The following is a 57,671-nucleotide window of genomic DNA, read 5'->3' as shown; positions in this document are numbered from 1 at the left end:
CCCTGCCTGCCGCAAAACATCAACATTGCTCAGTAGCTGATTCGGAGAACTGGTGGCCAGTACCCGCTTCCGGCGGTCGTAAATCGTGCCCGCGGCCAGTTCCTGCGTCAGAATGTCGATGCGTGGGTTGTAGCTGTAAACCGGTAGTCCGTTCCGGCTCATGACACGGGCCGGTTTCACGACCAGCTCAGCCGGTGCCCACAACTGCACATAACCCAGTTTACCAATCAGCAGCAGCAACCCTGCCAGAAACCCGAGAATACCGGTCAGCAACACCGGATCGTAGAACGACTGGACGTATTCCTGTTGTACGGTTTTACCCGGCCGGTGAGCCATGCCGGCCACCACGCCAAAGGCCGTCAGGTTCAGGATCAGGGATATTTTCCCGTAACTCAGAAACGGCACCGCAATGCCGGTTAAGGGCAGCAACCCGAGACTGCCACCGGCAATCAGTAAAAACTGGATGCCATTGGCAATGCCGATACCGGCACAGAGGTAGAAACTAAACGGCTGCCCGGCAGTACGGGCGTGCAGAAAGGTGCGGTGGAACAGCAGACCGAATACGATAAACACGGCAGCAAGCCCCAGCCAGCCGGTATCCTCGCCGAAACTGGCCAGAATCATGTCAGTGTGCGCCGCCGGCATGGTGTGTGCCAGGCCCTTGCCGAGTCCTTGTCCCGAAAAACCACCCGACGATAACGACCAGATGGCATGTGCCAGGTGGTCGCCGCCATACACGTCGTTGTCCCACGGACTCAGCCACATGGCCTCGCGGTCGGCCAGCCGGCTGCCGACGCCCGGCAACTCACTGCCGAACACAAATGCCGCCATGATCAGCAGCAATAAAACCGGAGATTCGGTGACGAGCATCAGCCAGCCCTTACCCGTCGCTGACCGGACCGATCGGGTCATGACCAGGATGAGGATAACCAGCGTAAAGGATAGTAGTGTGGCATGCAGGGCGGGCAGTAGCCACAATGTAAACCCATACAGGGTACCAGCACCCAGCACATAGGCCAGATTCCCGCGCGCAATGCTGTAGAAAACGAGAAACGTCAGGCAGATGACGAGGGCGGGACCCATGTCGCCAAGTAACAGGTAGAGTACCAGAATGGCGAGGGTACCGCCAAAGACACCCAGGCTGATGCGGGCCCGCCAGCGTATATCGGACAGGTCGCGGATACGAGGGGCGTTGGCGGCAAAAAAACCAGCCAGAAACAGGAGAAACAGGTATTTGGTCAGTTCGCTGGGCTGAAAGCTGAAAAGCCCCAGATTCAGATTCACCCGAACACCACTGCCCTCAGGGCCGCTGCCGAACAACAGCGTCAGCAGCGCCAGTGCAATGGCAACGATCAGCCAGGTCCAGCCAGTCAGGTTGTAGACGCTGCGCTTCCGGTAATTTACCAGCGCATCGAACGACCAGTGGCTGTACAGTTTACCGATGGGCAGCTGGGAAACGATGGTCAGTCCGAGCAGACCGATGACGATACCAACCGCGTTCTGGCCCGCATGCATGGTATCCTGCACCGGATCCTGAATGCTGAATAAGGTCAGCAGGGAAACGCCGGTCAGAACCATCAGCAAGGGCAGGAGCAGCGGGTCGGTGGCATAGCGGCGGTACGTCCAGAAACCGTATACGAGCCAGAACGAGAGAAAAAACAAGGCTACATACCCCCAATAGGCCATGGTGAAATCGGCTGGATTTCTGACAATAAAGGTTTTATGTTCCTTAATCTGATCGTAAACCAGCGGGCCGATTAACCGGATCGTATGCGGGCGGGCAACGAAAGATGCCTCAACGTCGCCGTCCACCGAAGCAGTACCCTGCCGGTTGCCAAACTCAAAACCTGGCTTGAGCGGTACCGCGCTATAACCGGAGTCGGCAGCAAGGCCCGAAAACGTAAACCGGCCGTCGTTGCCGGTGCGGGCATAAAACCGCTGGTAGGGCTGATCGGGCTGGCTGGTATGCTTCTGCAACTGCACCAGCACCCCGGCCATCGGAGCATGGCTTGTGCCGTCGGTCACCTTGCCGGAAAACGTCTCATCTCCCTGACCGATGCTCACTTCCGACGGGTATGACTTCGGATTAGTCAGTTCGCGCCGGTACAGCAGCGAGTCGAAGCCCATGCGTTGCCGTGAAGTGCGGACCCGGTTATAAAAATCGGTCCCGCCAATGGCTGGCTGCCAGGCTTTCGGCACCCGGATCGCGAACGCCTGTTTGTTAAGGGCTCCCAGATTCGATAACCGGTTCGTCAGCTTTGGTGCCAGCGAGTCGGCGACGAGGTCAATGTCACGGTCGTCGGTAAAATAGCTGCCGGTGGTCAGGACCTGCCGGATGTCCTGCGCGCCGGTACCGGGCCGGAGCCAGACCGCCTCTCCGGCGCTCAGCGTCTGCCGCGTTTTATCCAGTGCCGGTGTCAGCTGATGATACAGCTGGTAAAACGGGAACAGTAAAAAGACAGTGGCCGCGAGCAGCCAGTACGGAACAGGCGCTTTGGGTGTCGTTTGCGCGGGTTGATTCATGTATGTTGTATTCAGGAGAATACCGGTTATTGAGTGTGGTATTCCCGGACATTATAGCCTAGCCGGCGAAGGGCTTTGATGGAAAATGCGTTGCCTTGTTTGGCCGATGACTGATAGAGCCGGACGGCCTGGTCGACGTTTTTATCGACGCCATAGCCATTCTCGTACATCCAGCCCATGTTGTACTGGCCGAATGCATTGCCGTGATCAGCTGCGCGGCGGTACCACTGAACAGCGTCGGAATTGCTCTGCGTAACCCCGTACCCAAAGTAATATAAGTCACCCAGCCCGTTTTCGGCGGACGTATTACCTTGTTCGGCGGCTTTGGTATACCAGTCGAAGGCCTGTTTGTAATCCTGTTCGATGCCTTCGCCGTTGTAATACTGCGCCCCGAGGTTGTACTGCCCGAACGGGTTGCCCTGTTCGGCCGATTTGCGGTACCAGTTAGTGGCTTCGGTCTGGTCTTCACCCACACCTTTACCCTGGTCATACAGCAGACCAACCCAGTTCTGGGCTTCGGAATTGCCGTCGTCAGCGGCTTGTTTATACACCCTGAATGCTTCGGTGAAGTTATTCTGCGCATAATACTGGCTTCCCTGATCGAGTAACTCCTGTACCGGGTTTGCCGGTGAATCACTGGTTTCAGTCTGAGCGGTATCCGGTGTAATCTCACCAATTGTTTCTACGGTGGTGTCGGCCGGCATAATGGATGCTGTATCCTGACCGGTCTTTGACACCTCGTGCGGTTCGCGGCGGCTGTGGTAATACCAGATAAACCCGATCATAACCACGACCAGCACCAGGGCAATCAGGATCGCTGAATCGCCGGATCGCTTTTTGGTTGGTGCCGGTTGACTGGCAGGTTCCGGATCGGTACGCCTGACATTTGCAGGCGGTAGATAGGGCGGCTGCGTTGATGGCGGCACTGCCTTTACGGGCTCATACCGCTGCGTTTCGGCGGCGCGGGCCGGTTCTGCACGCGGGGCGGATGACGGTGCAGGAAGCGTTGCTTTGACGGATTCATTCGTCACGGTAGCAACGACCGGAGGTACTACCGGCGGGACGGGGATAACCGGGGCCGGCGCCGGAAGCACAGGCGGGAGTTGCGGCTCGTCATCCAGTTCCAGATCGGCCCGTTTCAGTTTTCGTTTCAGCTCGCCAACGGCTTTCAGCCGGTCAGCCGGTTGTTTACGCAGCAAATCATCCACCACCTGCCGGAGACTGACCGGATAGGCATCGGGCAGGGCGGCAGGCGTCTCCGTTTCGATGCGTTTGCTGAGAAGACCAATGCCGTAATCGCCCAGCTCAAACGGCACCTGACCCGTCAGGCATTCGTACAGTACAACGCCCAGTGAGTAAAAGTCAGTGGCTTCGGTCACCGACGACGGATCGTGGAATTGTTCCGGCGACGCATATTCGTACGTCATCGCCGAATGACCGGTTACCGTGTTCGGTTGTTCGCGGAAGCGGGCAATGCCGAAATCTGTCAGCAGGAAATGCAGCTCACCGCTCTGCAATTGCCGGAACATAATGTTATCGGGCTTGATGTCGCGGTGAACAATACCGGCTTCGTGGATGGCTTTCAGGGCTTCGGCCATTTGCAGACCAAGGCGTATGGTTGTCGCCGCATCCAGCCGCGTGTGTGCTTTCAGCAACGACCGGACATCTCCGCCTTCGATCAGCTCCATGACGATATACGGCAGATCCGCATCGAAATGGACTTCCCTGATTTTGACCACGTTGGGGTGGGCCAGCGTCGTCATGATATCTGATTCCCGCTGAAACCGGCGCAGGGTCCCTGCGTCCGTATTGAAGGCAAAATGTTTAATGGCAACCAGTTCGCCGGTTTGCCGGTGACGTGCTTTGAGAACCCGGGCATTTGAGCGGCCCAGCTCCCCCAGAATCTCGTAGTCGGGAAAATGCTGGTTAGCGTTGGTCGTGCGCATGGGTTACTTACGGATGTTTTTTTTAGGTGTAATCGGTTTAACCGACAGCTGAATTTCTTCGTTCATCGTGGAGTCGGTTGCCGCAGCCAGTGCCGCAACCCGCGTCTGTACATGATGGAAAGATACGTTATTTAGTGTGATTTTAGCGTTTTCGCCCGCCTGAATTGCCGTCTGGAACTCACTGATCCGGATGCCGTTCAGTTTCAGCAGCCCGTTGGCCGCTACCGAAAAGGCAGGAAAACGACTGGTTGAATCAGCGGGCAGAATCACCAGTGGATTGCCGGTCACCACCAGATCGAGGGTGTCGGCAACCGCAATCGGGCGGCTGAGCCGAAGCGTGTCCGGCAGCGAATCGGTCGACATGACGAGCCGGTGTTGCCGGGCCGAGGTCAGCAGCGTATCCAGAAACGTAGGCTGAGCCACCGCCATGGCCTGTTCAGGGATTGAGAGCTCAGCGGGCGACGTCGGCCGGTCGGGCCGTGTGGTCATCCAGACATACGCCGCAATACCCAGGACTGCCAGTAGGGCAAGGCCGATCCACAGGCCCGAAGTGCGCTTTGGCTTCTGTGGCTGACGAAGCGGTTCGTCCGAATAGGCTGCCGTCGGTTCGGACGGTCTGACCGGAGCGGGAATCGCCGGAGCCGGTTTGGGATATGTGCCGGTCTGTTTCCGGTCGGCCGGACGTGGTGTAGCCACTGCCTGGCCCGTATGCTGTGCCAGCACAACCGTGATATTGTCTTTACCGCCTTGTTGATTAGCCAGGTCAATCAGCTGCTGTACCTGCGCCTGAAGGCTGGCTTTCTGGTTGAGCACGGCCGTCATCTGGGCTTTTGTGAGCATATCCGATAAGCCGTCAGAGCAAAGTAGCAGCACATCGCCCGGCTGAAAATCCGTATCGAAGGCATCAAAAAAGTCAGGGTCATCAATCTGGTGATGGGCCGATCCGACGTCGCGCAGGATTTCGTTGCGGCGGGGATGATTCATGGCCTCGGCTTCGCTGAGTTCGCCGGCATCTTCCCGAACGCCGACCAGTGAGTGGTCATTGGTCAGTTTATCGAAGCCGCCGTTCCGGAAGCGGTACAGCCGCGTATCGCCCACATGCACCACATAAAGCCGGTTGCGGCCGGCATCGGCTACGGCGGCGGTAAGCACACACGACATCTGTGCGAACCGCAGGTCCTGCCGCCGTGCCTCCAGAATCTGATTGTTGGCATGTACAACCGCCTCGCGCAGCATACTCAGGATGTCGCCCTTGGGTTCGGCCATGTAGGCTTCCAGATAGGTACGGGCGATGGCGGCTGCCTGGTCGCCGCCGGCATAACCACCGACACCGTCGATGACGGCCAGCAGGGCGAGGTCTTGCGAAGGCCATTTCGGGGAGTCGAGCGGCTGGCAGATAAACGTATCCTGATTGTCTTGCCGGCGCTGCCCGACGTCGGTCTGACCGTATATAGCTACTGAATTCATGCCGGAATGTCTGCGGGAATGTCAAAAGGTGGCTGATGAACTATCAGCGATAGGAACGAAAAAGCGGCCACGATCTGTATAAAAAGTGATAGTACGGGAGGTCATTCTCCGTCGAAATGAAGCGTAATGAACCCATTAAGCAGGATCTGGGCCTGATTTGGCAGCTCCAGCCATTGCGGATCGGTCAGGTCGCTGCGGGGAATAACCCGTTCGTTGACGCGGGTTTCGTTGCGGCTGAATGAAGCAATCTGAAACTGATGGGCGCTTTCATTATACCGGATTCGGGCATGTGGATTCGAGACGTACAGCGAGTCGATCAGCAGGTAATTGCCGTAGCTCATGTTTTCGGGCTCTTTCCGTGCAATCACAATTTCCCGTACCTGCATGGTAAACTGTTCGTCGGTGTCCTGTTCGGGCAGGTGGTAGCTGATCCGCGCCAGACCGGCCTGTTTACTTTTGGGCTGGCTGTCACCGCCAGTCGGCAGGTCGGCGCTGAACCGGACAGAAAACGAGCCCGTTTCGTTAAAGTCGATATTCCGGAGGGTTTCCAGGTTGATGTCCATCCGGTCGAATACGTTTGTGCGCTTAGGCTTTGCCGTCGCTTTGGTGGTTTGCTGGTAACTACCTTCCCGGAGGCCTGTGAGGGTGCCGATGACCAGAATGTCATTCGGCTCAATTGTTTCGTTGCTGAACGAGACGCCGGGGCCGAACTTAAACTGCCAGTTCACCGAAACCGGCGATACCTCCCCGTACTGGTCTTTGAGGTCATTCAGCCGTTTGTAAAAGGCTTTTACCGTTTCTTTTACCACCACCGGCAGCGACGATAACCGGGCATTGTAGGTATCGGGATGCAGGATAATGAGGTAATGCATGTTAAACAGCAGACTGGAACCCACCGACTCCTGCTGCACCGAGGCGTTGAAACAGGCAAGCAGTTCGTTCATCAGCCGCGTATTGGTGACGTCGGGGGCGGGAGCTGCCGTATCGACAGGTAAAAGAGCTTTTTTCAGACGGTCCAGAAATGTCATTGATCAATCAGTTGTAAGGAATGAGAGGGCGATAGATGGTTTAATACTTACCACATAGGCACATAGAAAACAAGGAAATACTACAGCGAAAAACGCACTTTTCGCGGTGATATTTTATAAAATCATCCAGTTTCCGGGCGGATGCCGTATTTTTGCGGTGCTTAGGCCCTTGCCGGGGGCGGGGCTTACCACTAAATGCTCTTTGTTTTGAACGCTGTACACTTACTTCCTCCCGATGGTCCGGTACGGGCCACGATTCCATTAGCCTCTTCGAAAAGCGAAAGCAACCGTGCGCTGATTCTTGACGCGCTGACGGGCTTTCAGTGTGACTTACATAACCTGTCGACAGCCCGCGATACGCAGACGATGATCCGGTTGCTGAAATCGGACGATGCGGTGGCCGATGTACTGGATGCCGGTACGACCATGCGCTTCCTGACCGCCTATTTCGCCGTAACGGGCCAGCAGAAGACCCTGACCGGTACGCCGCGGATGTGCGAGCGGCCGATCGGTATTCTGGTCGACGCGCTCCGGACGCTGGGTGCTGATATTGAGTACGTACGGAATGAAGGCTATCCGCCGCTGAAAATCAACGGTTTTTCGGCCTCAGGAACGAACCGTGTCAGCATTCGGGGGGATGTCAGCAGCCAGTATATTTCGGCCCTGATCATGATTGCCCCGTCATTGCCCGACGGATTAACGCTGACGTTAACGGGAGACATCGGCTCGCGGCCGTATATCGAAATGACCATGGCCCAGATGCGGGTCTTTGGTGCCGACGTGACGGCCGACTGGGAGGCAAAAACCATTACCGTTGCGCCGGGCGCTTACCAGCCGTGCACGTATGCCGTTGAATCGGACTGGTCGGGAGCGAGCTACTGGTACAGCGTGGTGGCCCTGGCTGAGCAAGGTTCCGTAATCGAACTGCTGGGCCTGAAAGAAAAGTCGTTGCAGGGTGACAGCGCGATTGTCGACATCATGCGGCCGCTCGGCGTTGAAAGCAGTTTCTCCGACCGTGGTGTATTATTGACGCAACAGCCGGCAGAAACGGCCTTGGCGTGGGATTTTACAAACTGCCCGGATCTGGCGCAGACCGTTGCTGCCTGCTGCGGTGCGCTGAAAGCCGACCTGACGCTGACCGGTATCGAAAGCCTCAAAATCAAGGAAACCGACCGGGTCGCCGCCCTTCAGGCCGAGTTACAGAAAATAGGTGCCGAACTGGTCGAAGTGGAGACCAATACGCGCTACGTGGTCCGGCAGCTGGCAACGGCTCCGGCAGGAACCCCAACGATTGAAACGTACGACGACCATCGGATGGCTATGGCATTTGCGCCGGTTGCCATGCGTCAGGCCGTCGTAATTGAGGAGCCGGGTGTTGTTGCTAAGTCGTATCCGTCGTTCTGGGAAGACTTTGCGCGGGTAGCGACCGTTGAAGAAGTAGTCGCCTGAGGCTACATAAACGAGCTCATCGACGCCTCGTTGGCCAGGTCTTCGGCGTGCTCTTTGCCCAGATAGCCGTCGATGGCATAGTGAGCCGCATACAGCAGCGGCGTCAGCAGAATGGCGGTCGTGAACTTGTAGATGTAGTTGATGATGCCCACGGCCAGTACCTGCGCCAGCGACCAGTTGCCGAAAACGTAAAAGGCGATGCCGAGGACCACAAAACTGTCGACCAGCTGCGAAACCAGCGTTGACCCCGTGGCCCGAAGCCAGATTTTACGGCTGCCCGTGATTTTGCGCAGGTACTGAAACACCGACGCATCGAGCAGCTGACCGATCAGAAACGCGGTTAATGACCCGATAATAATACCAAGGCCCTGCCGGAAAATCATCCCGAACGCATTATCGATGTTGATGGGGTTGCCGGCAGGGTCTTTTGCGTTTACGTCCAGCCAGAACTGGGCCGGCGGCAGTTTCGTGACGGCATAAATGATCAGGAAACTGTAGCCGATAAAACCGGCGGTCAGGTACGAAATGCGTTTGACACCGGCCTTGCCGAAATACTCGTTGATGATGTCGGAGGTGATGAACACAAACGGCCAGATAACGGCCCCGGCGGTCAGGTTGAAGTCGAGCACGAAATCGCCGAAGAGGTGCAGTTGCGCGGGAGCGGTGCCCAGCAGCGTTTCGCCCGAGAAAATTTTAACGCCGATGATCTCGGCAACCAGCGCATTGGTCAGAAAGATCGCGCTGAGGGTGATAAACAGGTTTGTTCGTTTGTTCGTAAATGAGTAGGCCATGGAGAAACAGCATCCAGTGATTCAGGTTCCAAGATAACAGTTGTTTGCTACAACCAATTCACTTAACCCAAAATCTCAATGGCTACACCACATAGACACATAGGACACACAGGAAATTAATACTCTTTGTTTTCTATGTGGCTATGTGGTGAAAACCATTTTATAACTTTCCGCTGCCGGCCTTACACCAGTTTCCGGTGGGTTTCGAGGAAAACCTCGATCCGGTCGAGGGCAACAGTCAGCTCATCGACGGTAGGCAGGCAGACAATCCGGAAGTGATCCGGCGTTTTGTAATTAAACCCTTGCCCGGCCACGACCAGTACCTTCTGCTCAGATAACAGGTCATAGACAAACTGATTGTCGTCGGCGAAGGTAAACTGCGACAGGTCAATTTTCGGGAACACATAGAGCGAACCTTTCGGCTTGACGCACGAAATGCCCGGAATGGCGACCATCCGCTCATACGTCAGCATGAGCTGTTTGTATAACCGGCCGGTCGGCATAATCAGGTCATTGATACTTTGATACCCGCCGAGCGCGGTTTGAATGGCGTACTGCGTCGGTACGTTTGCACACAACCGCATACTCGCCAGCAGCGTCAGCCCTTCGATATAGGATTTTGCCTTGTGTTTAGCCCCGCTCAGGATCAGCCAGCCGCCCCGGAAACCGGCAGCGCGGTAGTTTTTGGAAAGTCCGCCCATGGTGATGCACAGCGTTTCGTGCACCATTTTCGAAATCGGGTAGTGAATTGCGCCGTTATACAGGATCTTGTCGTAGATCTCGTCGGAGAAGACGATAATTTTATGCTTCTCGGCGATGCGGGCAATGCCTTCGAGGATGGCTTTATCGTAGACAGCCCCCGTCGGGTTGTTGGGGTTGATGACAACGATGGCCCGCGTCCGGTTGGTAATTTTGCTTTCGATATCGGCAAGGTCGGGGTTCCAGTCCGCTTCTTCGTCGCAGACGTAATGGACGGGTTTGCCCCCGCACAGGGCCACCGATGTTGTCCAGAGCGGATAATCCGGCGACGGCACGAGTACTTCGTCGCCCTCGTTGATGAGGGCCTGCATAGAGAGGATAATGAGCTCACTAACCCCGTTGCCGATAAATATGTCGTTGATGGTGATGTTGGGGATGCCCAGATTCTGGGTGTAGTGCATCACCGCCTTCCGGGCAGCAAAAAGCCCCCGCGAATCGGAGTAACCCTGCGCATTGCGGATGTTCAGAATGATGTCGTGGACGATCTCATCAGGCGCATCAAAACCAAATGGCGCAGGATTACCGATATTCAGATTTATGATTTTGTAGCCCTGACTTTCGAGTTCCAGCGAACGCTCATAGACAGGGCCACGAATGTCGTATTTCAGATTGTTTAGCCGTTGGCTTTTCAGTATTTCGTTCATGGTACCCTTGCGATATGAGTCGCAAAGCTACAAAACAAGGGGCTTCCAAAATCCTTATGCCGGAAAATAATCTAAAATTTGGTATAAATCGGGGTGTAAAAAGACTATTTTCCTTCTGAGTCAATATAATTCAGGATGTCGTTAATGTCCTGATCACTGAACTGCGGGAAAGCACTCATGGCAATTTTGCCGTATTTGTTGTAAACGCCGACGGCATAGGCATCGCCGCTGGCGACAACGGCCTGTGAGTTTTTGATCCATTTCGTCAGCCATGCATCGCCCGGCGTGCGCTGGCGAACCCCTTTCAGGCCCGGCCCCACTACTACTTCATCAGTAACGGCATGGCACTGGGCGCAGTTGTTGGAGAACAGCGTTTTCCCATGCTCCTGTTCGGCGGTCAGCGCGACGGCTTTAGGCGCAGCGGCGGGCGCTCCGCTACCACCGGCCGGTGCCGAAGCGGTGGCCGTGCCACTGTCGGCCGGCCACAAAAAGAACAGGGCAAAGGTCATGACGAGTAATAACAGGACGAGGGTCCCGAGTCCGAGGAGGGCGGCTGTCAGCGCCCGGACGTAGTCTTTCGATAGCATATGGATGTTGGTTAATTCCGCCGCAAAAAAGCGCATCGCCACCAGGTTTGCAATGATTATGATCAGAATATGGATATCTTGTAGAGATGTACAACGGAATGATATTCCGTTGTAAGGAGGGGTGATCTTTGTAATACCTGTGCCAATGCAATACGGGAGCCAATACCGCCGCCATTTCTGTCAGCCCTGTCGTGACAACGCCCTATAGCGTCACGATAGCCACCACTTATTTCGGCTTCCAGTGCCCTGGTTTGTGCCGGTCAGACGATTTTACTGACGGCCACCGCCTCGCCGTCTGCCGGGGCAACCTATACGTGGTCAGGGCCCCAACTGGATGGAGCGGAGAGCTACTAATTCAGGTAATGTGGTGCCTCATGTAGGAGGTACATCACTTAGTAATAAAGGGTTAAAGGGTTACCTGCCTGACCCGTTTGAAGTATCAAATAAATTCGTTGGAGGATGCAAACGTTAAATATTTTTAAAAAATACTTCGAAGAAGTATTTGCCCCTATTTCTATGCAAAGATTAATTGAAGAAGAGAAACGACTTGGTTTTCAATTGCCTGAACTTTGCCGCAGTTTTTTACTTGATCAAAATGGCGGTATTTTAAAATTTGATAGAAATGCTTTTACCGTTGAAATAAATGAACACCAATACTCAGACTGTTTACAGGAAATTAGTGGAATTAATCAAATTGTCGGATCATATTTTGGCGCTATTGAGTTTCAAGAAGACATAAATTATCCCAATTTTTTCCATAATGAAATGCTTTGCCTTGGATCTACAACTACAGGTGGAGGAATATATATAGGTTACAATAGTAAAAATTGTGGGAAAATTTATTGGATAAACTATGTCAGCTATGATTTTATAGAAGAAAAATATAGTATTTTTCCTGTAAAAATAGCTGATAATTTAATAATTTTTTTAGAATCACTAACATCTTTAGATGCAATAAATTTCGATTAAGATAGTACCGATATTTCTCGTCCCCGTTCTCGCTCGCATATTGCGATGGATCAATATCAGGAAGGGTCTCTGCTCTGGCCCGGGAGTTGGCTTGTTACAAAGCAACCTAATGCTCGGGCTGTTCGTCTTTACCGCATCCTGTAGTAAAAAAACAGAGGACGTCACGCCCGCCGAAACTACCTGCACCCCTGCTGAATTCACCCACTCGCTGGATGGCAAGGCAAAAGGGTCGGTTAAGCTGACCACTGCTGCCGGCCTCATTACTGGTATTACCTATACCGACGCTTTCAACAACTGGAAAGCGGCTATCCGCAATGAAAACGGGCTGCTCGTGGCCATGGATGGTCTCGACGATACCGGCAAGGTAGACGAAAAAGACGCCATTACCTTTCAGTACGATGGCCAGAAACGGCTCACCACGTTTGCAGTGTATTATACTTACGATGGAGTCAGGGAGGCCATTAAGAAAATTACGCTGAGCTACACCGCAAGCGGGCATGTGGCCAAAATCACCGATCAGAGTTTCGGCTCGTCGGATGAGATCACGCCTACCTTCGATGCTAACGGCGACTTAACTAAAATCACCATTCCGGACGGCAAAACGACGGCGGTCTTTCTGGAATCGGCCTACGAGACCACGCAGCCCAATCCAGTCGGGGGGCTTCCGGTGGGTCTGCGGCTGCTGATCAATTATTTCGGCAGCTATGCCTACTACAACACCGAAACCAATTACGACCTGCTGCTGAGTAAACACCGGCTCAAAAGCCGCACCTACCCGATGTTTGATGCCACGGAGAGCTTTACCTACCCTAACGGCAACGCCGCCTTCAGCACCGTCATCAAGGAATCGGGGAGGCAGATCGCGGCCAATACCTTCACCGTCAACACCGTCTGTAAATAGCGTCCGGAGTTGTCGTCATCGCTCGCCTATTGTGACACTCTGTAGGGAACGCCATTAAGGCTGTGCACCCTCCGGTTGGTTGGGCAACCACGTGGGGTTGCCCCTACGGGTACGGGTATATGGTTTACGGGGTTATCGCTGCGCATGTCACGTTCAACAATGACTATTTATACGCCAATCAGTTATCTCCGTACTGCCGGATAATGGCCAGAATGGCAGCACCGAGCTGTTTGGTTTTGCCCATGCCCTTAATTTTCAGTAATTCAGCGGGTGATCCGGGCCGGACGCGCACCAGTTCAAGGATCGTTTTCTGCGGCAAAACCATGTAGCCGGTTGTGTTGTGTTCGCCGGCGAGGTCGTCGCGCCACTTTTTCAGTACTCCGCAGAGTCCTTTGCCAATGGTGTCGTCTTTGCGGTTTTTTGTTCCCTCATCCGATGAAGCCTTTAACCGTAAAGTTTTAGGTTTGTAAATAGCCCAACCTCCCGAAAGTTTTAAATTTTCGGGAGGTTGGGCTATTTGAAATCCGGGGAGTTTCTTTAACCCTCTGCTACTTTTTTTCGGTCGCTACGACCGTATGGTGCGAGGCGGCAAACATCCACCTGCCGTTTTGTTTTTGGAGGGTATAAGTAAAAGCCACGAGATAACCACCAAAGGAATGAATGCCACTGGCCACAATCAAATTTCCTTCTTTAAAAAACTTGAGATTCGACACGTCACTGGTGAGACTCTTTCGCCCCTCGTTATTTTTTACTACAGATTCCCGGTTTGAAAAAAGTCCCTTAGAATCCGTAAATCTAAAATCAGTTGAAAGGCGACTGTCGAAAAAACGGTGAGGATCAGCGTTGTATTCGGAGATAAATAATTGAAGTACTTTTTCGGGGTCGTCTGTATTGTCTTTTTGGGCAAAACTGACCGAGCAAACACTCAACAATAGTAATGAGCAAAGGGCGATTTTGAAGGGTAAGGTTTTCATTGGAGCATTAAAGTTTAGTAAATGACTGAGGCAAAGATCAGGGATTCACCTAAACTCTAATCTCCCCAAAATTGGTAGTTTTTAAACCAGCTTTTGCTCAATGGCTTTCACCACGGCTTCGGGTGCTGAGTTGACGTGGAGTTTTTCGTAAATGTGTTTTATGTGGTAATGTACCGTATGAAAACTAAGCGAACAGGCATCCGCTATCATCTTGTAGCTCAGGCCTTTTACCATACACGCCAGTACCTCACGCTCCCTGCCCGTCAGTTCTACATAGGTGGGCTGAGCCTGCACAAACTGGCTCTGAAACATCTGCATCACTTTGAGGGCAATGGCAGGCGACATGTGCGCTCCGCCTTTGTAAACGTCTTGTATGGCCTGAAGCACTTCATCCGGGTCAGGGCTTTTGAGTACGTACCCTGAAGCTCCGCCACAAACAGCCGAAAAAATACGATGATCGTCTTCGAAAATTGTGTGAATCAGTACTTTAGTGTCCGGATAGGCGGTTTTTATGCGTTGCAGAGCTTCAATGCCTGATAGCCCCGGCATTTGAATATCCATCAGCACGACGTCGGGGCGATGTTTGCGGATTCTGGCCACGGCTTCGTTAGCATCTTCGAAAGCTCCTGCCAGATAAATTCCTTCGGTATTGTTAAAATAAAGCGTCAGGCTTTTTCGTAACACTTTGTTGTCTTCAAAAATGACTAGACTGATCATGGGGCAGGTGAGTGGGGGCTAAATGTAAAAGTATAATGGTTAGTTCGGTACCTGTGTTTCCCGCAGAATTAACGTTCACCTCAAATCCACCCTCCTTCGCCCGTTTTTGAAAATTTTTCAGCCCGTTTCCATCGGTGATTGTGGCAGGATCAAAGCCTTTTCCATCATCCGAGATACGAATGCGAAACTCCGTGTTTTGTTGGTAAATCCGTACCTGCGCGTGGGTAGCTTCGCTGTGTTTGGCGATGTTGTGCATGGCTTCTTTATAGACCAGATACAGGTTACGCCGTTGTTCCATCGAAAAGGCAGGAAGTTGACTGACAGGGACTTCATTCTCAAAAACAAAGATGATGTCATGGGGAATAAGCAGTTTAAACCCCACGGCTTTCATTTTTTCGATGAGCTTTTCGGGGGCGTCGTTGTCGGGGTTCAAGGCCCAGATGGTATCTCTGATGGTATGAATAGCCTCTTCCGAATCGTTTTTCATTTGGCCCAATACGGCTTTAAGCTCAGGCTGCTGGTTGTCCATTTTCTTCTGAACAACTTTGGCTGAGGTGGCAATTCCCGTGAGGGTAGCGCCCACTTCGTCGTGCAGGTCGCGGGCGATTTCGTCGCGGATTTGCAGGAGTTTATGCTGCTGATGGAGGTTTTCCTGTAATTGAATGATGAGTTGTTTCTGGGTTTTCGCTTGTTCCTTGCGTTCCCGACTGGTTCGGTCGGCCAGAATAAACCCTAATAAGATGATTTCGATGACGGAACCATAAAAATAAATATTGTTGAAGGGGTAATGCGGCAGCCATGAAATATCAAAAAGTGCCAGAATGGCGACAATCATAGAAATCAAACCAATACCAAATGCCAATGAATACCATCTAACCCGTTGAAAATCTTTGAGTGTAACATAAATAACTCCTACCAATAGGAAGAATAAAGTAGAAGCCAAATAGCCTACATACTCAATTCGTAACGCATGAGTCCAGATACGCATCAAGGGGTAGGGGTGTCCAAGCAAGGCCGTGATGCAGAAATAGGTGTGACCGATAAAATCAATCGCAATCCAACGAATAATGAGATTGTAAAGTCCCTTTGAGAACTGTTTGAGCCGAATGAACTTCATTAAAAAAATTGCCCAAACACACATAAGGGCAAAATGTATTGGATAATAAGGACGAAAAAGAGCGTACCATGAATCCTGACCAAAAAATTCGATTAAGTAGCCACTACGGTCTAAAAACCAGTGTGTATTGGTAAAAAGAAAAAACGCATACCAACCAATGAGGGGATCCCGAAGGCGGACAAAAAAGACAATAGCGAATAAGAAGACTAAAAGGTAGATACCCACCAATACACCATGCCACAGCGCTGTTTGCTTTTGGTAATGAATGATATAGCCCATATCAGCCAATTGTAGATAATCATTATAAAAGTCGGCAATGGAAAGTTCGGCCGCCAAATGCACCGTGCGTGGGTGCCTGCCTAACGTAGAAAAGGCTTGCACCATAGGAGCAATTCGTTCGTCAAGTGGAGTAGTCGATGGTAGTTTTTGAACGGTTAGCTGCCCTTTTTCATCCACTACATATACGTCCAGACGGGTAAATCTCCACTGGGTTGAAAGCAACATTAACTCCCGTTCAGTCTGGTTATTGACCTGAAACCGCAGCCACATGGTTCCTGACCTCATACCGAATTGCAAAGCCCCTTGTCGATTTACAGGTTTGAACGAATCTAGTGGATAACGTGCTACTTGTTCATAACTTAGTTTATGGCTAAGGTCCTCCAAATAATAGGCAAACGGTGCAACGGTTCGTACCCGCTGCTCCTTACTGATGGTCAGCACAGGCTGAGCCACAAGGGGTAACGAGAGAACGAAAAGTAACAAAGCTATTAGTCTCATAGGTGTTGGCTTGGTATACTGATTTCTACGACGACTCCACTTTTCGACGAAACGTTCACCTCAAATCCACCCTCCTTCGCCCGTTTTTGAAAATTTTTCAGCCCGTTTCCATCGGTAATTGTGGCAGGATCAAAGCCTTTGCCATCATCCGAGATGCGAATGCGGAACTCCCTGTTTTGTTGGTAAATCCGTACCTGTGTGTGGGTGGCTTCGCTATGTTTGGCGATGTTGTGCAGGGCTTCCTTATAGACCAGATACAGGTTGCGCCGCTGTTCCATCGAAAAGGCAGGGAGTTGACTGACAGGTACTTCATTCTCAAAAACAAAGATGATGTCATGGGGGATAAGCAGTTTAAACCCTACGGCTTTCATTTTTTCAATGAGTTTTTCGGGGGCGTCATTGTCGGGGTTCAAGGCCCAGATAGTGTCCCTGATGGTATGAATGGCCTCTTCCGAATCGTTTTTCATTTGGCCCAATACGGCTTTAAGCTCAGGCTGCTGGTTGTCCATTTTCTTCTGAACAACTTTGGCTGAGGTGGCAATTCCCGTGAGGGTAGCGCCCACTTCGTCGTGCAGGTCGCGGGCGATTTCGTCGCGGATTTGCAGGAGTTTATGCTGCTGATGGAGGTTTTCCTGTAATTGAATGATGAGTTGTTTCTGGGTTTTCGCTTGTTCCTTGCGTTCCCGACTGGTTCGGTCGGCCAGAATAAAGCCCAGCATGATGATTTCAATCAATGTACCGGGAACAAAGAAATTATTGTAAGGAAGGTAGGGGAGCCACGAAATAGTATAGAGCGAGAACATGCTGATAATCATGGCGATTAAGCTGATACTGAATGCAATGGCATACACCCAGACTTGCTTCAGGTTTTTGATGGCCACATAAATCAGACTCACCAACAAAAGAAACAACACGAGCAAAATAAACCCGCCCCAGTCAACTTTGAGCCACAGGAGTAGCCGAAAAAGCGGGGAAACGAAGCTTGGCTCCACTAATTGAACAAGTTGGGTAATGGCTGAATTAGCATAAAACAGCCCGTTTAAGCCTAAAATCGCCCAATACAAGCTTTTGGAATAAGCACGAAGGTTGAGAAAATAAACGTGGAAAAGCGACCAGCAAAGCTGATAAGCAAAAGCCGTATTGAAGTACTTGTTGATGGAGAAAAAACTGTAATAATCAACGTAGAAGAAAAGAATACTCAGCATCAGCAAGGCGTACCAGCCAATCAGAGAGTCTCGCAGGCGAATGGCAAAAATAAAGGCATAGATAAAGACAAGCACATAAATACCCATTGCAAAACTTTGCCAGACGGTATTGAATCGCTGGTAGGAGAGTGCTTGTTCCAAATTACCAGTGTGAATAAAATCGCCGTGGGCATTTCCCGTTACGATAGAAAGATAAACAGTAGAAGGATGACTACCGATTGGAAAAACGGGAGGCTTTGTCTGTACTTGTTGATAGAAAGCAGGCATTGATTCACCCGCCTGATACGCCCGTTTTTGCCCGTTTTCGTCTATAATAATAACGTCCATCCGACGAAACCCCCGGTAGCTATGAATGAGGTAGAGGTCTTCCTTTGTCTTATTTTTTACCGCAAACCGCAGCCAGATTTTCTCGTAGAAATAACCAAATTGAACAATTTCCTGTTGGTTTAATCGCTGGAAAGAATCCAACGGAAATCGGGCAACCTGATCATACGTCAGCTTGTGTGTAGCATCCCTGTAGACATACACATAGGGCGCAACGGCATTAGGGGCAGCGGCATTCGTAATGGTCAGCACAGGCTGTGCTGCGAGTGAGAAGGGGAGCAGTAAAAGCAGGATACACAGACGCATGGAAAAGTTAGTTGACATCCTGAAGGTAAGTTGCAAATCTATAGCCTCTTTGTCAAGGCGCATATCCCGGGCCGGGTAAAACCTGCGGACTTAACTGCGAAGGCGTTTCTATCTGTCCGTAGGTATCGCGTTCGGCCCGCAGATCACTGTCAATTCCGGACATATCGGGCTTGCTGCCTCGTTCCGTTTCCCTGTGTTGCATATAGTCGGCCCGCCTTACCGACTGCCCGTTGGCCGTTAAAGTACGGTGGACAAAATCGGCGTTACCTGCAAAAAGGCATAAGGGTAAAAGTAACGGGTAGAAGGCCTGCATAGTGGAGTCATCTTTATCAATGCCCCAAAATTGGGTGATTACGAAGTCAGGTACCATCCCCAATTTTAGTAGTCTTTTGTGTCCTGTCAGTGCTCGTCTATTGCGACACTCTGTAGGGAATGCCATTAACGTTGTGCACCCTCCGGTTGGTTGGGCAACCACGTGGGGTTGCCCCTACGCGTATAACGACGGACCGCCCCGATGCGACCAACGCGATTAGCAACCTGGCCCCCGGTGATCAGTTCTACGCCGGTGACTACAAGGTAACCGTGACGAGTATTACCGGTGCCGGGGTCGCGCACGACGGGACCGGGCGGCTGGACAGGTGAAGGCATTGTGGACGTAACGCTGCTGAAGGGCATAAACCTGCCCGCTCAGGTGACCTTCGACAATGCAAAACTGAATGATTGCTACGAACTGGCAGCGGGTAAACTGGTGACGAAGTATGATCCGAGCTGGTTTGTGACCCCTGATATTCAGCATATTTTTGAAGAAACCAACGATTTAGCTACTGACATTCAGGATTTTGTAAACACCTTTACGGGCGGGAAAGAAGACATAATTAAGGTCGATGCTCTGTTGAAAGATCTTGAACAGGTCATTGCTGATGTTATGGACAACACTGAGTTAGAGCAGGCGGTAAAAGAACAGATGCTCGAAGGGTTGATTGACTCACAATGTGCCTTACAGCAGATTTCCAATAGTTTGAGCACAACTACCAATAGTGGTGGACGATTGGCTGTCAGTAGTTGTACTTCCTGTACGTCAATCCCTGATTGTCTTAAGAAGGCAACAGAAAGTGCGCTCAAATTCACATCTGCTATCTGGGAGGGACTAAAAAATGCGATCTCATGTAATGGTACTTATGCTAACCAGCAAGGGTTAGTACCCCGTTGCTGGTGGAAGAACGAAAAGCTATCAAGCGTTTGTGAATTAAACGATTGTGCTTCGGGAGCCTTTTTCGCTGGTATTATTGACGGTGCCTGGGAGACCGTAACAGGAATTGGTTCAATTTTAGAGGTCATCAGTTGTAACACCCGATGTGTTCCCATTGGAACAGGTGCACCATGTGCCGATAATACTAAAGCGTATACGTCACCAAAATGCGTAGCAATCCGTTCCGTCACCGATAATTTGTATTCTCTGGCGGCTGAAAATGTCAAAAAAACAGGCGCTTCCGCTTTAAACGGCTCTTTGTTCAAAGAGTTTGTCTCTTATTTTACCGATGGTAACGATTGTGGAACAGATGGAGTAGAGCCTGATGCCTGCCGAAATTACAAAGCAGGCAAGGCTATGCTGGTAGTAGTAGATATAATTGAAGGTGTTGGTGCAGCAAAAGCACTCATCAAAAGCGGACGTTCCCTGATGGAAGCCGCTATGCGAAGGGCTATTAATTACGCTCGCCAGTTAAAAGCAGGCACTACGTTTAAATTTGCCTTAAGTGCAAGCCGCAAAGAGCTTAATGTATTTGTAGGCAGTAAACTGATTGGTAATCAGACAGACAAAGGTCTTTTATTAACCAATAAAACGGATAATATCGGCACCTCAATTGCTCATGCTGAAAATGTAGAGGTTTATAACCCAATCACAAAGCAGACAGAAGTAGGTTCTATCGACGTAGATGCTAATGGTAAATGTAAGTTCGGACCTAAATGCTTCGTTGCCGGAACACCGGTACACACCCGGCAGGGCATCCGGCCTATTGAACGCATCAAGCCGGGCGATGAGGTCTTGAGCCGCGACGAACAAACCGGGCAGCAAACCTACAAACGTGTTACGCGGACGTTTGTAAAAACAGCTACTCGCTTAGTGAAAGTCTTTGCCGGTAATGATACGCTGTTAACCACGCCGGAACACCCTTTCCGGATAGGCAACCGGTGGGTAGGCGCGGGTATGTTACAGAAAGGCGACGCCTTGCAGCAAGCTGAGGTAGCCACTGCCGCCAATGTACCTTACCTGCCCCGGGCTAATCTGGAAGTAGACAGTATTGCCACCCTCGATACCACGGCCACTGTCTATAACTTTGAGGTTGCGGACTTTCATACGTACTTTGTTGGTAGGCAAGGGGTATGGGTGCATAATAGTTGTAAATTCCGTGCTGAAAGTGCAGGAGCAACATACAGCAATAAAAATAACCAGATACACCGACCTAAGAAAAGTAATGGGATATTAGATGCTAATATGACTTATGAAGTAGATGGTATCTCTTACAAAACAGATGCGCAAAGCCGCGTAACTGAAGTTGTAGTGGATGATTTACAACTAGGTAAAAGAGGTGAACGTCAAGGAAGTTATACAGATCAGATTAGTGAAATGAACCCTATTTCCGGGGATGACGGTGGTCACATAATCGGATATCAGTTTAATGGGCCACATGAAGCTATAAATTTTATACCAATGCGAAGGGATCTTAATCAACTTCGAAAAACAGACGGAGGTTGGTATAGAATGGAACAAGAATGGGCCAATGCACTAAGTGAGATACCCAAGAAGAAAGTGAACTTGACAATTCAAATAAGTTACGGAGTAAATAGGCGGCCTTTGGGATTTACTGTCAAGTATCGAATTGATAATGGACCTTTAATAACCAAACAATTTATAAACTAAAAAAATGGAGCAATTAATTGAAACAACGTTTAAACAAGTATTGAAAAGCCTTCATAAGGTTGATAATTGGGAGACATGTGTGCTAGTCATGGAATATTATAATCAAGAACCAGGAGTTGGTTATAGTGCATATTGTATTAATACAAATGGACAAACCATCGATATTGATGCAGATGTTAACTATGATTTTCTTTTTCTGTATAAAATTATTGACTGGAATAAAGAAAATGCAATAATAAATAATCTATGGAATAAGGCGCAGTTTTCATTAAATAATGAAGGAAACTTCGAAATAAAAACATGGTGGGATGAGGAGTTTCAAAAAAGACTTTATGGCGAAGGTTAAATGTATTTTATATTGATCACTCCCGTTATCGCTCGCATATTGCGAGGGATCAATATCAGGCTGGGACCGGGGCGGCGGACCGCTCTGGCCCGAAAGCTGGCTTATTGCAAAGCAATCTACTGGCGGAAGCCAGCTTTCGCTACAGGCCATTAAGCATTAAAGCCACTGTCATCGCCAGCAACTTGCGCACGATGACAGTGACAACAAAACTATTTCACCCACTCATTTTCACCGGCCGCAGGTCCGCAATACCTGCCAACATACCACCATGATTCAGTCATACACCAAATCGAGTGTCGCCCTTATGCTCGGGCTGTTGGTCTTCACCGCATCCTGTACTAAAAAAACAGAAGACGTCGCCCCCGCCGAAATCACCTGCACCCCTGCCGAATTCACCCATTCGCTGGATGGTAAGGCAAAAGGGTCGGTTAAGCTGACCACTACCGCCGGCCTCATTACCGGCATTACCTATACCGACGCTCTCAACAACTGGAAAGCGGCTATCCGCAATGAGAACGGGCTGCCCGTGGCCATGGACGGCCTCGACGATACCGGCAAGGTAGACGACAAAGACGCCGTTACCTTTAAGTACGACAGTCAGAAACGGCTCACCACGTTTGCGGTGTATTACACCTACGATGGAGTCCGCCAGGCCATCCGGAAAATCAGCCTGAGCTATACCGCAAGCGGGCAGGTGGCCAAAATCACCGATCAGAGTTTCGGTTCGTCGGATGAGCTCACCCCCGCCTTCGATGCCAACGGCGATTTAACCAAAATCACCATTCCGGACGGCAAAACAACGGCGGTCTTTCTGGAATCAGCTTACGAGACCACGCAGCCCAATCCAGTCGGGGGGCTTCCGGTGGGTCTGCGGCTGCTGATCAATTATTTCGGCAGCTATGCCTACTACAACACCGAAACCAATTACGACCTGCTGCTGAGTAAACACCGGCTCAAAAGCCGCACCTACCCGATGTTTGATGCCACGGAGAGCTTTACCTACCCCAACGGCAACGCCTCCTTCAGCACCGTCATCAAGGAATCGGGGAGGCAGATCGCGGCCAATACATTCACCGTCAACACCGTCTGTAAATAGCGTCCGGAGCTTCCCGGCAAACCACCGTTTTTACCCGCATAACCACCAACACACGCAATGCGCTATCATTACCTGCCAACCGTTTGTCTGCTGAGCCTGAGTCTTGTTGCCCGGGCCCAGCAAAAGCCGCAGCTCAATTACACCGTGGATTCGGTGGCGATCTACACCCTCACGGCCGATGCCCTCGACCCAGGCCGCGAGATATGGCTCCAGAAAGGCTACGTTTCCCACATCGGTGTCGGTCCGGAGGGTGATGTCAGTGTCGGGGTGTTCCGGCAGCACAACATCTACCTCAACGGGGACAAAGCCGCCCGCATCCGCAGCGGGCTCAACACCCTCCCCGCCCTGCTGCGCACCACCTTCCGCAACGGGCAGCTCGTGCGCGAGGGGGCCGGTGCCCCGCAGGAAAGCTTTATCAGCCTGACCAGCGGCCTGGCCAACCCCTTCACCTACCGCGCCAGTCAGGTCAGCAGCCTGGTCGGCGGCGTACAGGCCAAAACCGTCCTGGCCGACAATCAGCAGGGGGCCACGCCGCTCGGCGAGCTGCTCACCAACGATCCGAAGGGCATCGGCTATCGCGGCGACCGCTACATCCGCCGTCGTTTTGCTGCCATCGGCCCGGATCTGGTCATCGACTACCAGCCCTATCAGTTTGTGCCCTTTTCGGCCCGCTACCTTCCGCAGGGCGACCCCACGATGCGGAAGCTTCCGCTGGTGCAGGGTGACAAGAACACGGTGCTGCTGAGCACCCGCTACCCGCAGCAGGGGCGGCTGTCGTATTTTCACATAAAGGACCGGTCCATCAATACCGCTGCGGACGCCGATGAAGCCCACGGAATTTTCGCGGTCGGCCTGCTATCAGCAGGCGGTGTTTCTCAGACTGATTACGCTTAGCTGATAATAATACGCCATCCTCCTCCGATTGATTTCAGAGGAGGACGGCGTATTATTCCGAACAGGTTGATGCTTGCAGGCAATTTGGTCGCCGAACTTAATTACACCCCGTTCCCGTAATCGTAAAGGTAACGACATCGGTTATCCGGTCGCCACAGGCATTGGTAGTGGCGGCTGTCATGGTAAAGGTACCGGGTTGTTTAATGTTAAGGACATTTACGGTATACGTCCCGGGCCGGCGGTAAACGCTGCTGAACACATATCCACCCGGCCCCGTAAACACGGCGCTTGTGCCGGTAATCGTTGTCTGCACACTGACAGGGCAATTCCCGGGTCCCAAAACGGCCAGATTGGCAGGTGGATTAGCTTTGACCGATGCCGTAAGTGCATTTACCGTAAGACTGACCGTGGTTGTACTAGCCACATTATCAGTGCCAGCTACCGTTACGGTAAACGTCTGCACGCCCGAAACACCAATACCTGCCGATGCTGAAACGGCTGGTGTAGCGGTAGCGGACAGCGCAATGCCCGGTGGAGCGGCCCACGTATAACTGAACGGGGTGCTATTGCCGGTGGCGGTCACTGAAAGTGTCGCCGTTGACCCGGCGCAGATGACCGCGGGCTGGGCCGAGGCCATCAGTTCAGGTGCCGAACTGGTGGACAGATAGCCCAGATAATTTTTACTGTTTGGGTATTCCCCCTGATTGTATTGAAAATAGAGTTTGTTCTTATAGACAATCGGATAGCCGGAAAAGCCATAGTCCGTTGGATTGATATTATCGATAACACTCAGTGCCGTGCCGTCAAACTGAGCCACCTGATAATACCCGTTACTGTTGCTGTACTGGAAATACAGATTATCGTTGTAAAGCATTGGATAACCGGTAAAACCGGCATCACTGTTGCCTGGATTATTGACTTTGGTCAGTGCGTTGCCGTCATACCGGCCCAGGCTATAATGATAGTCTTTGTCGGCATACATGAAACAAAGCGTATTGTTATACACCGTTGCGTAGTCCATGAAACCATCATCAGCGGGGTCCAGGTTAGGTGTCAATGTGATCGTAGTCCCGTCGAACCGGGCCAGCTGGTTTTTATTAGTACTGTTCCGGTACTTGATATACAGATTACCGTTATACACCACCGCCGGATTAGTCATCACATTACCGCCTCCTGTGGGGTTGGCAATCAGGGAAATGGTGGTGCCGTCGAAGGTTGCCAGCTGGTAGTTGCCTCCACTGGTCAGGTACGGAAAGCAGAGCGTACCGGCATACACCGCCGGAAAACTAAACGACGTATTTTCCGTTTGAACCGTTGCGTTTGGGTTGGTGATGAGGGTCATTGCCGTTCCGTCATACTGCGCTAACCGGAATTTATAGGTCGGATCAAGCCCGCTAAAAACGGTTTCGGTATACTGAAAATAAAGCTTATTGTTGTACACGATCGGGTAACCATTGAAGCCGACATCGAACGGGCTGCTACCGGTCGGGTTGTTGATCAGTGTTACAGTGGTACCATCAAACTTTGCGAGTTGATAGGCACTGCCGCTGACCGTGTACTGGAAATATAAATTACTGTTGTAGACGATGGGGTAGGTGGCAAAACCGGCATCATCGGCCCCCGGATTGTCAACCAGCGTAATGCTGGTCCCGTCGAAATACGCCACCTGGTTTTTACCGCTGCCACTCCGGTAGGCAAAACAGAGCTTATCGCCCAAAACGGTCAGAAAACCATATAGTTCGCCGTCACTGGTCGGGTTCGGAATTTTAGTAATGCTGATTCCATCAAATTGCGCCAGTTGGGCCTTCGGCGTAGCCGGATCACCATAATAGATAAAACAAATCTTATCTTTAAAGAGGATGGTGCTGCTCGAAATGCCTAAATCGCTGCTGACCGGATTAGGCACCAGGCTGATCTGACCGTATACGGTGCAGGCCATACACCATAGGATGATAATAAGCCCCAACCGGTGTCGGAGTGTCCGATATGGTTCATGGAGCCATGCCGCCGGTATTCGCTCAAAGCCGGAAAGTTGGTGAATCGCGGATAGACAGGAAGTTGAACGTGTCATTGGGTACATCAGGTTTAGCTTAGGTTATGACTCAGAACGGAATGTGCGGAGCGTTATCAGCTGACTAGTGCCTGGATCATAAACGGCGTACCGGATTGTGCCAACGGCAGCTATGGTACGTACCGGCAGACGATCGGGGCCAGAGGTGCAAAGGAAGCAGAAACTGATACTGACCGATAGCACATTTGGGACAATTGCTGTCCCATTTATTATGATCTGCTTATTTTGAGGAGGTTGGCGAGGATGGGAAGTATCTACGTCCTGTAGGGAATGCCATTAACGTTGTGGATCCTCCGGTTAGTTGGGCAACCACGTGGGGTTGCCCCTACGGGGATATGGTATACGGGCTTATCGCTTGTATAGTACTATTCAGAATATTGCCGGATGATAGACAGGATTGCCGCCCCCAGCTGTTTGGTTTTGGTTTTGCCCATGCCTTTAATCTTCAGTAATTCGGCAGGAGATCCGGGCCGGACGCGCACCAGTTCCAGAATCGTCTTCTGCGGCAAAACCATGTAGCCGGTCGTGTTGTGTTCGCCGGCGAGGTCGTCGCGCCATTTCATCAGTGCCCCGTACAGACCCTTGCCGATGGTGTCGCCTTTGCGGGTTTTGGTTCCTTCGTCCAGTTGCTTACGGGCGGGCCGGAAATCGAGCTCGGCATGGTTGCGGGCCTCCAGATAGGCCAGGGCCGAAAACTGTTTCTGACAGGCGGCAAAACACGAACGTTTGGTAAACAGCTCCTTTTCCAGTTCGTCGAGGCGTTCGAGCAGGCTGTCGCGCAGCTGTTTGTTGTCGCAATCGGTGGGGGCATCGTGCAGAAACGGATTTAATTCGTTTTTAATAACCTCCTGAAAGTAAGCCCCGGCCTTTTTGATCCGGTCCTGTAGCGCTTCGTTTTCTTCCGGCAGTTCGGGGGCCGAAAAGTAGGTGGTTAACTGATGCTGAAACCGGCGGCCGATGTCCCGCGCTTTGTCCCGCATCAGATCGTCGAGTGTTGCCAGTCCTGTCTTTAGCTCATCGCTGAAACTGTCGTCGCTTTCTTCCAGAAATTTACGGCAACGGGAGGCCAGCGAGGCGGCCCGTTCGAAGGCAAACAACTCCCGGATCAGGAGTTCCTGATTGCTGCGTTTTGAGTCGGTCAGTTCCTGCTCGCCGGGTGTTTTTTGCTGTACCTGTTCGTGAAACTCCTCCAGTGTGAACTCCGTTTTGATGCTGCTGGAGGGAATAGGGGTATGCAACACAAGTCCTTCCAGCGTTTTGCAACGGCTGAGGGCTACATAGACCTGCCCGTGGGCAAAGGCAGCGGAAGCATCGATGATTGCCTTTTCGAACGTCAGGCCCTGACTCTTGTGGATGGTAATGGCCCAGGCGAGCCGCAGCGGAAACTGCCGGAACGTACCGATGGGGTCAGCCTTGATCTCCTTCGTAGCCGGATCAATGCTATACCGTAGGTTAGTCCACTCAACAGGCAGCACCGTAATGACTGATTCCTCGCCCGGACACTTTACATAGATTGTGTCGTCATCCATCGCCACAATGCGGCCTATTTTCCCGTTATAGTACAGTTTTTCGTAGGTCGCATCGTTCTTGATGAACATCACCTGGGCACCGTTTTTCAGTTCCAGTTCGGCCTCGGTGGGGTAGTTGTTGGGTTGAAACTCGCCGTCGATGGTGGCCGTAAAGGTGCGGGCCTTTGCGTTTAACGCCTGTAGTTTCCGGGCATTGATCTGCTGGGCAGCCTGATTGTGGGTTGACAGGGTAATGTAGCCCTCGTCGTCTTTCGGGGCAAAATCCGGAATGTATCGCTTGTTAAGTTCGTCGAGCTGGACTCCGGAAATCCGTTTTTCACGGATGCTGTTCAGAATGCCGATAAACCGTTCGTCGGACTGCCGGTAAATATGCGTCAGTTCAATGGAAATATACGGTGTCTGCCGCAGGGCGCGGCTGCTGAAAAAATACCCGGTTTCGTAGTACGGTTGGAGCAGTGCCCATTCTTCGTCGCGGATGACGGGCGGTAATTGTTGCATGTCGCCGATCATCAGCAGCTGCACCCCGCCGAACGGGGCACTGTTGTAGCGGTACCGGCGCAGAATATCATCAATCCCATCCAGAATATCGGCCCTGACCATACTGATTTCGTCGATTACGAGCAGGTCGAGGGTACGAAGCAACCTGATTTTGTCGCGGGTGAATTTGCGGGCTTCCTGTAAAGGTGCGCCAGGCACGATGGGGCCAAACGGAAGCTGAAACAGGGAATGAATGGTAACGCCGCCGGCGTTGATGGCCGCCACCCCGGTCGGTGCCACAACGGCCATGCGTTTCACGGATTGTTGTTTAATCTGCTGCAGAAAGGTTGTTTTTCCGGTGCCGGCTTTACCGGTCAGAAAGAGATTCCGGTTGGTGTGCAGGACAAAATTCCGGGCAAGTTCCAGTTTTTCGTTAACGGGGGAAGACATAGGCGTAATAAAGGCGCAGCGCACTTTCAGGGTCAGTAAAACTATCGTTTATGACGGAAAAATGCAGTCCGGGCAACGGGTAATCTGCCGGTTGGCTGTGCAAAAATGATGAAGTAAAGATACAGCTTTCTGCTGAACCGTGAAAGGCTGTTACCTTTGCCGGGTATGTTAGACATTATTCATCATGCCGATGGTCTGGTGGCCATTAATAAACCGCACGGCCTGCTTGTGCATCGTTCGCCGATTGCCGGCGATGCCAGTGAATTTGCCGTACAACTGTTGCGGGATCAGCTGGGTCAGCGGGTATATCCCGTACATCGCCTCGACCGGAAAACGGGCGGAGTGCTGCTGTTTGCGTTGACTGAAACCCTTAATCCGGTGATGCAGGGGCTTTTTGCGGAAGGTAAGGTTCATAAAACCTATCTGGCGATTGTGCGTGGCTATACGCCTGATAGCCTGGCTATTGATTATCCGCTAAAGCGTGAGGACGGGGTTGTGCAGGAGGCCTTTACCAGGCTTACCACGCTGCAACGGACTGAAATTCCGCTTGCGTCAGGCAAACATGCTACCTCCCGCTACTCGCTGGTAGAACTGGAGCCGACCACGGGCCGGATGCATCAGCTTCGCAAGCATATGGCCCATGTCATGCATCCGATTATCGGCGACCGGCCCCATGGCTGTAACAAGCAGAATAAGTTGTTTAAAGAGCAGTTTGCCATGCATACAATGCTGCTACATGCCCGTAACCTCACCTTTGTCCATCCGGAAACTGGTCAGGCCGTTTACATTGCTGCTCCGCCGCAAGCCGAATTCATCCGTATGCAACAGCTTTTGTTTTAGCAGGAGTAGCAGAATAGTACAATTGTGCGAAGATGACTCAAAACCAGTATTTGCTCATATTTTACTTGATTAATTAATATTATATAAACATTATTTTATTTTTAATGCTATTTTAAGCTATGTTTAATAGCAATTTAACAACAAACATTGACTTTTAGCTAGCCAAAGCCATATCAAAGCGGCAAATGATAAAAGAAAGGGGTGAATTTATTCCTGGTTTAGTCATAGTTGGCCCTCACTTAAACTTGAACTACCTGAATGAAGACCAAGCCCGTTCTCTTCGATGAGGAGGAGGTATTGCATGAGTTAAAGCATTATTTGCCGGCTCAGGCCCCTCTCAAGGATTTTATCCATCATAACACGCTTCACGCTTTTCAGAATCAGCCATTCTACGATGCCATCCACCGCGCATCGGTGACGTTCGGATATAAGGTGTCACTGAGTTTACGTGAATACCGGGAAGCCTATGCCGCCGGCCGCATTAAAGCAGAGGTTCTGGAACAGAAAATCCGCGAACGGAAAGGGGAGGACGCCCTGAATAGCTGGAAAGAGCGTGTACTGAACAAATCGTATGATACCACTGATCTGCCGCGGATCGGTCAGCTGCGGGCTAACTGGAAACGGCGCTATCGCATTGATCTGGATTCACTGGTACATCCGGTCCTGTTCCGTGTGCTATGCTCGTATCTGGATCAGGGCATTTCGATCTGGAGCTTTCCGGCGGAGGAAAAGCGCTTTCTGCATGCCTTGCGGGAAATGGAAAAAAAGAGCTTCAGCAGTTTTTTCCGGACACGGCGGGTAAAGGAGCTATTTATACAGGAGCAGGTGACGCTTACGGGCCTGCTCAGGCAGCTGGTAGGCGATGAGGCCTGGTTTGAACAATACCTTTACGATCAGCAATTTGCCCATCAGGGTTGGTCGGGTATGGTTTCTGCCATTGAAGATCAGCCGCAGACCCTGCTTGATCAAAAGCCGGTTTCGCTGCACGATCTGATTTTCTTTGAGCTGCTGCTGGAAATTGACGCCCTGGATTATCAGTTCGGAGCCGGGAAATGGAATCCACTCGCCGAACAACTGACCGATACCCCGCCTGCGTTATTTGCGGATGTTGTCACAACCGAGCTGGATGAGGTGCTGACGATCTGGCAGGATGCCTACGAATGGAGTTACTATGAGCAGGTACTGGCGGGTATTGTGGCCAATTACGGACCAAAGCCCGCTCCGGCCGAAAAAAGCTTTCAGGCCTTGTTCTGTATCGACGACCGCGAATGCTCCTTCCGCCGGTATGTTGAGCAGCTTGATCCGGGCTGTGAAACATTTGGTACCCCCGGCTTTTTCAATGTTGAGTTTTTCTACCAGCCACAAGATGGTCAGTTCCTGTCCAAGCTTTGTCCGGCTCCGGTTACACCAAAGTATCTGGTAAAGGAAATTGAGGCCAAAAGCGCCCGCGAACGGGATATTCACTTTACCAAACACGCCCATTCGTTCCACAGCGGCTGGCTGATTTCGCAGACACTGGGGTTCTGGTCTGCCATCCGGTTATTCGTGAATATTTTCCGGCCGACAATGACACCCGCCACTGCTTCGTCGTTTAAGCACATGGATAAGCATGCAAAGCTGACGGTGGAGCATACGTCGGCCGATGCGGTGCAGGACGGATTGCAGGTTGGCTTTACGGTACCCGAGATGGTCACCCGCGTCGAAGGGCTGTTGAAAAGTATTGGGCTTGTTAAGGATTTTGCTCCCCTCGTCTATGTGGTCGGGCACGGGTCAAGCAGCGTAAACAATCCGCACTATGCGGCCTATGACTGCGGTGCCTGCTCGGGCCGCGCCGGGTCGGTAAATGCCCGTGTAGTCTGTACAATGGCTAACCACCCGGCGGTGCGGGCGGAGCTGCGGGAGCGCGGGATCATGATTCCGGATACCACTGATTTTGTCGGCGCCCTGCACGATACTACCCGTGATGAAATTGTCTTTTACGATGAACACAAGTTGTCGCCGGATAATCAGCAACGGCATTCGGAAAATGAAATAACCTTTGGCCGGGCCCTCGACTATAATGCGAAAGAACGTTCGCGCCGGTTTGAGTCGATTGATACCCGGCTGAGTGCAAAGCGTATCCATGAGCTGATCAAAATCCGGTCGGTGTCTTTATTTGAGCCACGGCCTGAGCTGAACCACGCCACCAATGCCCTGTGTATTGTCGGTAAACGGGATCTGACGAAAGGACTTTTCCTGGACCGGCGGTCGTTTATGAATTCCTACGATTATCAGATTGACCCCGATGGAAATTACCTGTTTTCGATCCTGAAAGCGGCGGCTCCGGTATGCGGGGGAATTAATCTGGAGTATTATTTCTCCCGGGTTGATAACCAGAAACTAGGCGCCGGTTCTAAACTGCCGCACAATGTGATGGGGCTGTTTGGGGTGGCCAATGGTATTGACGGTGACCTGCGTCCGGGTCTGCCGAGTCAGATGATTGAAGTGCACGATCCGGTCCGGTTGCTGATCATTGTACAGCATTTTCCGGAAGTGGTGCTGAAAACCATTCAGCGGGCACCGGAGACCTACGAATGGTTTATCAATGAGTGGGTCCGCCTGGTGGTGTTCCACCCGGAAACGCAGGACTTATACGTCTTCTCAAATGGTAAATTTACGCCGTATGTGACTGTTAACGAGAGTGTTAGTAGATTGAGCGATATTACGCCGCTCGTCGAGGCACATCAGGAAAACTTACCGGTTTACGCATTACACTAACCTGCCAGGAAAACTCATGTCTATATTACCAGTCTTTATATTACTGCCGCTGGCGGGCTATCTTATCAGTTTAGTCCTGCCGGCCAAACGGGAGAGCCTGATTTCAGTCCTTTCGTTCGGTATTGTCGGTGCTCATCTCACGGGTGCTGTGGCCTTTCTGATTTACTGGCTGCTCAACGGGCATCCGGTGCTCAACGAAAAGGATTTTGTTGTGTTCAAAGCGCCCGGCTACGAGTTTTTTATCGACCTATACTTTGATAAAATCACGGCAATGTACCTGTTTGTCGGGGCCTTCCTGACGTTTCTGGTAACGCTGTACAGCCGCTATTACATGCACCGCGAATCGGGATACAAGCGGTTCTTCAATACTATTTTGTTTTTCTATCTGGGGTATAACATCACTATTTTTTCCGGAAACATCGAAACCCTGTTCGTTGGCTGGGAAATTCTGGGTATTTCCTCCTTTCTGTTGATCGCCTTTTACCGCGACCGGTATCTTCCGGTCAAAAATGCGGTGAAGGTATTTTCTATATACCGCATCGGAGATGTCGGATTGATCCTGGCTATGTGGATGAGCCATCATCTGTGGCACGAAAACATTACATTCCTGAAGCTAAGTAATTTCGACCTTGTACACGAGCACTTACAGTCACACACCTTTATCGGAGCCTTTATCTCCCTGATGATTCTGGTATCGGCGTCGGCGAAGTCAGCTCAGCTGCCGTTTTCGTCGTGGCTGCCCCGGGCGATGGAAGGTCCTACGCCTTCGAGTGCCATTTTTTACGGGTCCCTGTCAGTGCATCTGGGGGTGTTTCTGATGCTCCGTACCTGGGTGTTCTGGGAACATCAGCTATCGATCCGGATTCTTATCGGAATGATCGGGTTCCTGAGCATGTTTGTGGCCACCGGAATTGCCCGGGTGCAGTCATCGGTAAAGAGTCAGATTGCCTACGCCTCCATTGCGCAGATCGGATTGATCTTCATTGAAATGGCCCTGGGCTTCGAAAATCTGGCCCTTTTCCATTTTGCCGGCAACGCGTTTCTGCGGACCTATCAGCTGCTGGTATCGCCTTCAGTGGTCAGTTACCTCATCCGTGAGCAGTTTTATAATGTGTCATTCCGTGAACGGACAATTGAAGCGATCTATCCGGAAAAACTGCGGAATACGTTGTATATCCTGAGTCTTAAAGAATGGAATCTGGATTCGCTGATGTACCGTTACCTGTGGAATCCGTTAAAGTGGGCCGGTAACCAGCTGAATTTTCTGACGCTGAACCGGGTCCTGCTCTTTTTTATTCCTACCTATGTCTTCGGGTTAATTTGCTTGTTTTATGAGGGATTAATTCCGGCATCGGTACATACGGTTCTATCAACCATTTTTTCGTTGCTGGGCTTGGTGATGGTACTGAAGTCTTTTACGGAACGCCGGAAAGCACGGATGAGCTGGACGCTGGTGGTAATGAATCACTTCTGGATTGCGCTATCCATCTCGTTTAATGAGCACTTTACCTTCGACCACGTTGCGCTTTATTTGAGTGGGATCATTGTGGCAGGTCTGGTGGGGTATGTTTGCCTGAGCCGTTTAAAGAAACTGGAAGGAACAATCCATCTGGGGCAGTTTCACGGGCATTCTTACCGGCATCCGCGCATTGCCCTGTTGTTTTTGCTGGCCTGTCTCGGTGTGTCCGGTTTTCCGATATCTCCGTCATTTGTGGGTGAGGACCTTATTTTTACCCATATTCATGAGGATCAGGTAGTACTGGCCTTTTTTACGGCGCTGAGCCTGATTCTGGACGGGTTAGCGATCATGCGGATTTATGCCCGGGTCTTCCTCGGTCCGCATGTTAAATCAATCTACGAAATGGCGTATCGCTCATCCTGAGTATCGTTCGATTATTGGTTTCATAGGTGGTAAAACAGAAAATGGTGGCACGCCAATCCGTTGGATTCGGTTGTGCCACCATGTAGTTATAAGTGCTTCAGGTGCTGAGAAAGTCCTTGGACTCAGGAAACGCCTTTAAACCCTTCCTGATTGATAAACGGCTGATTCCGAAGACGCTGACCGGTGGCTTTGAAGTACGCATTAGACACCGCTGCACCCGTTGGCGGCAGTGCCGGTTCGCCAAGGCCGGTCGGCTCAATGCCATTGTCGACAAAGTGAACCTCTACGTCAGGGACTTCATTCATCCGGATCAGCCGGTAGTCGTTAAAGTTTGTCTGTTGCGGTACACCGTCCTTAAAGGTCATGTTGCCGTACATCGCATGACCGATGCCATCGACAACACCACCCGTTACCTGCTGCCGGGCACCGCTCTGGTTAATGATAATGCCGCAGTCGGCGGCGGCGTAAATCTTCTGCAATACCGGCTTACCTTTCTGCATCACTACTTCGCCCACCTGAGCAACGTAGGAGTTGTGCGAGAAATACACGCTGAAGCCCTGGGCTACCGGCTTGCCGTCGGCGCCTTTTTTCTTACCCCAGTTTGATTTCTCCGCTGCCAGCCTGATGACGGCCTTCATCCGGTCGATATCATATTTGATGGCACCGGTTGGTGTAGTTTTGGCCTTTTCGAGCAGGTCGAGCCGGAACTGTACCGGATCCTTACCGGCGGCCGTGGCTACTTCATCGAGGAACGATTGTTCGGCAAAGGCCAGGAAGTTGGTGATCGGAGCACGCCATGCCCCTGTCGTAATCGGTGATTTATGGTCGGCCGAATCAATGAGCAGGTTCGGCACGGCCCCCGACGGGAAATTGTCTTCGCGGGTGGCATTGCCGGCGTTGATACTGGCACCCCGCAGTTTATAGCCGATCATATTGCCCTGCGCATCGAGGGCGGCTTCAAAGCGGTAACGAACGGCCGGACGGTAGCTGCCACCGGTCATGTCGTCTTCGCGGGTCCAGATCAGTTTTACCGGCGCCTTAACGAGGCTTGACAGCTCAGCCGCTTCAACCACGTAATCGGCTTTCAGCCGGCGGCCGAAGCCACCGCCCATCCGGGTAAGGTCAACGGTAATCTTGTCAACGGGAATATTCAGGAGCTTAGCCGTTTCATTGCGGGCTGCATCCGGCGTCTGGGTCGGTCCGACGAGTTCGCAGCTTTCCGGACCGTTCGGCCCGAATTTCACATGGGCGAAGAAATTCATCGGCTCCATCGGGCTGTGGGGCAGGAACGGACACTGGTACTCGGCTTTAACAACCTTAGCCGCTGATTTAAACGCAGCTTCCACATCGCCGTCTTTCCGCCGGACTGTTGCCTTTTCGCTGTTGAGCATGTCGGTAAACAGGCGGTCGTGGTCGGTGTTGCTCTCCAGGGTACCCTCTTTTTCCCACTCAATCTTCAGCGCTTCGCGGGCTTTCTTAACCTGCCAAGTCGATTTACCCACCACGGCCACGTTGTTTTTAAAGGTAACAACATCGACAATGCCGGGCATGGCTTTGGCCGCTTTTGCATCAACTGATTTCAGCTTATACCCGAATGCCGGCCGCTGAATCATGCCGGTCAGCATGCCTTCACGGTAAAAGTCAATGCCGAACAGTGGTTTTCCGGTCAGGATATTTTTGTTATCGACGTTTTTAATCGTTCCGCCGATCAGCTTAAAGTTTTTAGGGTCTTTCAGCGGAACGTCGGTCGGGACGGGCAGTTTAGCGGCGTCGGCCACCAGCTCCCCGTAAGGCAGTTTGCGGTTCGATGCTTTATGGAAAACGACGCCTTTGTCGGTTGTCAGTTCGCTGGCCGGAACGTTCCAGCGCTGGGCGGCGGCCTGCATCAGCAACTGACGGGCCGTGGCGCCGGCTTTGCGGAGGCGCGTCCACGAGTGCTTGATGGCCCCGCTGCCACCGGTCAGCTGGCGTTCAAATTTCTTGTTATCCAGTGCCGACTGCACCACGTTCACGCGGTTCCAGTCAACGTCCAGTTCTTCGGCTACCACAATCGGGAAGGCCGTTTTGATGCCCTGGCCGATCTCGGGGTTCGGCGACAGGATCGTAACCAGCCCGTCGGGAGCGATGGACAGGAAACTGTTGAATTCAACCGAGGCAACGGCTGTGCTGCCCGACGAACTGTTGACAAGTACCGGAACCGTTGGGCCTGCGGGCAGTACGTCGGCTGCCGCCGGCTCAAACCAGTTAAAGCCTAATACCAGACCGCCGCCCGCCGAAGCGGCTATTTTTAGAAAACTACGTCTTGTTGAGGTCATTTCTGTACAGGCGATCCCTATTTAGTTTTAGCAGAGGCAATTTTAACGGCTTCACGGATCCGGTGATAGGTACCGCAACGGCAGATATTACCGCTCATGGTGGCGTCAATTTCTTCCGTAGTTGGTTTCGGCGTGCGTTTTAAGAGTGCCGCTGCCGTCATGATCTGACCGGCCTGGCAGTATCCGCACTGCGGGACATCGACTTCGTCCCAGGCCTGCTGTACCGGATGGTCCCCGTTTTTGGACAGACCTTCGATCGTGGTAATCTTTGCGCTGGTAACCGATGAAACGGGCAGGACGCAGGAACGTGTGGCTTCGCCGTTGACATGTACCGTGCAGGCACCGCACATGGCTATCCCGCAACCATACTTTGTACCGACCAGACCCAGGTTATCACGGAGTACCCACAGGAGCGGGGTGTCCGGATCAGCTTCGGTCTGAACGGTTTTACCATTGATTTGAAGTTTGTAAAGGGCCATTGAAATGTACTATTGAAACAGGTTTGTTTGCTAAATTACAAAAAATGGAGAATTAAATTTGCCGTTGTCCGCCAAAACTGCACTAACTAAATAAGGAGTAAGCCGGATAGTCCGGCCAAAATCCGGTCAGGTAAGCCCGCCGGAGGGGATAACCCGCCGGAGACGGGTTTGCAGGCTCAGGCTCCGAACGTCCAGTTCCTGTTCAATCCGCCGGATCGATTCTTCGCTATAGGTCCCGTTCTTATGCCATTTTATGATCTGGTCCCGCTGATGCCGGATGATCTTTGCCTCACTTTCCATGTATTCATTAAAGGCCGACGGCATGTTTTTAAGCCGGTGCAGCGTTGGATTTTCGTCCATCCGCATTACACCGTTCAGGTAATTGATCTGTTGTTCAAACCGCTCCTTCAGCTCTGCCAGAACGGTATCATCCAGGGTAAGCGACAGTTCACTTTCAATAAAGGTAATGGAGCTGACGAGCAGGGCAAGCCGCATGCTTCGTTCTTCCTTTTCCTCTTCTTCTTTTGGTTCAAACACGTTTAGCCGTTTAATAAAGACCGGCAGGGTCAGGCTCTGGAGAACGAGCGTAACCACAATGACCATAAACGTAATGAACAGGATTTCGCTCCGGTACGGAAAAGCCTGCCCTGACCGGAGTTTATACGGGATGGAGAGAGCCGTGGCCAGCGAAACAACCCCGCGCATGCCCGCCCAGGACGTGATAAACAGTTCATTGCGGGTAAACTGCCGGATGGATCCCTCGCGTTTTTTGCGCGTTTTAAAAAAAGAGAAGAGATAGGTTACCGGAAATACCCAGACAATCCGGGTAAGAATGGCTACCAGACTGATCAGCAAGCCGTACCCGATAAGCCGGGGCAGCTCGTCCTGTTCGAGGCCGTTGACAATAAACGGCAGCTCGGTACCGATCAGGATAAAGACAAAGCCGGTAAGCAGGAAAATAAGGATGTTCCAGAAGCCGTTGATCTGCATGCGGGTCTGAAACGAATAGATTTCGTACGAATGCCAGGCCATATACAGCCCTGCCGATACTACGGCCAGTACGCCCGAGGTGCCAAAGTGTTCGGCAAGCAGGTAGGCGATAAACGGCAGCAGGAGCGACAGGGTAGTGGCAACGGTAGAGTTGTCGAGTTGGTTATGAATCAGCCGGAAGATAACCCCCAGCAGGATGCCGGTCAGAACACCGCCCCCGGCAACGACGACAAACTGTAGTCCGGCTTCCCACAGTACAAAACTGCCGCTGAGGACGGTAGCGATGGCAAAGCGGTAGGCAATCAGCGCCGACGCATCGTTTACCAGACTTTCGCCCTCCAGAATGGCAATGATCCGTTTGGGTAGTCCGAGGCCGCGGGTAACGCTGGTAGCGGCAACTGCATCGGGCGGGGAGATCACCGCCCCGAGTACAAACGACAGCGGCCAGCTGAAATCTGGAATCGTGTAATGGGCCACAACAGCCACGGCCGTGGTCGTGAAAAAAACCAGCCCGATGGCGAGCAGGCTGATGGGCTGGCTGAATTTTCTGAACTCGTGCCACGAAATCGTACCGGATGCTTCGTAGAGCAGCGGCGGCAGAAAAATCAGAAAGGCCACGTCAGGCTTTAGTTCAACGTTCGGCAGACTCGGGACGAATCCGATAATGAGTCCGGCGGCGATGAGCAGAATGGTATACGGTATTTTCAGCCGTTGCGTCAGTAACGTCAGGCCGGACAGTACTGCCATCAGCAGCAGTACGGTTTCTATGTTATTCATGCCAGGTGGATTAGTTCGCAGAAACCGGGGTAACCGTTCCGGATGAGGGCGACAGTAACAGTGACCGTACCAGTTCAGCGTGTGAATTGGTGATTAAATGACCTGCTTCAGGCAAAAAAATAAAATTGGCCGGTTTCCCTTCCAGCACACATTTGGCAAAATCGAAATTGCAGGCGTTAATAATCCAGTCACGGCCTCCCTGCATCACCGTGACCGGTGCCTGAATCTGCTGCCAGCCCGGTAACAGTTTCCGGAGCTCCCCCGCATGGGTAAACTTTTCATGGGTAGCAATGTTAAGCGGTCGGGGCAAAAAAGCCTGAATCAGCGGGAATTTCCCCCATTTGGAGAACCAGTAAAACTTTTCGGCATCCGGGTCAATCGCCGGCGAGATCAGATACAGCTGACTGATTTGTGCCGGATAATCTGCCGCCAGTTTTGCCGCAATGGGGGCACCATACGACCGGCCTAATACGGTAGCCGGTTTGCCGGAATGGTTTAACCGGAGTGCCTGCACAATAGTAGTTACCTGTCGCTCAAGGGTATACTGCTGCCGCCGCTTCTGCCACCGGCCGCTGATCCGTGACTTATGATAGCCGGGCCGGTCAATACTAATAACGTGGTAGTTTTTCGTCAGCAGCGTATCGTCCAGCATGCGTATGTAGCCGTACCAGGCACCGGGTGCGCCGTGGATCAATAACAGCGGCGGCAGGGTATCGGCACCAGTGCTGGCAACAAACAGCCGGGTCGAATCGGTCTCGATGGTATAAAACAACGGTTTATCACGGCGACCCGCATAATGCGCCTGAATTTCCCGTTCTGTCATGGTAAACCGGCCAAAGCAGCCCATGTTTAGTACACTCAGTAAGAGGAAAATCAGATGCATTCGTTTCATGCCTTTTTTGATCGGTTTTCAGAATAACGTCAGTTGACGCTGATTCTGTTCATGCTCCAGCAGCCATTTTTTGCGCCACAAGCCACCGGCATAGCCGACCAGTTTCCCGTCTGACCCGATAATGCGGTGACAGGGCACCACAATCCAGAGGGGATTCCGTCCGTTTGCGGCGGCCACCGCGCGGATAGCTTTCTCGTCGCCCAGTTCACGCGCCAGGCTCAGGTAAGAACGGGTTTGCCCGTACGGAACCGTTAGCAAAAGCTGCCAGACACGTTGCTGGAAAGCTGTCCCCTGCGGGTTCATCAGAAACGTAAATGTCTGTTGCTGACCGGCAAAATAGGCCTGTAGCTGGGCAGCGGCTTCCTGAACCGGTACGGGTAGTGTCTCATCGGGTGCAGGCAGGCTGTCTGCGGCTTCCCGGCAGGAAACAGCAGTAACGCCCTGCGCATCACCGGCAATCCGGACGATGCCGAGCGGGGAGGGAAACGCCGTCAGAAAAGCCGGTGTCTGTGTCACTGGAAATGGGTATTTACAACGTCTTCCAGGAGTTTTCTGGTCAACGGTTTGCTTTTAAAGCTGTCAACGATGCCATAGGACATGGCGCGTTTGTGATCATCCGGATTCAGCGATGTCGTCAGCATCATCAGCACCACCTTGGCTTTCTGTTCTTTCGGTAACTTATCGTATTCCCCCAGAAATTCAAACCCGTTCATGCCCGGCATATTGATATCCAGCAGGATAATATCGGGCCGGATATACCCGGGATGGTGAATGCCGGTGAGGTAGTTTAAGGCCTGAATTCCGTTTTCTGACACTCTGATCTGTTCGCAAAGGCCTGAATCCCGGATAACGATCTGGTGCAGGAAATTGTCATCAGGATCGTCATCAATTAACAGAATACAGTGAATCGGACTGGGCATAATGCTTCAGGGTTTTAATTACTTTAGGTAGTACAACGTAAAAAGTGGAACCTTCACCAACCGTGCTGTCAAGCCAGATACGGCCACCGTAAATTTCAGCTACCTTTTTACAGGTGGCCAGTCCGATGCCGGTACCGGGAAATTCATTCCGCCCGTGCAGGCGCTGAAAAAGCTGAAAAATCCGGTCATAATACCGGGCATCAATACCGATGCCGTTATCGCTGATCCGGATCTGCCAGACATCACCCAGATCGTCGGACTGAACCGATACAACGGGGGCTACGCCGGCGCGGCGGTATTTTATACTGTTTGATACCAGATTGAGAAATAATTGTTTCAGATCAGTCCGGTGCGCTTCGATCGTTGGCAGTACCCCGATTGTCACCGTAGCGCCGGCATCCCGGATATCTTCCTGCTGTTCTTCTTTAATTTCGTCAAGCAGCTTGTTGAGGTCAACCGGCACAAAATCAGCCGTATTGCCGATACGCGAAAATTCCAGAAGATCATTGATCAGCACCCGCATCCGGCCGGACGCGGCCGAAGTGACTTCCAGCAGTTTACGGGCATCCGGTGAGAGTTCGTGGCCGTGTTTAAGGTCCAGCAGGGCCATGTAGTTTTCGATCGTGCGCAAGGGCGACTGCAGGTCATGGGAGGCCACATAGGCAAACTGCTGCAGCTCTTCATTGGACCGGGACAGTTCCTGTACGGCGCGTTGGCGGTAATTCAGCTCGCGCTCATATTCTTCCGAGGTCCGTAAGCCCAGTGCCTGATCAAAATATTTAATGAGTGCAGTAACGGTAGCAATGGAAATGAGTCCCGTCAGAAAGCGGATCAGCGCATTAAAGCGGTAAGCCGGCCACCAGAACATGGTCGCGTCTATCAGGTGCGTTAGTCCGCAAAGCAGAATAAACGCTCCGAAGAGCCAGAAAACACTACGGAGGGGAATTCCCTGTTTGACGATGATAAACCGGATCAGAATCAGCGGAATAGCCATGTAGGCGCCCCAGATCGACAAATCAGAGGCGATGTACAGCCAGCCGTGAAAATCAGTCCAGTTGCCGCAATACCACCGGGGCGGCCAATCATTTGTATCGAGTAGCTTTTGAAAAAACTCAATTACCGGGTTCATACCGTCGGGTTGTAAAACGCTTTTTATCTGATCAAAACAGACAAATATCGACAATATAAGTTTACTTTAGACTTATTAGTATAACTATTAACGTGTAGCCGGCAACTTAGTTAGCACAGGCAGGTCTCAGAGTAACGTATATTGCCTGGCTGGTTTACAAGTCAGTTGTATGAACTATATATCGTTGTTTGTTATAACTCTGCGCAGGGTCGATTGTTTGCCGTCACTGGTCGCCAGATAAAGATAGCCGTCCGGCCCGAATAACAGTTTACCACCACTGTAGTTGGCAACCGGAATGGCCAGCCGCATCAGAATGACCTCACTGTCGGGGTCGGCTTCAGACGAAGAAGTGGCCGTAAACCGGCTGATGATGGTTTCGGACGGATTATCTCTGGTATAGTTCACGTAGAAATAACCGTTTGAGGCAAACGCAGGATCAAACGCTAGACTGATCAGACCGCGGTGTACTCCGGTGGAAACGCGGGAACGAATGTCCAGAAACGTTTTTGCCGACGACGGACTGGCATCTTTTTCGAAGACCTGAATCCGGCCGGGCTGTTCGACCACAAAGACACGATTGCTGCCGTCGTTCGCCGGTGTAAAATCGACGGGGAGCGGGAAGGTTAATGCAGGTGCTACATTAGCCACATTGACGAAACTACCTGCTGATGCCTGAACCACCGACGTTGTTTCCTGACTGTCCGTGTTGCATGCAACCGAGATAAGCCATGAAAAACCGGCCGTCGCTGCCAGTGAAAAAAACAGGGTTATTATTGCTTTACCAAACATGATTCTGTTATTTACAACGATAATCAACTGCAAATTCGGCGCCATTCCGGCCGTTGGAACTTATTGGCCCTGTTTTTGTTGGCTAATAGCAGATTATCCCGTACCAGGCACGAAACCGTGGTATACCGAATTGTTGTAAGGTTTCCCCGGAATGGGGAATTGAATACGCTGAATATATGATCTCTACGGATGCTTTGACGGCTTTTTTTGATCAGTTAGCCACTCAGGGGGAACAGTTTCGTTTCCGGTTACCGTCCCGTCCTGATGCCGGACGGTTTATTGATCAGCTGTTGCGGCTGCTCTTTCCGATTACGCAGGATTGCCAGTCGGTTTCGGTAGATGTTCAGCGGACCTATGATAAACTGACTGATCAGCTGCAATGCCTGCTTCGGCCGTTACAGTCACAGCTGGCCCAATCACCGGAGTTGATTTCCAACCGTTTTTTTGCGCGGTTACCGGCTATTTATTCGATGCTGCAATCGGATGCCAGAGCGATTGCCGAGAATGATCCGGCTGCCAACGGCATTGAGGAAGTGGTATCGGTCTATCCCGGTTTTTTTGCCATTGCGGTATACCGGGTTGCCCACGAACTGATGTCGCTTGATGTGCCTTTATTGCCCCGGATGCTGACGGAATATGCGCATAGCCATACCGGTATCGACATTCACCCCGGCGCAAGAATCGGCCCGTCGTTTTTTATCGATCATGGTACGGGCGTTGTTATCGGAGAGACAACGATTATCGGGCAGAACGTAAAGATTTATCAGGGTGTAACCCTCGGAGCTACGCATGTCGCCAAAAACATGGCGCAGAAGAAACGTCATCCGACGATTGAGAATAATGTGGTCATTTACGCCAACGCCACCATTCTGGGCGGTAAAACGGTGGTAGGGCATGACTCAATAATCGGCGGTAACGTCTGGTTAACGCACAGCGTCGATCCCCACTCACTGGTGTATCACCAGAGCGAAATTCAGGTACGGCCGGTGAACAGCGAAGGGTAAATACAGGGACTGGTTTACCCTTCGCTGACGGTTACCGCAGGTTGCGGATAAACCGCCGTAAGGTATCTCTGTATATTAGTTCTGACTGGTCAACCGGTTGTTGATCTTTCAGAATCATCGACATGGTAATCAGTCCGTGTGAAATCGACCACCACTCGAAGTAAAGTTTCTGTATGCTTTCCCGTGATTTCGGGATAAAGGAAAAAATAGTTTCACGCACCAGGCCGGCCATATCTTCCAGGTCCTTCGATCCGCAGATGGACACCTGACAAAAAGCCCCGTTCAGGTTATACATGACCTGATAGGTTTCGGGCTGCTCAAAGGCAAATTTCCATTGAATCAGTGAAATTTCGTACAAGCGCTTTTCCGGATCGCGGTAAAGTTTCATGATCCGGTTATATTCTTCCCGCAGAAAGCGGAAACCTTCCGTGCGTATTTCGTTTAAGAGGATATCCTTACTGTCAAAATATTCATAAACGATCGGAGCACTGTAATCAATAGCATCAGCTATTTTACGAATCGAAACAGCTTGCCATCCTTCCCTACGGGCAATATCCTTTGCCGTGAAAACGATGCCCTGTCGCGTCTGCTCCCGGGTACGTTGTTTGCGTTCAATAACTTCCATTTATGGGTCAAATAGTAGTTAACAGTGTTAAATTCATTGAAAACTAACGAATTAATGGAAGAAAGCCCACTCGTAACGTGAAAATTCCTGGAAAATTTTAATTCAGGTGGTAAATAATGTAATAAACCGGCTAATTAAAGTGTTCAAATCAATTCATGATAGACTAAGCCGTACTGAGGAAATAGTAACATGATAGAGCTTACTCTTCCGGCTTGGAAAAAAGGAGCCAGGCTGCTTCATCGCCAACGGCAAAAGGCTGTCCGTCAACCGTTCCATAGCAATCAATCAGTTCCAGACCTGCCTGAGCCGCCAGCCGGCCGATCTCAGCAATAGAATAAATGTAATATTCGGCCGTTCTGTTTTCAACCTCCGCCTGCCCTGCATCCAGTGACTGAATATAGGTTAACCGCGCATCAATCCGGCCGGTCAGTGCGTCAAAGGACTGCTCACTGAGAAAAGTAATGTCATCGCCGATACTCATCCAGCTACGTTCCTGAAAATCCGGCAGGATAACTTCGGCAACCATACTGGAGTGTGCCAGAAACAATCCTCCCGGCCGGAGTAAGCCTTCTACCTTTTGTAGAAAGCGGAGCATATCTTCAACCGGAAAAAAGCTGAAGGAATTGCCCATACAGTAGGCCGCATGATAGGTGCCGGGAATGGCCGTTTCCAGAAAATCGCCTTCAATGGCTTCCATAGGAAGGTTTTCGTGCGTAATGGTCTGCTGCAGTTCGGCAATGTATTCGGGCGAAATATCAACGCCGGTTACCCATGCACCCATCCGGGCAAGCGGGACTGAATGCCGGCCGTACCCGCAAAAAATATCCAGAATCCGGTCGCCGGGACCAAAGTCCAGATTTTCAACAAGGAGTTCAAGGTCAAGCTGGGTCTGTTCATTAGACTGTGCGGCCTTCCAGGCTACCTGTGGCAAACCGGTAAAGAATGTATGATACCAGGCGGTCATGTGTCTATACTGTTTAAATCCGGAGGGTTGTCCGGGTAACGGCCCTCCGGATATGAAAATTAGTTTAATGGCGCTAATGTAGCCTGAATGGCCGCAAAATCTGGTACTGAACCGGCATTTTCCAGTACCTCCGCATATTGGATAATTCCGTTACTGTCGACCACAAATGCCGAGCGTTTGCTGACCCCTTTCATATTCATAACAAACGTCTCGTATAACGATCCGTAGGCGGCTGATACGTCTTTATTAAAGTCCGAAAGCAGATCAAACGGCAGATTCTGTTCTTCTCTGAATTTAGCAAGGGTAAACGGCGAGTCGACCGAAATGCCCAAAACAACAGCATTCAGGCCCGCATATACGCTGATATTATCCCGCATTTCACAAAGTTCGGCCGTACACACACTGGTAAAGGCTAACGGGAAGAATAAAATGACAACATTTTTTCCTGTATAGTCACTCAGGGAAATTTCTTTCTTTTCTGTGTTAAACAGCTTAAAATCAGGTGCACTTTGTCCGGCTTGAAGCATACGTCAGTACGATTAGGTTTTGTAGGGAAATTACTGAAATTTTTTGAGGTTGAAACCGGTGTGCGATTTACAAAAAAAAGGTGATTTTTGTCTTAATCTTTTATGCCTGACAAGGAGTAAAACGGTGCCTGAAACCACTATTACTCCATATATACTATACTGTTCCGAAGCAATATGAAAACTTACTGGGGTATTGACCTGGGTGGTACCAAAATTGAAGGCGTTGTTTTATCTGCTCCTTCGCCTGACGCAGTTTTAGTCCGTAAACGGGTCGATACTGAAGCTCATCTGGGGTATGAGCATATACTGGGCCAGATCGGAAAGCTGGTAGATATTCTGAAAGCCGAAACGAATTGTGAACCCGAAAAAATCGGTTTTGCGACCCCCGGCACCTTTGATCCCGTAACGAAAACGATGAAGGGCTGCAACACAACGGTGCTCAACGGCATGCCTTTGCCTCAGGAATTGTCAAAGCGGCTGGGGGTGCAGGTTGAGATTGCCAATGATGCGAACTGTTTTGCCCTTGCTGAGGCCACACTAGGTGTTGTGCCTGACGAAGCCCCTGATTTCCGTTGTGTTTTCGGTGTGATTATGGGAACCGGTGTTGGCGGTGGTGTGGTGTTCAGGGGCCTTGACGGCAAAGCGATCGTACTGAACGGTCTCCACGGTATTGGCGGCGAGTGGGGACATAACATTCTCGAAGAAAACGGATATCCGTGTTACTGTGGCAAAAGCGGCTGTGTTGAACAGGTTTTCGCCGGTCCGGCGCTGCAGCGCTACTATAAGGATATCAGCGGTAATGAGTTGAAAATGAAAGATATTGTTGAGCGCCATCTGGCGGGGACAGACCCGTATGCCACGCAGACTATTGAACGGTTACTGGACTATTTTGGGCGGGCGATTTCAACACTCATAAACGTACTTGACCCTGATGCCATCGTGCTGGGCGGGGGAGTCGGCAATGTTGACCTGCTGTACACGGAAGGTGTTGAGCGTATTAAAAAATACATCTTTAATAACGGGATTGTGCATACAAAAATACTGAGGCCGAAGTTAGGCGATAGTGCCGGGGTTTTTGGCGCAGCCATGCTTTAACGTGGTAATCTCTGTTGTGGAAAAGGGACTTCTATCCGGGTCCCTTTTTTTTATGCTTAAGCATAAGTTAACTTAATATGCATATATGTTATGTGATTTTGTGTGTAGTTAACTTATTAACGCAGTAGATTTACGAATATTAAAACCATTCTGCTTATATAGGTTACAAAAAAAACGTATGAATTTCTGTCATATAAAGACCTATATGGCCGAAAAACAAAAACACTTGTCCAAAAAACAAAAAAAGAATCAGGTACAAAATTGTTACTTGCATCACTAATACGGTGAACATCAGGTAATCTATGAAGCTTAATTTATGATAAGACTTTTTACATGAAGCCATCAACAAGAAAATACTGGTTCATCGGGCTGGCTATCTGCACCGGAAGCGTAACCTGCATATGGCAGAACAGCACGGACGACCAGTGTGTCACGGCAGCGCATCCCGGAGAATCCGGTACGCACCGGGATCCGGCCTCGCGGTTTACCAGTAAAGCCCTGCTTGATAACGATACGGCAAGGTTTGAGCCGGTTTCATTTGAGCGGTTCAGGCCACAATAACAACAATCAGATTTAGTACGATATGCTCAACACCTTACCTCAATTAGATAAAACCGCCTATATGCTGAAGGCATTGGCACACCCATTGCGGTTGCAGATTGTGATGCTACTGAGCAGGAATGAAAAAGAGTTAAGTGTAACGACCATTCAGGAACATTTTTCGATTAGTCAATCACTTATTTCACACCATTTAATTAACATGCGGGCAAAAGGAATTCTTGGTTTCCGCCAGCAGGGAAATAACCGCTACTACCGGTTGCGGGAGCCAAGATTTGCCCGATGTGTTGCCTTACTTTTTGATGAACAACTAGCTGAAGCTGAAGTACTCTTCGACTAGGGATAGTCAGCTTGCAAAACCTGTTGACCGCCTTCCGGATATAGCCTCCCGGAAGGCGTTTTTTTGTTACGAAAAGAAGAATACTGGTTTATGGAATTTGTACTTTTCTAAGTCAGGCAAGGTGCCGGTATTGTGCTGCCGCTTCAGCTGTTAAACCGGTTCAGTCTACATTGCCGGACAGCTTAAAAATAACAGGTAAATAAAAGCCTGGCTACCGGGATTAAATTTCACTGCAACTAACATACAAACTATATAGAGCTGATGCTGATTGTGTGCATTAAAACTTAGGAATAGACTGTATTTGTGCATTGTTGATTATAGTTTGTTATCCATACCGACAGTGCGGCTTAAGCAGTTGAAATACGCTGTCAGATGGGACTCTAACCGCTGAATGTGCTATATGATTTCCGGAAAAAGAGTATAAAAACTAACTATTGCACAAAAAAATATACCTGAAAAGGTACTTTCTCATTACAGGCTGTAGATAAAAAACAGAAATACATACGATATGTTTAACTACAGTTAACAAGAAATGGCATACCGTAAATAAATGGCGGACACTGGTTCCGAGAATTAAAAATGATGCTACATTTGATGCTTTATCTGATAGTTCAGTAAACATCAAATTGAATGAACATTCGTAAACATAAATTAACAGCCTTAAGTCTGGTGGCCTATTGCCTTCTACAGTTAACCGCCTGTCAGCCGCAACAGCCTGTGTCGCCGGCAGATGGCGGGCCTCCGCAGCGTGATGCCGCCCTGACGATGGGAGACCCGGGTAAAGGTAGTTCCTCCGCCGCGAACCGACTGCTGATTGAGCGGTCAACCTATACTGTTTCACTCAGCAAGTCGACGGGAATCGCTGAGTGGGCGGCCTGGCATTTGTCTGCTGCCTGGAAAGGAAGTGCAGAACGGTATGCCGGTAGTTTCATTGCCGATGCCAGCCTGCCGTCCGGATATTACATTGCCCGGCATGATGATTATACCAATACGGGTTTCGACCGTGGTCACCTGTGTCCGTCGGATGACAGGGACGGGTCGGCAGAAGACAACCGTTCAACATTTATCCTGACCAATATTGTACCGCAGGCGCCGCAGCACAACCGGCAGGCCTGGCGATTACTGGAAGAATATTCCCGTAGTTTACTGGCTGCGGACAATGAATTGTATATTGTTGCCGGTACGTGGGGAAAAGGAGGAGAGGGTGATAAGGGAACGGCCGATGGGCTTGCCGGCGGAAAGCTGACGGTGCCGGCGGCGTTATGGAAAGTGGTGATGGTATTACCAAACGGTTCGGAGGACCGGCGGCGGGTGTCTGCCAAAACAAGAGTGTTTGCGGTATGGATGCCCAATACTAATGCTGCCGGACAACAAAAATGGACAAATTACCGGGTCAGTGTTGATGAGATCGAAAAAAAGACCGGTCTGGATTTGTTTAACGGATTGAGCACGGACCTTCAGAAAACGCTGGAAAGCAAGGTAGAACAGCAGGCCGTTGAGGCACAGTTTACCGACCCGCTGCCCGTCCGGCTATTTTAGTGAAGGATGGTAAAAACGAGTTCCCGCAGAATTTCCCCTTCCGTCATCGTCGGGGTATCGATCCCTTTCACCTGGGCATCGGCCCGACGGATGCTGTGAATGATATCGGCAACCTTGACCAGCGGAAAGGTACGGGCTGCCTGCAGGTAATCTTTAACGAAAAAGGGGTTAACCCCCAAAAGAGCGCCCACTCCTTTTTCTGACTGGTCTTTCGACGACTGAACCAGAATCACCTTGCTGAAATAACTGAAGAGTTGGGTCAGGATCAGAATCAGGGGGTTGTCCTTCGGGTTCCGCGAGAAATAATCGACAATCCGGTTCGCTTTCACCACATCCCGTTGTAGAAGTGCCTTCTGCAATTCAAAAACATTATATTCCTTACTGATGCCGACCAGCCGTTCCACCGTCGAGGCGCTGATTTCTTCATCGACGCGGAGGTTGAGCATCATCTTTTCAATTTCACCCGCCATCCGTTTGAGGTCATTGCCGATGTGATCGACCAGCAGCTGGCAGGCCTTCGGGCTGACCTTTACTCCCTGCCGGTGGCAGTAGTCCTGTACCCAGTCGACGAGTTTATTTTCGTACAGCTTTTTTGCCGCGAGTAAGACACCTTTGTTGCCGAACGCCTTTACCCAGGATTTTCGTTCATCCAGATTACCTGTGTGGCAGATCATCAGGATGGTGCTGCTGAGGGGATTAAGTGCATAATCCTCCAGCAGTGCAAGACTGTTTTTTTCCTTAAACCCGCCCATATCCTGGGCTTCCTTGACCAGTACCAGTTGCCGGTCAGCCATAAAGGGGTAGCGCCGGGCGTAATTGATGACTGCGCCGATGTCGGTGTCCTTACCAAACAGCACAAACTGGTTAAAGCTTTTTTCGGCAACGGGAACGGCAGTTTTCTCCAGTTGGTCAGCAATCAGTTCGTGGTAGAACGGCTCGTCACCGTGAATAAGGTAAACCGGTGCGAACCGTTTGGCACGGATATCTTTCAGCAGGGTGTCGACAGCAGGAATCAAGGTAGTATCAGTTTTGTGAAATCAGGGTGCAAAAATAGCAACTTACTGTTAGTTTCGGCGGATAAAAACACCCGGAAAATTGCCGGTTGGTTTCTGGCCGGTAAGAACCAGCTGTCCGGCTACCCAAACGGCCTCAATACCAATACTTACTGCCTGACTGTCGCCTGACTTGGCCTGATCCATGACGGTATCCGGATTAAACAGGACCAGATCGGCTGCATAGCCGGGCGCAATCAGGCCCCGTTTGCGCAGCCCAAGGTGCTGGGCGGTCAGACCGGTCATTTTATAGATGGCGGTTTCGAGCGGCATGATCTGCTGTCCGCGCACGTACCGACCCAGCACACGGGTGAATGCCCCGAATGCCCGGGGATGACCGCCCACCGACCCGTCTGAGCAGATATTGGTTTGCGGCCATTGTAGAAACCGGACTATATCCGACTCATCCATTGATTTTCCCATAATACTTTCACCGGTTTCGTCGGGATGCTTTTCGGCGTGGGCCGCCGCTTCGGCAATTAAGCCCATCAGCGCCCGGGCTGGTTTTTCCTGCCGCATGCCGGCAATGGCACTCAGTGTTTTACCCGCATAGGCCGGATTCGCACTGTACCGGGCAAGGACCGATTGCTCGGGGTCGAACAACTGATTCACCGCAAAGTCAGCACTTTCCGGATTGGTATAATCGCGCTTCGGAAACAATACCCGCAGGGTTGATAGCCAGAAATCGTAAGGGTAGCAATCAGCGGTGATATTGATGCCTTCGGCTCTGGCCTGTTCCAGCCTCGCCAGCCAGGCAGCGGCTTGTCCCCACTGATTCCGCTGCGCCAGTTTGATGTGTGAGATCTGTACCGGCATACGGGTTTGCCGGCCAATAGCAATGATCTCGTCGATCGCATCTGCGAAGGTAATGTCTTCGCTCCGGATGTGACTCATGTACCGGCCGCCTGAATCGGCGGCGACCTGTGCCAGCTGAAGCACTTCATCCCGGCTGGAGAAAAAGGCAGATTCATATTCCAGTCCGGTAGCCAGACCCAGAGAACCGCGCTGCATGTCCTGCCGGAGTAAGGCTTTCATCCGCACCACTTCATCCGGTTTTGCTGTCCGGTACAAACCCCGGGCCCCCATGACGCTGGTCCGTAAGGACGAATGGCCGGTATAGGTAGCGATGTTTACAGCGACAGGGTGGTGCTGCATCCGGGTGGTCAGGGTGTCGATGGCATAACTGCTGCCGTCCTGTCCGATAATGATGGTCGTGATTCCCTGACTCAGCATGGCAATGGCTTCGGGTGTTTTGTCGAGTGATGCGTAATGGTGGCTGTGGCTGTCAATAAATCCGGGAGCGAGCACCAGCCTTTTGCCATCGGTAACCGGCTCTCCGGGGAAGGGCGTCAGGGAGCCAACCTCCCACACCTTTTCATTGAGTAGTCTGACCGAGGCTGAGCGGGCGGGTGTCCCGGTACCATCGATTAGCCGGAGGTTAGTCAGTAACTGCGTCTGCGGTAACCGGACCGGTCTACCTTCAATCGTTTCACGGACAAGTTGCGCAGCAAGGTCATTCGTGCCGTTTGTTAGTATGATAAGTGTTTGTCGGTCGTTGAAGGAATGATTTATTTCGTTATAAAAACCTGCCCATGTGCCGGTACACGAAAGGGTCAATCCGCCGTTTCCGGACTTCCAGCCAACGCCATAGGGGTAAGTAGTACCATCTGTTAACCTGATGGGACGAAATGCTTCCTGCATAGCAACGGAACTTACCAGTTTGTTGGTGACTAATGCCTGTGTCAAGATAAGTAGATCTGCCGCTGACGCATAGACATTTCTGCTGCCGTAAATACCATCAAAGCGGGATAGGTCATTGGCGGTCAGCTGCCCGTTATCCCGCCGGAATCCGGTCACCCGCTCAGGCCGCTTACCCGATTGTGCCTGATACTGAAAGACAAACGAGTCCGTCAGCCCTAGCGGAACGGCAATCTGTTGCCGGAAAACAGCGTCTATCGGCTGGCCGGTTACCGCTGTAATAACGGAGCCGAGGATAGCGTATCCTGTGTTACAGTACTGAAATTTTGCGCCCGGAGAAAACTGAAGTGCCGGTTTATGCGTGTGCAGGAGCGTGAGCAGCGATTCGTTGGTCAGGGTGTCGAGCGGCCCGTTTACTTTTTCGGCCAGATCGAGGTAATCAGGCAGGCCGCTCGTATGGGTCAGTAAATGACGGATGGTAATGTCCGGATAGGGGAAAGCCGGCAACAGCTCATGAACCGGCTGATCATACCGGAGTTTTCCCTGCTCCTGTAACCGTATGGTCAGTACCGCCATGAATTGGGTTGAGACCGACGCGAGGTTAAACGGCGAATGAATGGTAAGTGGTGAGTGCGAAGTAAGGTTCGCTGTACCGAGGGCTTTATGATAGCGGACGTTGCCGTTATTGCCCAGCAGTACGACGCCGCTGAATAGCCCGCGCTGGTGCAGGTAAGCGAGTACGCTGTCAAGCCGGCGGAGACGGGCATCCGGAACGGGCTGACCGGCCGGTTGGGTGCGGGGCCGTGCGGGCGCTGCCGGTATAGACAGCGAACAGGTCACGGATAGGAGGAGGAGAAAAAAAAATCGTGGTTTCATTGGTAAGCAGAATGGAATATTGAAGATAAAACGCTTGATTGCCATTGGTAAAGATGATAGCGTTTTTTGTTTTAACTGACAACATTTTCTGCGGATGCAACAGCATGCCTTATTAATAACAGCTGGTTTATTAACGACGAGTGACGCCAAGACAGCCCATGGTCTGATCCGGGGAACCGAACGGTATACGGTACGGGGCGTGATTGATCCGCCGATGGCGGGACGGGATGCCGGTGTGGTGCTGGATGGTATTCACCGGAACATACCGGTATGGGCGACAGTGGAGGAAGCCCTGGCGGCAACCCCGGAACTGACACATGCCATCGTTGCCGTGGCTACTTCCGGCGGTGTGCTGCCTGCCCACATGCTGGATACGATCCGGACCTGCCTGACACGCGGGCTTTCGGTGGTGAACGGGCTGCACGAATTCCTCAATGATAAACCGGACCTGGTGCAGCTGGCTCAGACCTTTGGCGGGGAATTGATTGATGTCCGCCGGCCAAAACGCAGAGACGAACTCCATTTCTGGACCGGGGCAATTTATTCGGTAACGGCGCCGATTATTGCGGTGATGGGTACTGACTGCGCACTCGGAAAACGCACAACGGCCCGGCTACTGACGCAGGCGTGCCGGGAAGCCGGTTTGTCGGCCGAGATGATTTATACCGGGCAGACGGGATGGTTGCAGGGAGGCCGGTATGGCTTTGTCTTTGATACGACGATCAACGACTTTGTGTCGGGTGAGCTGGAACATGCCATTGTCAGTTGCTGGCAGGAGACCGGTGCTGACCTGTTGTTTGTGGAGGGGCAGGCGGCGCTGCGGAATCCGGGCGGACCATGCGGGGCCGAATTCCTGGTATCCGGCAATGCGAAAGCCGTTGTGCTGGTACATGCCCCGAAACGGAAATATTATGATCACATACCGGCGTGGGGGGAAATCCCGTCGGTAGCGTCGGAGATTGCGCTGATCCGCGCCTATGGGGCGGAGGTAATTGCCCTGGCCATCAATACAGAAGACTGTTCTCCGGAGGAGGCGCTGGCTTTTCAACAATCATATCGGGAACAGCTGGGGATACCGGTTCTCTTACCACTGCAGCAGGGCGTCTCCGGGTTGGTACCGGTCTTACAGGCATTGATGACCAAACCCCAGCCGCCCCATGCGCATCCGTGAGATCAGGGTATACACCCGCGACCTGGCCCTGAGTAAACCCTATACCATCGCTTACCAGCACATAACGACCGTCGAAAATGTGTTTGTTGAGGTTGAACTTGCTAATGGAATCATTGGTTGGGGGGCGGCCAATCCGGATCCGGATGTGGTTGGCGAATCACCGGCCGATGTGCTGCACAACCTGACGGGGGAGTTGGTACAGGGTTTCACCGGAACCGATATCCGAAGCATTAATGCCCTCTTGAATACAGTTGAACAGACATGGGTGCATGCACCGGGCACACTGGCCGCACTCGATATTGCCTTGCATGATGCGTTCGGGCAGTACCTGGGTATACCCGTTGTGCAGTTCTATGGCCGGCAACATCAGGCATTACCTACGTCCGTTACCATCGGTATTATGGGTGTTGACGAAACGCTGGCGGAAGCCCGCGCCTATCTGCGGCAGGGATTCAGGGTGCTAAAGGTAAAAACAGGTCTTGATGTAATGGAGGACAGTGAGCGGGTGATCCGGTTACGGGAGACATTCGGACGGGAGGTAATGATTCGGGTGGATGCCAATCAGGGGTACACCGCCGGACAGCTCCGGCAGTTTCTGCATCAGACCCGTTATACCGATCTGGAACTCATTGAGCAGCCGCTGTCGGTGGGAGCCGACGCTGAACTGACCGGTTTTGCCCCCGATGTCCGGCAACGGCTCGCTGCCGATGAATCGCTGACCGACGGAAAGGCTGCGCTCCGGCTGGCACAGGACCCGTTATTATTCGGGATATTCAACATAAAACTAATGAAATGCGGGGGCATTCGGGCTGCACTGGGGCTGGCTGCTATCGCCCGGCACGCGGGCATTCAGTTATTCTGGGGCTGCAACGATGAAAGCAGGATCAGTATCACCGCTGCGCTGCATGCTGCTTTTGCCTGTCCGAATACACGTTACCTTGATCTCGACGGGAGCCTTGATCTGGCCGAGGACCTGGTCAGCGGGGGCTTTACAATTGATGAAGGATTCATGCGTCCTGCTCTTCAACCCGGGTTAGGCCTTCGGCCGATCCCTTAACCCAACCGCAGCTGGTATGGCAAATCTGCAACGTTCCATTGGTCTCCGGCCCGCTATTTTGCTGGTCGTTAGTGTGATTGTCGGCTCGGGTGTCTTTAAAAAAGTGGCGCCGATGGCGGCAGAACTCGGGTCGCCACTGCTGATTTTAGGGTGCTGGGCAGGGGCAGGATTGATTAGTCTGGCGGGCGCGCTGAGTAATGCCGAGATGGCCGGTATGTTTCCGGATTCCGGCGGGGAGTATATTTATTACCGGAAAATCTACGGCCGTTTTTTTGCCTTTATGTACGGCTGGGGCAATTTTATGGTCATGAAAACGGCGGCTATTGCGGCACTGGCCCATATTTTCGGCCAGTCATTCTGCTCGTTATGGGGTGTTGGTACGGATGAGGCAGCGCTTCTGGTCAAGCTGGTTGCCACGGGTCTGATTCTGCTGCTGACGTGGGTAAACTACCGGGGCGTGCCGTTTGCCGAGGGGGTGAGCCGGTTGCTGACCTACCTGATGTTTCTGTCAGTAGCCGTCATTGTGTTTCTTGGTCTTCGTTCGGAGTCGGGTAGTGTGCAGCACATGCTGGCAGGAAGTACCAGTCCGGAGGCTCCTGATCTGCATGGGTTCGGGCTGGTCAGTGCCCTGACAGCGGCGTCCCTGGGCGCTTTCTGGGGGTATGAAGGCTGGAATCACATCGGCTATCTGGGGGAGGAAGTAAAGGATCCGCAGCGGACATTACCCCTGGCACTGGGTATCGGTACCGGCCTAGTGATCCTGATTTATACCGTTCTGAACGCCGTATATGTGTATGTTTTACCGGTAGATACGTTGATGCAGCTGACTAATCAGCCCGATAAAATTGCGGCTGTGGAGGTTATCCGGCAGGCAGCGGGTTGGGGCGGTGCCCTGTTTGTTTCATGCCTGATTCTGGTAACTACCTTTAATGCAACCAATGCATCGGTATTGATGTCGGCTCGGATCTTTTTTGCGATGGCCCGGGACGGCCTGTTTTTCCCGAAAGCAGCGGTTATTCATCCGGTTTACCAGACCCCGTCAATGGCATTGGTGCTACAGGGTTTGTGGTCAGTATTGCTGGTCTGGTCTGGCAGTTTTGATCAGCTGACGGATTTACTGATCTTTGTTTCCTTTATTTTTTACGGCGCCACGGCGCTCGGGGTAATTCTTTTGCGGGTAAAACAACCCGCCCTGCACCGTCCTTATAAGGTGATCTGGTACCCGTTTCTTCCCTTGTTTTTTACCCTTTTCTGCTTTGTTTTGGTTGTGATGACGATCGTCAGCCAACCGGCAGACGCCCTGACCGGTGCCGTATTACTGGCAACCGGGCTCCCGTTTTACTATTATTTCGGACGCCGGAAACCTCAGGAAACGATCCCGGAATCCTGAACATGCCGGACCAGATCGGGCCAGAAACGTCGGAATTCAATGGCCATCGGATCGTAATACCGGACGAGATCCTCAACGGCCGTTTCCAGTCCGGAGTCGAATGTAGTCCGGCTGGCAATGCCTTTCAGTGAACGGTCAACACCGCTCAGATGCCGGTAGTTTGACAGCCAGTTTTGCCGGATCATATAGTACGCCATGCGGCCGGCATCCGCCGGTAACTGATCCTCCACGCGTAGTAAAGTCTGGTAAAACCAGGCGACAAAACCGGTCAGTTCTTCACCGGTTAAACTTGTAAAATTGCTTGCCAGAAAGTGGTCAAAAAAGACATCGACAGCCACACCCGCGTACTTGTGGCAGCGTGGCCGCAGGTACCGGCGAACCTGTTCAACGGCGGGGTGCGCATCCGTAAAGGCGTCGATAGACCGGTGTAGGCGGATGCCCTGAGCCACCGCTGCGGACAGGCCATGCCTCGGGTTAGCCGGGTCGCCTTTTATGAAATCGGCGATGAAATTACCGACCAGAAGACCTTCCTGCCGGTTCGATAAATAGGCGTGTGCCAGAATGTTCATACCCTTAGTGGCAGGATAAAAGACTGATGAATGGTCGATCTAACGGTGTTAGATCAGGGGTTAGCCGGCTTCGGCTGGTCTTTTCTCCCTTTGCTGATGGGTGGTTCAGACTGTAGAACAACGCCCTCGCCCGGTACATATGCCTCTACGGTTACCCCGAACCGCCGCAGAAAATCGACTCCCTCGTCGGTGCCGATGCCTTTGTAGGCTGCATAGGAATGAAGAAAAATTACCTTGGCAATTTTCATGCTGTAGATGGTCCTCGCGCAGGCAATACACGGCGACAAGGTGACGTAGAGGGTTGAGCCGGCAATGTCGGAACCGTTCTTGGCTGCGTACAGAATGGCGTTTTCTTCGGCATGTAACGCAAGCGAGCAACTGCCTTTTGAGTCGCGTGGACAACCGGTTCCCGGATACTCCACATCACAGTTGTGAGTACCGGCCGGAGGCCCGTTATAGCCGATAGAAATGATACGGGTATCTTTGGTCAGCACGGCACCTACCTGTGCTTTTATACAGTGTGACCGCTTGGCCAGATTGACGGCCAGCTCCATAAAAATGTCGTCGAAGCGCGGGCGGGTGTTGTGATCGGTGGTAAGTGACGAAACCGTCGAATGAGGCGTTACCGGAAAATTAGTATCCATCATAGGCGCAAAGATAACCTCTTGCCCTGAAAAAGCCGGCTTCGGAACCGGAAAACCCGGAAAACAAAAAAGGCCGGTTCAGAACGAACCGGCCTTCCGTAGCGGGAGAGAGCCAATCAGGCGTGTTGCCGTTCATGTTTACCTTCCCGGATTTCTTCAATCATTTTCCGGTTGAAGGCCGGTATATCATCAGGCTTCCGGCTGGTCACCAGTCCCTGGTCCGTAACGACCTCTTCATCTACCCAGTTTGCCCCGGCGTTTTTCAGATCGGTCTGCAGAGACGGCCATGAGGTAACTTTCCGGCCGTTGACCACACCGGCCTCAATAAGCAGGGTCGGGGCATGGCAGATGGCCGCTACCGGCTTTTTCGCCTCAAAGAAATGGCGTACAAACTGAACCGCCTTTGGTTCGGTCCGCAGTTTGTCGGGATTCATGACGCCACCTGGCAGCAGCAGCGCATCGTACTGCGAAGGATCGGCACCGTCCAACGGCAGGTCAACCGAAAAGGTGTCGCCCCAGTCCGTC

Annotated in this window: 50 protein-coding genes (2 of these 50 cut by a window edge); 19 read left to right on the top strand and 31 right to left on the bottom strand. The window is 51.6% G+C overall.

Features of this window, described 5'->3' with window-relative positions:
* The 4 genes from AC23NW_RS10285 to AC23NW_RS10270 form a co-directional block, all read right to left on the bottom strand.
* Positions 1-2,523, bottom strand: the 5' portion of a protein-coding gene (locus AC23NW_RS10285) for an FtsW/RodA/SpoVE family cell cycle protein (RefSeq protein WP_487449294.1). It extends 1,470 nt beyond the left edge of the window; only the first 2,523 of its 3,993 coding nucleotides appear in the window; its start codon is at positions 2,521-2,523; its stop codon lies off the left edge, out of view.
* Between the two features lie 26 nt (positions 2,524-2,549).
* Positions 2,550-4,424, bottom strand: coding sequence for a protein kinase domain-containing protein (locus AC23NW_RS10280; RefSeq protein WP_487449649.1), 1,875 nt, complete (start codon positions 4,422-4,424; stop codon positions 2,550-2,552).
* Between the two features lie 48 nt (positions 4,425-4,472).
* Positions 4,473-5,936 carry a PP2C family protein-serine/threonine phosphatase gene (locus AC23NW_RS10275; protein WP_487449293.1) on the bottom strand — a complete coding sequence of 488 codons (1,464 nt, stop codon included), beginning with the start codon at positions 5,934-5,936 and terminating at the stop codon, positions 4,473-4,475.
* 101 nt (positions 5,937-6,037) lie between these two features.
* Complete coding sequence (locus tag AC23NW_RS10270) at positions 6,038-6,964, bottom strand: FHA domain-containing protein (RefSeq protein WP_487449291.1); 927 nt, start codon at positions 6,962-6,964, stop codon at positions 6,038-6,040.
* A 207-nt stretch (positions 6,965-7,171) separates the two neighbouring features.
* Here AC23NW_RS10270 and AC23NW_RS10265 point away from each other — a divergent pair, with 207 nt between their 5' ends.
* Positions 7,172-8,413 carry a 3-phosphoshikimate 1-carboxyvinyltransferase gene (locus AC23NW_RS10265; protein WP_487449290.1) on the top strand — a complete coding sequence of 414 codons (1,242 nt, stop codon included), beginning with the start codon at positions 7,172-7,174 and terminating at the stop codon, positions 8,411-8,413.
* Positions 8,414-8,415: 2 nt separating this feature from the next.
* On the opposite strand, the gene AC23NW_RS10260 is transcribed toward AC23NW_RS10265, so the two are convergent.
* The 3 genes from AC23NW_RS10260 to AC23NW_RS10250 form a co-directional block, all read right to left on the bottom strand.
* Positions 8,416-9,204, bottom strand: a complete 789-nt coding sequence (locus tag AC23NW_RS10260; RefSeq protein WP_071501475.1) for a queuosine precursor transporter — start codon at positions 9,202-9,204, stop codon at positions 8,416-8,418.
* A gap of 182 nt (positions 9,205-9,386) precedes the next feature.
* Positions 9,387-10,607 carry a pyridoxal phosphate-dependent aminotransferase gene (locus AC23NW_RS10255; protein ID WP_487449288.1) on the bottom strand — a complete coding sequence of 407 codons (1,221 nt, stop codon included), beginning with the start codon at positions 10,605-10,607 and terminating at the stop codon, positions 9,387-9,389.
* 104 nt (positions 10,608-10,711) lie between these two features.
* A complete protein-coding gene (locus AC23NW_RS10250) occupies positions 10,712-11,194 on the bottom strand; it encodes a c-type cytochrome (RefSeq protein WP_487449287.1) in 483 nt (160 codons plus the stop codon).
* A 459-nt stretch (positions 11,195-11,653) separates the two neighbouring features.
* On the opposite strand from AC23NW_RS10250, the gene AC23NW_RS10245 reads away from it, so the two are divergent.
* A complete protein-coding gene (locus AC23NW_RS10245; RefSeq protein WP_487449285.1) occupies positions 11,654-12,163 on the top strand; it encodes an SMI1/KNR4 family protein in 510 nt (169 codons plus the stop codon).
* Positions 12,164-12,272: 109 nt separating this feature from the next.
* Positions 12,273-13,064: a hypothetical protein gene (locus AC23NW_RS10240; RefSeq protein WP_487449283.1), complete on the top strand. Its 792-nt coding sequence runs from the start codon at positions 12,273-12,275 to the stop codon at positions 13,062-13,064.
* 178 nt (positions 13,065-13,242) lie between these two features.
* Here AC23NW_RS10240 and AC23NW_RS10235 read toward each other — a convergent pair whose 3' ends face one another.
* From AC23NW_RS10235 to AC23NW_RS10210, 6 genes are all read right to left on the bottom strand, one after another.
* Positions 13,243-13,440 carry an HRDC domain-containing protein gene (locus AC23NW_RS10235; protein ID WP_487449647.1) on the bottom strand — a complete coding sequence of 66 codons (198 nt, stop codon included), beginning with the start codon at positions 13,438-13,440 and terminating at the stop codon, positions 13,243-13,245.
* 172 nt (positions 13,441-13,612) lie between these two features.
* Positions 13,613-14,038, bottom strand: a complete 426-nt coding sequence (locus tag AC23NW_RS10230) for a nuclear transport factor 2 family protein (RefSeq protein ID WP_487449281.1) — start codon at positions 14,036-14,038, stop codon at positions 13,613-13,615.
* 81 nt (positions 14,039-14,119) lie between these two features.
* The gene (locus tag AC23NW_RS10225) at positions 14,120-14,755 is read right to left on the bottom strand and encodes a response regulator transcription factor (protein ID WP_487449280.1); all 636 of its coding nucleotides are present in this window, start codon (positions 14,753-14,755) and stop codon (positions 14,120-14,122) included.
* Complete coding sequence (locus AC23NW_RS10220; RefSeq protein ID WP_487449278.1) at positions 14,733-16,604, bottom strand: sensor histidine kinase; 1,872 nt, start codon at positions 16,602-16,604, stop codon at positions 14,733-14,735. Before AC23NW_RS10220 ends, AC23NW_RS10225 begins: the two co-directional genes overlap by 23 nt.
* A 41-nt stretch (positions 16,605-16,645) precedes the next feature.
* The gene (locus tag AC23NW_RS10215) at positions 16,646-18,502 is read right to left on the bottom strand and encodes a sensor histidine kinase (protein WP_487449276.1); all 1,857 of its coding nucleotides are present in this window, start codon (positions 18,500-18,502) and stop codon (positions 16,646-16,648) included.
* Between the two features lie 34 nt (positions 18,503-18,536).
* Positions 18,537-18,797: a hypothetical protein gene (locus AC23NW_RS10210; RefSeq protein WP_487449274.1), complete on the bottom strand. Its 261-nt coding sequence runs from the start codon at positions 18,795-18,797 to the stop codon at positions 18,537-18,539.
* 119 nt (positions 18,798-18,916) lie between these two features.
* Between AC23NW_RS10210 and AC23NW_RS10205 the strand changes: the two genes are divergently transcribed.
* From AC23NW_RS10205 to AC23NW_RS10185, 5 genes are all read left to right on the top strand, one after another.
* On the top strand, positions 18,917-19,126 hold the full coding sequence (locus AC23NW_RS10205) for a hypothetical protein (RefSeq protein ID WP_487449273.1): 210 nt from the start codon (positions 18,917-18,919) through the stop codon (positions 19,124-19,126).
* 7 nt (positions 19,127-19,133) lie between these two features.
* Entirely contained in the window at positions 19,134-21,404 is a 2,271-nt protein-coding gene (locus AC23NW_RS10200) for a polymorphic toxin-type HINT domain-containing protein (protein ID WP_487449271.1), read from the top strand.
* A gap of 4 nt (positions 21,405-21,408) precedes the next feature.
* Positions 21,409-21,750, top strand: a complete 342-nt coding sequence (locus AC23NW_RS10195) for a hypothetical protein (RefSeq protein ID WP_487449269.1) — start codon at positions 21,409-21,411, stop codon at positions 21,748-21,750.
* 268 nt (positions 21,751-22,018) lie between these two features.
* A complete protein-coding gene (locus tag AC23NW_RS10190) occupies positions 22,019-22,846 on the top strand; it encodes a hypothetical protein (RefSeq protein WP_487449267.1) in 828 nt (275 codons plus the stop codon).
* A 57-nt stretch (positions 22,847-22,903) separates the two neighbouring features.
* Positions 22,904-23,740 (top strand): hypothetical protein, encoded by an 837-nt coding sequence (locus tag AC23NW_RS10185; RefSeq protein WP_487449265.1) that lies wholly within the window; start codon positions 22,904-22,906, stop codon positions 23,738-23,740.
* 97 nt (positions 23,741-23,837) lie between these two features.
* On the opposite strand, the gene AC23NW_RS10180 is transcribed toward AC23NW_RS10185, so the two are convergent.
* Both AC23NW_RS10180 and AC23NW_RS10175 read right to left on the bottom strand, forming a co-directional pair.
* A complete protein-coding gene (locus AC23NW_RS10180; RefSeq protein ID WP_487449264.1) occupies positions 23,838-25,679 on the bottom strand; it encodes a hypothetical protein in 1,842 nt (613 codons plus the stop codon).
* 497 nt (positions 25,680-26,176) lie between these two features.
* Positions 26,177-28,267 (bottom strand): HRDC domain-containing protein, encoded by a 2,091-nt coding sequence (locus tag AC23NW_RS10175; protein WP_487449262.1) that lies wholly within the window; start codon positions 28,265-28,267, stop codon positions 26,177-26,179.
* A gap of 165 nt (positions 28,268-28,432) precedes the next feature.
* Here AC23NW_RS10175 and AC23NW_RS10170 point away from each other — a divergent pair, with 165 nt between their 5' ends.
* The 3 genes from AC23NW_RS10170 (at position 28,433) to AC23NW_RS10160 (ending at position 33,746) form a co-directional block, all read left to right on the top strand.
* Positions 28,433-29,107 (top strand): pseudouridine synthase, encoded by a 675-nt coding sequence (locus AC23NW_RS10170; RefSeq protein ID WP_487449260.1) that lies wholly within the window; start codon positions 28,433-28,435, stop codon positions 29,105-29,107.
* A gap of 258 nt (positions 29,108-29,365) precedes the next feature.
* A complete protein-coding gene (locus tag AC23NW_RS10165; protein WP_487449259.1) occupies positions 29,366-31,864 on the top strand; it encodes a YbcC family protein in 2,499 nt (832 codons plus the stop codon).
* A 16-nt stretch (positions 31,865-31,880) separates the two neighbouring features.
* The gene (locus tag AC23NW_RS10160; protein WP_487449257.1) at positions 31,881-33,746 is read left to right on the top strand and encodes a proton-conducting transporter transmembrane domain-containing protein; all 1,866 of its coding nucleotides are present in this window, start codon (positions 31,881-31,883) and stop codon (positions 33,744-33,746) included.
* Between the two features lie 122 nt (positions 33,747-33,868).
* Here the strand turns inward: AC23NW_RS10160 and AC23NW_RS10155 are convergent, their stop codons facing one another.
* The 8 genes from AC23NW_RS10155 to AC23NW_RS10120 form a co-directional block, all read right to left on the bottom strand.
* Entirely contained in the window at positions 33,869-36,061 is a 2,193-nt protein-coding gene (locus AC23NW_RS10155; protein ID WP_487449255.1) for a xanthine dehydrogenase family protein molybdopterin-binding subunit, read from the bottom strand.
* A gap of 17 nt (positions 36,062-36,078) precedes the next feature.
* A complete protein-coding gene (locus tag AC23NW_RS10150; protein WP_293837414.1) occupies positions 36,079-36,540 on the bottom strand; it encodes a (2Fe-2S)-binding protein in 462 nt (153 codons plus the stop codon).
* A 126-nt stretch (positions 36,541-36,666) separates the two neighbouring features.
* Positions 36,667-38,307: a Na+/H+ antiporter gene (locus tag AC23NW_RS10145; RefSeq protein ID WP_293837415.1), complete on the bottom strand. Its 1,641-nt coding sequence runs from the start codon at positions 38,305-38,307 to the stop codon at positions 36,667-36,669.
* 10 nt (positions 38,308-38,317) lie between these two features.
* A complete protein-coding gene (locus tag AC23NW_RS10140) occupies positions 38,318-39,199 on the bottom strand; it encodes an alpha/beta fold hydrolase (RefSeq protein WP_487449253.1) in 882 nt (293 codons plus the stop codon).
* An 18-nt stretch (positions 39,200-39,217) separates the two neighbouring features.
* Complete coding sequence (locus tag AC23NW_RS10135) at positions 39,218-39,715, bottom strand: methylated-DNA--[protein]-cysteine S-methyltransferase (RefSeq protein ID WP_293837417.1); 498 nt, start codon at positions 39,713-39,715, stop codon at positions 39,218-39,220.
* Positions 39,712-40,119, bottom strand: a complete 408-nt coding sequence (locus AC23NW_RS10130) for a response regulator (protein WP_487449251.1) — start codon at positions 40,117-40,119, stop codon at positions 39,712-39,714. The genes AC23NW_RS10135 and AC23NW_RS10130 overlap by 4 nt, the downstream gene beginning before the upstream one ends.
* Complete coding sequence (locus AC23NW_RS10125) at positions 40,085-41,248, bottom strand: sensor histidine kinase (RefSeq protein WP_487449250.1); 1,164 nt, start codon at positions 41,246-41,248, stop codon at positions 40,085-40,087. The genes AC23NW_RS10130 and AC23NW_RS10125 overlap by 35 nt, the downstream gene beginning before the upstream one ends.
* A gap of 174 nt (positions 41,249-41,422) precedes the next feature.
* Positions 41,423-42,037 (bottom strand): PQQ-dependent sugar dehydrogenase, encoded by a 615-nt coding sequence (locus AC23NW_RS10120; RefSeq protein WP_487449249.1) that lies wholly within the window; start codon positions 42,035-42,037, stop codon positions 41,423-41,425.
* 176 nt (positions 42,038-42,213) lie between these two features.
* Here AC23NW_RS10120 and epsC point away from each other — a divergent pair, with 176 nt between their 5' ends.
* Complete coding sequence (gene epsC, locus AC23NW_RS10115) at positions 42,214-43,041, top strand: serine O-acetyltransferase EpsC (protein WP_487449248.1); 828 nt, start codon at positions 42,214-42,216, stop codon at positions 43,039-43,041.
* Positions 43,042-43,072: 31 nt separating this feature from the next.
* On the opposite strand, the gene AC23NW_RS10110 is transcribed toward epsC, so the two are convergent.
* The 3 genes from AC23NW_RS10110 to AC23NW_RS10100 form a co-directional block, all read right to left on the bottom strand.
* A complete protein-coding gene (locus tag AC23NW_RS10110) occupies positions 43,073-43,666 on the bottom strand; it encodes a TetR/AcrR family transcriptional regulator (RefSeq protein WP_487449246.1) in 594 nt (197 codons plus the stop codon).
* Between the two features lie 199 nt (positions 43,667-43,865).
* Positions 43,866-44,630, bottom strand: a complete 765-nt coding sequence (locus tag AC23NW_RS10105; RefSeq protein ID WP_293837423.1) for a methyltransferase domain-containing protein — start codon at positions 44,628-44,630, stop codon at positions 43,866-43,868.
* Between the two features lie 59 nt (positions 44,631-44,689).
* A complete protein-coding gene (locus AC23NW_RS10100) occupies positions 44,690-45,157 on the bottom strand; it encodes a redoxin domain-containing protein (RefSeq protein WP_293837424.1) in 468 nt (155 codons plus the stop codon).
* Positions 45,158-45,331: 174 nt separating this feature from the next.
* Here AC23NW_RS10100 and AC23NW_RS10095 point away from each other — a divergent pair, with 174 nt between their 5' ends.
* The 4 genes from AC23NW_RS10095 (at position 45,332) to AC23NW_RS10080 (ending at position 48,689) form a co-directional block, all read left to right on the top strand.
* On the top strand, positions 45,332-46,252 hold the full coding sequence (locus AC23NW_RS10095) for an ROK family protein (protein ID WP_487449244.1): 921 nt from the start codon (positions 45,332-45,334) through the stop codon (positions 46,250-46,252).
* A gap of 333 nt (positions 46,253-46,585) precedes the next feature.
* Entirely contained in the window at positions 46,586-46,813 is a 228-nt protein-coding gene (locus tag AC23NW_RS10090) for a hypothetical protein (protein WP_487449242.1), read from the top strand.
* A gap of 22 nt (positions 46,814-46,835) precedes the next feature.
* Positions 46,836-47,150 carry an ArsR/SmtB family transcription factor gene (locus tag AC23NW_RS10085; RefSeq protein ID WP_293837427.1) on the top strand — a complete coding sequence of 105 codons (315 nt, stop codon included), beginning with the start codon at positions 46,836-46,838 and terminating at the stop codon, positions 47,148-47,150.
* 630 nt (positions 47,151-47,780) lie between these two features.
* Positions 47,781-48,689 (top strand): DNA/RNA non-specific endonuclease, encoded by a 909-nt coding sequence (locus AC23NW_RS10080; RefSeq protein ID WP_487449240.1) that lies wholly within the window; start codon positions 47,781-47,783, stop codon positions 48,687-48,689.
* On the opposite strand, the gene holA is transcribed toward AC23NW_RS10080, so the two are convergent.
* Both holA and AC23NW_RS10070 read right to left on the bottom strand, forming a co-directional pair.
* Complete coding sequence (gene holA, locus AC23NW_RS10075; protein ID WP_487449238.1) at positions 48,686-49,705, bottom strand: DNA polymerase III subunit delta; 1,020 nt, start codon at positions 49,703-49,705, stop codon at positions 48,686-48,688. The two genes, AC23NW_RS10080 and holA, sit on opposite strands and share 4 nt — an antisense overlap.
* Positions 49,706-49,753: 48 nt before the next feature.
* A complete protein-coding gene (locus AC23NW_RS10070) occupies positions 49,754-52,315 on the bottom strand; it encodes a serine hydrolase (RefSeq protein ID WP_487449237.1) in 2,562 nt (853 codons plus the stop codon).
* Positions 52,316-52,409: 94 nt separating this feature from the next.
* On the opposite strand from AC23NW_RS10070, the gene AC23NW_RS10065 reads away from it, so the two are divergent.
* From AC23NW_RS10065 to AC23NW_RS10055, 3 genes are read left to right on the top strand one after another with little or no spacing between them, the layout of a single operon-like run.
* The gene (locus AC23NW_RS10065) at positions 52,410-53,486 is read left to right on the top strand and encodes an N-acetyltransferase DgcN family protein (protein WP_487449235.1); all 1,077 of its coding nucleotides are present in this window, start codon (positions 52,410-52,412) and stop codon (positions 53,484-53,486) included.
* Positions 53,473-54,543 carry a mandelate racemase/muconate lactonizing enzyme family protein gene (locus AC23NW_RS10060; RefSeq protein WP_487449233.1) on the top strand — a complete coding sequence of 357 codons (1,071 nt, stop codon included), beginning with the start codon at positions 53,473-53,475 and terminating at the stop codon, positions 54,541-54,543. The genes AC23NW_RS10065 and AC23NW_RS10060 overlap by 14 nt, the downstream gene beginning before the upstream one ends.
* 16 nt (positions 54,544-54,559) lie before the next feature.
* Positions 54,560-55,933, top strand: coding sequence for an APC family permease (locus AC23NW_RS10055; protein WP_487449231.1), 1,374 nt, complete (start codon positions 54,560-54,562; stop codon positions 55,931-55,933).
* On the opposite strand, the gene AC23NW_RS10050 is transcribed toward AC23NW_RS10055, so the two are convergent.
* The 3 genes from AC23NW_RS10050 to AC23NW_RS10040 all read right to left on the bottom strand — a co-directional run.
* Positions 55,909-56,502, bottom strand: a complete 594-nt coding sequence (locus AC23NW_RS10050; RefSeq protein WP_487449230.1) for an acyl carrier protein phosphodiesterase — start codon at positions 56,500-56,502, stop codon at positions 55,909-55,911. The genes AC23NW_RS10055 and AC23NW_RS10050 overlap by 25 nt on opposite strands.
* A 53-nt stretch (positions 56,503-56,555) precedes the next feature.
* Positions 56,556-57,056 (bottom strand): deoxycytidylate deaminase, encoded by a 501-nt coding sequence (locus AC23NW_RS10045; protein WP_293837438.1) that lies wholly within the window; start codon positions 57,054-57,056, stop codon positions 56,556-56,558.
* A gap of 206 nt (positions 57,057-57,262) precedes the next feature.
* On the bottom strand, positions 57,263-57,671 hold the 3' portion of the coding sequence (locus AC23NW_RS10040; RefSeq protein ID WP_487449229.1) for a type 1 glutamine amidotransferase domain-containing protein. 176 nt of this gene lie beyond the right edge of the window; 409 of the gene's 585 nt are visible here — the last part of the coding sequence; the start codon falls outside the window, past its right edge; the stop codon is at positions 57,263-57,265.

It is taken from the genome of Arsenicibacter sp. R0_47 (assembly GCF_057652235.1).
Note: the sequence above shows the minus strand (reverse complement) of the source record. Positions and strands in the feature narration are given on the sequence as shown.

What these genes read in the sequence shown, in the direction of transcription:
- AC23NW_RS10210 (WP_487449274.1), bottom strand. Translation starts at nt 18,797, where the DNA reads ATGCAGGCCTTCTACCCGTTACTTTTACCCTTATGCCTTTTTGCAGGT.
- AC23NW_RS10050 (WP_487449230.1), bottom strand. Translation starts at nt 56,502, where the DNA reads ATGAACATTCTGGCACACGCCTATTTATCGAACCGGCAGGAAGGTCTT.
- AC23NW_RS10165 (WP_487449259.1), top strand. Translation starts at nt 29,366, where the DNA reads ATGAAGACCAAGCCCGTTCTCTTCGATGAGGAGGAGGTATTGCATGAG.
- AC23NW_RS10105 (WP_293837423.1), bottom strand. Translation starts at nt 44,630, where the DNA reads ATGACCGCCTGGTATCATACATTCTTTACCGGTTTGCCACAGGTAGCC.
- AC23NW_RS10215 (WP_487449276.1), bottom strand. Translation starts at nt 18,502, where the DNA reads ATGTCAACTAACTTTTCCATGCGTCTGTGTATCCTGCTTTTACTGCTC.
- AC23NW_RS10185 (WP_487449265.1), top strand. Translation starts at nt 22,904, where the DNA reads ATGCGCTATCATTACCTGCCAACCGTTTGTCTGCTGAGCCTGAGTCTT.
- AC23NW_RS10180 (WP_487449264.1), bottom strand. Translation starts at nt 25,679, where the DNA reads ATGGCCTGCACCGTATACGGTCAGATCAGCCTGGTGCCTAATCCGGTC.
- AC23NW_RS10240 (WP_487449283.1), top strand. Translation starts at nt 12,273, where the DNA reads ATGCTCGGGCTGTTCGTCTTTACCGCATCCTGTAGTAAAAAAACAGAG.
- AC23NW_RS10120 (WP_487449249.1), bottom strand. Translation starts at nt 42,037, where the DNA reads ATGTTTGGTAAAGCAATAATAACCCTGTTTTTTTCACTGGCAGCGACG.
- AC23NW_RS10225 (WP_487449280.1), bottom strand. Translation starts at nt 14,755, where the DNA reads ATGATCAGTCTAGTCATTTTTGAAGACAACAAAGTGTTACGAAAAAGC.
- AC23NW_RS10260 (WP_071501475.1), bottom strand. Translation starts at nt 9,204, where the DNA reads ATGGCCTACTCATTTACGAACAAACGAACAAACCTGTTTATCACCCTC.
- AC23NW_RS10195 (WP_487449269.1), top strand. Translation starts at nt 21,409, where the DNA reads ATGGAGCAATTAATTGAAACAACGTTTAAACAAGTATTGAAAAGCCTT.
- AC23NW_RS10160 (WP_487449257.1), top strand. Translation starts at nt 31,881, where the DNA reads ATGTCTATATTACCAGTCTTTATATTACTGCCGCTGGCGGGCTATCTT.
- AC23NW_RS10275 (WP_487449293.1), bottom strand. Translation starts at nt 5,936, where the DNA reads ATGAATTCAGTAGCTATATACGGTCAGACCGACGTCGGGCAGCGCCGG.
- AC23NW_RS10230 (WP_487449281.1), bottom strand. Translation starts at nt 14,038, where the DNA reads ATGAAAACCTTACCCTTCAAAATCGCCCTTTGCTCATTACTATTGTTG.
- AC23NW_RS10170 (WP_487449260.1), top strand. Translation starts at nt 28,433, where the DNA reads ATGTTAGACATTATTCATCATGCCGATGGTCTGGTGGCCATTAATAAA.
- AC23NW_RS10060 (WP_487449233.1), top strand. Translation starts at nt 53,473, where the DNA reads ATGCGCATCCGTGAGATCAGGGTATACACCCGCGACCTGGCCCTGAGT.
- AC23NW_RS10245 (WP_487449285.1), top strand. Translation starts at nt 11,654, where the DNA reads ATGCAAACGTTAAATATTTTTAAAAAATACTTCGAAGAAGTATTTGCC.
- AC23NW_RS10110 (WP_487449246.1), bottom strand. Translation starts at nt 43,666, where the DNA reads ATGGAAGTTATTGAACGCAAACAACGTACCCGGGAGCAGACGCGACAG.
- AC23NW_RS10205 (WP_487449273.1), top strand. Translation starts at nt 18,917, where the DNA reads ATGCCATTAACGTTGTGCACCCTCCGGTTGGTTGGGCAACCACGTGGG.
- AC23NW_RS10125 (WP_487449250.1), bottom strand. Translation starts at nt 41,248, where the DNA reads ATGAACCCGGTAATTGAGTTTTTTCAAAAGCTACTCGATACAAATGAT.
- AC23NW_RS10130 (WP_487449251.1), bottom strand. Translation starts at nt 40,119, where the DNA reads ATGCCCAGTCCGATTCACTGTATTCTGTTAATTGATGACGATCCTGAT.
- AC23NW_RS10065 (WP_487449235.1), top strand. Translation starts at nt 52,410, where the DNA reads ATGCAACAGCATGCCTTATTAATAACAGCTGGTTTATTAACGACGAGT.
- AC23NW_RS10080 (WP_487449240.1), top strand. Translation starts at nt 47,781, where the DNA reads ATGAACATTCGTAAACATAAATTAACAGCCTTAAGTCTGGTGGCCTAT.
- AC23NW_RS10255 (WP_487449288.1), bottom strand. Translation starts at nt 10,607, where the DNA reads ATGAACGAAATACTGAAAAGCCAACGGCTAAACAATCTGAAATACGAC.
- AC23NW_RS10100 (WP_293837424.1), bottom strand. Translation starts at nt 45,157, where the DNA reads ATGCTTCAAGCCGGACAAAGTGCACCTGATTTTAAGCTGTTTAACACA.
- epsC (WP_487449248.1), top strand. Translation starts at nt 42,214, where the DNA reads ATGATCTCTACGGATGCTTTGACGGCTTTTTTTGATCAGTTAGCCACT.
- AC23NW_RS10085 (WP_293837427.1), top strand. Translation starts at nt 46,836, where the DNA reads ATGCTCAACACCTTACCTCAATTAGATAAAACCGCCTATATGCTGAAG.
- AC23NW_RS10270 (WP_487449291.1), bottom strand. Translation starts at nt 6,964, where the DNA reads ATGACATTTCTGGACCGTCTGAAAAAAGCTCTTTTACCTGTCGATACG.
- AC23NW_RS10150 (WP_293837414.1), bottom strand. Translation starts at nt 36,540, where the DNA reads ATGGCCCTTTACAAACTTCAAATCAATGGTAAAACCGTTCAGACCGAA.
- AC23NW_RS10045 (WP_293837438.1), bottom strand. Translation starts at nt 57,056, where the DNA reads ATGGAGCTGGCCGTCAATCTGGCCAAGCGGTCACACTGTATAAAAGCA.
- AC23NW_RS10095 (WP_487449244.1), top strand. Translation starts at nt 45,332, where the DNA reads ATGAAAACTTACTGGGGTATTGACCTGGGTGGTACCAAAATTGAAGGC.
- AC23NW_RS10145 (WP_293837415.1), bottom strand. Translation starts at nt 38,307, where the DNA reads ATGAATAACATAGAAACCGTACTGCTGCTGATGGCAGTACTGTCCGGC.
- AC23NW_RS10140 (WP_487449253.1), bottom strand. Translation starts at nt 39,199, where the DNA reads ATGAAACGAATGCATCTGATTTTCCTCTTACTGAGTGTACTAAACATG.
- AC23NW_RS10055 (WP_487449231.1), top strand. Translation starts at nt 54,560, where the DNA reads ATGGCAAATCTGCAACGTTCCATTGGTCTCCGGCCCGCTATTTTGCTG.
- AC23NW_RS10155 (WP_487449255.1), bottom strand. Translation starts at nt 36,061, where the DNA reads ATGACCTCAACAAGACGTAGTTTTCTAAAAATAGCCGCTTCGGCGGGC.
- AC23NW_RS10250 (WP_487449287.1), bottom strand. Translation starts at nt 11,194, where the DNA reads ATGCTATCGAAAGACTACGTCCGGGCGCTGACAGCCGCCCTCCTCGGA.
- AC23NW_RS10190 (WP_487449267.1), top strand. Translation starts at nt 22,019, where the DNA reads ATGATTCAGTCATACACCAAATCGAGTGTCGCCCTTATGCTCGGGCTG.
- AC23NW_RS10070 (WP_487449237.1), bottom strand. Translation starts at nt 52,315, where the DNA reads ATGAAACCACGATTTTTTTTTCTCCTCCTCCTATCCGTGACCTGTTCG.
- AC23NW_RS10090 (WP_487449242.1), top strand. Translation starts at nt 46,586, where the DNA reads ATGAAGCCATCAACAAGAAAATACTGGTTCATCGGGCTGGCTATCTGC.
- AC23NW_RS10175 (WP_487449262.1), bottom strand. Translation starts at nt 28,267, where the DNA reads ATGTCTTCCCCCGTTAACGAAAAACTGGAACTTGCCCGGAATTTTGTC.